Here is a 57,671-nt window from a genome sequence, read left to right on the forward strand (position 1 = left end):
GTAGGTGGCGTCGGGGTTGCCCAGGGTATAGGCTTCGGGGGTAGTGACGAAGCTGGAGAGCTCCAGGCCATCCATGTTTGGCACTGCATCGAGGCGGCGCTTGAGCTCGGCGAGGTCAAAGATTTCACTGGAGATGATGCCGTTCATCGCTCCCCTGGTGCGGATGTGGCGGACGATTGCGCGGGTATCGACGTCGCTGATGCCCACCAGGCCTTCGCCTTCCAGGTAGTCCTGGATGGAAGCTTCGGCCAGGTGGCGGCTGTAGGGAACGGTAAAGTTTTTGCAGATGAGCCCGGCAATTTTGATGCTGCCCGATTCGGTGTCGACACTCGTGGTGCCGTAATTGCCGATGTGGGCGTTGGTGGTCACGAGCAACTGTCCGTAGTAGGAGGGGTCGGTAAACACTTCCTGGTAGCCGGTCATGCCGGTGTTGAAGCAGATTTCTCCGGTGGTGGTGCCGATCTTGCCAGCGGCCTTTCCGTGGAAGGTGGTACCGTCGGCGAGCAGCAGAATAGCGCGGGGTTGACTCATGATTTCTTGGGAGGGGGTAATCAAATCCCGGCAAAGATAGTATACTGCCCGCACCGGGGCCCGCTCAATGTGGGGCTTTTTCCAGTGGCCGGGCCGATTTTACCCTGGGCAGAAGCAGCACGGGGCCGAAAATGAGCGGGGGAGACAACACACTCTGGTGCTGCCTCCCCCGCGGGATTGGTCTTCAGTGGCTTACTTCTTACCGTTGCCGCTCAGGACGTAGCGGACGCCAAGGTTGCCGTAGCCACCGCCGAAGCCGCCGAAGCCGCCGAAGCCGTCGCCGATGAAGAAGGTCGGTACCCAGTCTGCCGTCAGCGAAATGGGCGTATCCGCAAAGGTGTACTGCAGGCCGAGGTAGCCCGAAATGTTGAAGAAGGTGCCGCTCAGGTCAACGTCGCCTGCGCTCCAGAACTGAATGCCCGCGCCACCGCCGTAGTACCACTGGAGGCCTTCGGTGGAGCCCAGGTCGTTGTGGATCTGGTAAGCACCGTTGAGGCCGATCCAGCTCCAGCCCGTGAAGCCGCGGTAGCTGGCGTACACTTCAATGGCGTTGGACTCGGAAATGAAGGTTTTGTAGCTGGCCGCCCATGGGTAACCCAGGCGGAGACCAACGGCGGATTTGTAGTCTTGAGCTACGGCCTCGCTCTGGAAGATGAAGCAAAGGCAAAGGGTGAGGGCAATGGTACGAAAGAGGTTTTTCATAAATACTCTGGGTGTAATGAGGTGGCGGATTGGGCCACCGGATGAAGGGATTGAAGAAAGTTGAGTGAAAAAGACCGACGCTACGGGTTTTGTACTTACCAGTAGACGTTGCTCTATGCAGCGATTGCACAAAGCGTTACAAAAATCGGGTGCGGACGGGAAAAAAAGTTGCTTTTTTCTGGGAGGACGGTCTCTGCTCATTGGAGGACGAACCCTGCACCTGCGACCGCGCCCCGGTGACTGGCCCGGCGCGTATCTTTGTTGCGAAACCAATCTGCTGCCATGCGTTATCTATTGCTCTTGTCTTTCACGCTTTTCCTGGCCTGTGGCACTGAAACGCCGCCCCCCGCACCGCCGGCCAACCCCACCGCCGGCTTTGATACGCTGCTGCAAAACTATTACGCCCAACGCCTGGAGCTCTACCCCCTGGAGGCCACCATGCAGGGCGATAGCCGCTACGACGACCGCCTGCCCAACTTCCTGAGCGCCGCCCACGAACGGGCGCTGCGCGACTTCTTCACCACCACCAAAAACGAACTGCTGGCCACCGACCGCGCCACCCTGGACGACACCCAGAAAGTGAGCTACGATGTGCTGCTCTGGGAATGTGACATCAACCTGGCGGGCCTCGAATTTGCCGAAGAGCTGTTGCCCTTAGACCAGTTTGACAGCCCCCACCTCATGATCGGACAGCTGGCCAGCGGGCAGAGCGCCCAGCCGTTCAAGACCGTCGAGGACTACGACAATTGGCTCCAGCGCCTGGATGCCTTCGTCGCCCTGATGGATACCGCCCGCCTGAACATGCAACGGGGCGTCGCCCAGGGCTACGTCTTGCCCCGCCCCCTGACGGAAAAACTCCTGCCCCAGCTGGAGGCCATGACCGCCGAGCCACTGGAGAACCACCTCTACTACGGCCCCATCCGCAACCTGCCCGCCGATTTCTCCGACGCCGAACGGGAGCGCCTCACCGCCGCCTACCAAAGCGTGATCTCCGAGCGCATCATCCCCATGTTTCGCAACCTGAGCACTTATGTGGCGACCGAATACCTCCCCGCCAGCCGCAGCAGCAGCGGCATCGATGCGCTGCCCAACGGCGCAGACTACTACAAGTACCTCATCAAAGTTTACACCACCACCGACCTGACGGCCGACGAAATCCACCAGCTCGGCCTCCAGGAAGTAGCGCGCCTGAGCGGCGAGATGGAAAAGGTGAAAGCCCAGGTGGGCTTCACCGGAAGCCTGAAGGCGTTTTTTGACCACGTGCGGACCAAGCCAGAGCTGATGCCTTTCACGAAGCCCGAGGAGGTGATCGCCAACTTCGAGGCCATCCACGCCCGGATGCAACCCCAGCTGAGCAAACTCTTCGACCGGGTACCTAAAACGCCCTTTGAAGTACGGCGCACGGAAGCCTTCCGGGAAAACAGCGCTTCGGCGGAGTACAACCCCGGCAGCCGCGACGGCAGCCGGCCGGGCATTTTTTACGTCCCCATCCCCGACGTGACGACCTACAACGTGGTCAGCGACGAAGACCTCTTCCTCCACGAAGCTATTCCGGGGCACCACTACCAGTTCAGCCTGACCCAGGAAAACGAGGCTTTGCCCGACTTCCGCCGCACGCTCTGGTACTCCGCCTACGGCGAAGGCTGGGCGCTCTACTGCGAAAGTCTGGGCAGCGAACTGGGCCTCTACACCGATCCCTACCAGTACTTCGGGATGCTCAGTGCGGAGATGCACCGGGCCATTCGCCTGGTGGTCGATACCGGCATCCACAGTAAGGGCTGGAGCCGGGAAAAAGCCATCCAGTACAGCCTCGACCACGAAGCGGAATCGGAAGCCAGCATCGTCGCCGAAATCGAGCGCTACATGGCCATCCCCGGGCAGGCGTTGAGCTACAAAATCGGACAACTCAAAATCCGCGAACTGCGGTCCAAAGCCGAAACCCAGCTGGGCGACAACTTCGACATCAAGGAATTCCACAACCTCGTCCTTTCCCCCGGCTGTGTACCGCTGGCCGTGCTGGAAACGATGGTGGAAGAGTGGATGGCAAAATAAGGGCGGGGCGTACCTTGCCCTCCGCCGTCCTATTTTTGTAACCCATCAACCTCGCTGCCATGCTGCGCATCATCATCATCAATGGCCCCAACCTCAACCTCCTCGGCCGCCGCGAGCCGGAGATTTACGGGGAAGACACCTTCGAGGATTTCATGATTCACCTGCGCGGCAAGTTTGTGGACGACGACGTAGACCTCACCTACTTCCAGAGCAACCACGAAGGGCTGCTGCTCGATAAACTCCACGAGGTAGGCTTCAGCTACGACGGCATCATCCTCAACGCGGGCGCGCTGACCCACACCAGCGTGGCCCTGGCCGATGCGGTAGCGGGCATTGAAACGCCGGTCATTGAAGTCCACATCAGCAACGTCCACAAGCGGGAAGCTTTCCGCCACCACAGCTACATCTCGCCGGTGGCGGAGGGCATCATCGTCGGCTTTGGCCTGCGGGGCTACGAGTTGGCGGTGCAGTATTTTCTTTAGCACGTGGTGCCCCGCCTTTTGCCAGTGGGACTATCTTCGCCGCATGGCAGATCGCAAAGACTTTCCGAAAATAGGCATCCTGGGGGGCGGACAACTGGGTAAAATGCTGTGTCAGGCCGGGGCCGACTGGCATTTGCCGCTCTACGTCCTCGACCAAAACCACAGCTATCCGGCGGCGAACTACGCTACTGTTTTTATGCGGGGCGACTTCAGCAACCGCGCCGACGTCCTCGAGTTCGGGCGTAAAGTCGACGTCGTCACCATCGAAATTGAGCACATCGACACCGCCGCGCTGCACCAGTTGGTGGCCGAGGGCGTGGCCGTTTATCCCCAGCCCGATAAGATTGACCTGATCAAAGACAAGGGGCGGCAAAAGCAATTTTACGCCGACCACGGCATTGCCACTACCGCCTTTGAACTTTTTGCGGGGGCGGAGGAAGTGCGCCAGGCCGTTGCGGCGGGGCGCTGGGCTTTCCCCTTCGTGCAAAAGGCGCGCACGGGGGGCTACGACGGCCAGGGCGTGGCGGTGATTCGCGATGCCCAGGACCTGGCGGAAAAGCTGCTGCCCGTCCCTTGCCTTCTCGAAAAACTGGCGGATATTGACAAAGAGCTGGCCGTTATCGTGGCCCGTTCGCCGAGCGGAGAGATGCGGGTTTTTCCCACGGTGGAGATGGAATTTCACCCTACGGCCAACCTCGTGGAATTCCTTATTTGCCCGGCGGCCATCGACGGAGATACGAACGCCCGGGCGGCCGGGGTGGCGCGGACCGTAGCGGATGAACTGGGTATCGTCGGCCTGCTGGCGGTAGAACTTTTCCTGACCCACGACGGCGAAATACTGGTCAACGAGGTTGCCCCCCGCCCCCATAACTCCGGCCACCACACCATCGAGGCCTGCATGACCAGCCAGTACGAGCAGCACCTGCGGGCCATCCTGGATTTGCCGCTGGGTCCTACCGATCTGCTCCGCCCCGCCGCCATGATCAACCTGCTGGGGGCCGAGGGCCACGCCGGTCCGGCCTTCTACGACGGCTGGGCCGACCTGCTGCGCCTGCCCGAGGTGTACCCCCACCTGTACGGAAAAGCGGAAACCCGCCCCTTCCGGAAAATGGGCCACGTCACCGCCCTGGGCGACACCGTAGCGGTGGCACGGGCACGGGCCACGCAGGCCCGGGAAGCGGTACGCATCATCTCCCACGCCGGGAAATAGGGTATGCGGGCGCGACCGCAGGTGCTCCCCCCCGACCCCCCGAAAGGGGGAGTTAGGATGAGGAGCCAGGGACGTGCCAGCCCCGTCTTTACCCCCAATCCCGTATCTTTACCCAGCAATAGCCGCTATTTTGCCCGCATTCCTCCCAAAAAACTATTATGACCTGGACCGAAACTAACAATGCCCTGCACGCAGAATTCACCTTCGGCGATTTCACCGAAGCCTTCGCCTTTATGACCCGTGTTGCCTTTGCCGCCGAAGCCGCGGGCCACCACCCCGAGTGGACCAACGTCTACAACCGCGTCCGCATTTCCCTGAGCACCCACGACGCGGGCAATACGGTGACGGACAAAGACCACGCGCTGGCCGCCGCCATCGATAAGCTTTACGCGGGCCATGAATAGGGGCCTCATCCAGCTGCTTCTTCTGGGTTTATTCCTGTTCGGGCTGGCCCAGTCGGTGCTGGCCACGAACCCGGAGTATTATTACGACTTCAGCCCGCGGGCCGAAGCCATCTACCAGCGCGTGCTTCGCCTGGAATTGAAAGATGCCCAGGCCGACATCAACGCCCTGCGCAGCACCTCCCCTACCAACCTGGTGACCTACCACCTGGAGAGCTACCTCGATTTTTTCCGTCTTTACCTTTCCGGCAACGAGCGCCTGGATACTGAGTTGGAAGCCCGTTTCGCCAAACGCATCAGCCAGTTGGAGCTGGGCGACGTCCGTTCCCCCTACCACCGCTACGCCCTGGCCGAGGCGCGCCTGCACCGCAGCCTGATCCACCTCCGCTTCGAGCGCCACCTGGCGGCTTTCCGCGAACTCAACAAAGCCAATAAGCTGTTGCGGGACAACGTACAGGAGTTTCCGGATTTCCTGCTCACCTACAAAGACCTCGGGTTGTTACACGCCGCCATCGGCTCCATCCCCCCGCAGTACAAGTGGGGCGTAACGCTGATTTCCTCCCTCAACGGCACCATTGCGGAGGGGCGCAAGGAACTGGCCCTGGCCCTGCGCGACCGGGAAAGTCCTTTTTATCTGGAGACGGCCGTACTTTCCGCTTTTCTGGAATTGCACCTGGCGGATGCGCCAGCGCGGGCCTGGCAGCAGGTCAATGCCCTGGACTTGCGGCCCAGGACGAATGCCCTGCACTGCTTTATCCTGGCCAACCTGGCCATGCACAACGGTAAAAACGAGGTAGCCTTGCAAATTCTGGAGGCCCAACCCCGCGGAGGTGCAGCGGCCGACTTCCCCTACCTGGATTTTATGCTCGGCCTGGCGAAGCTGCGCAACTTAAACCCCAAGGCGCGGGTCCATTTCCAATCATTTAACCTGCGCTACGCCGGGCGTCACTTCAAGGAAGAGGCCCGCCAGAAAATTGCCTGGTCTTACCTCCTCGAAGGGAACACGGCGGCCTACCAGCAGACAATTGACGCTATTGGTGGTGGTTCACGTTCGGGCGGAGACGAAAATGCGGCGCGTGAAGCAGCGGGAAGCCGGCCGCCCCACCTCGGCCTTCTGCGCGCCCGGCTCCTCTTTGACGGCAACTACTGCACCCGCGCCCGCGCCCAACTGGACGCCATCGCCGTAGCATCACTCTCCCCCGAAGAACACCTGGAGTATCTCTACCGCACCGGCCGCGTGCTGGAGGGGCTCAAAGACTACCCCGGGGCCCTGTCCTTTTACCAGCGGACGGTGCAGATGGGGCGCCACCAACCTGCGTTCTACGCTTGCAAATCGGCCCTTCAGGCGGGCCTGATTGAAGAAGAACGGGGCAACCGCGAGCGGGCCCGGGCTTACTTTAACGACTGCCTGAGCATCTCCCCCGCCGAATACCGGGCGGGCCTCCACCTGCTGGCCAAGGCGGGGCTAAACCGCGTGAGCTAAAGGCTGCGTAACTGCTGAAGTTGATGGATTCCCAATTGGTCTGATAAATGACCAGGTTTTCCCCCGCAGAAGCCTTAAATTGTCGTTACCTTTTAGCAGGGCGCGGGCGTAAGCATTGGCCCCCGCCGGATGCTGGTTTGCGGAACCCCCAAAGAACCTACCCCATGAAGCATTTTTCCCTACTGCTGAGCCTGCTGTTAGCAGGGTCGTTTTCGCTGCCGGCCCAAAACGCGGCGGAGGACCAGGACCGTATTACGTTTGCGGATGGTTCCCAGGCCAACGTTCTCCTGCGCAGGACCAACGACCTGGAACAAAGCCAAAGAGTAGAATTTCGCCGGACGGCCGGGGCGGACCCCGAGTCGATGACTCCCTTCAGCGTTCGGGAATTTTACCACGGCAGAAGCAAAACCCTGTACCGTTCGGTTTCGGTGGACATCATCGATCGTTCCCGGGGCGGGGCGCGCGTCGCTAAGGACCGCTTTGGCGAGGTGTTGGTAGACGGACCGGTGGAACTGATCAAGGTCTACCTCGGCCCCGACGAATACGACAACCAGGCCATCGGCAGTGAAAATTACCTCTATCTGCTCCGCGAGGGGGAGGTGGAGCTGACCCTGGAACTGACCAGCATCCTGGTCTACGAAATGCTGCACGCCAACCCCAGCCGCTTTCGCAACAAGCTGAAATTTTTTACCAGGGATTGCCCGGTGGCCCTGGAGAAGGCCAGGGACGCACGCTTCAACGACGTAGAAATCATGGAAGTGGTAAAAGCCTACGGCCAGTGTAACGGCCTGGCGGGGATGCAAATGGATGAAAAACGCATCCGGGGGGTGGTCACCTTCCACCACAACGTACGCCTGGCCTACCTCGATATCCGCGACAAAAACTACGACGAGGAGCAGCTTTCGGGGGCTTTGGGTTACCAACTGGAGGCGAGGTTTTCCAAAAGGCTGCGGTGGCTGGGCGTCTTGACTTCGGTGGATTACGTGTACCATACCTTCCGCTGGGAGGAGCGTTCTACCGTTGCGCAGTCGATGCTCAAGGGGAACCTTTCCGTGGCCGTCCACCCGCTGCAAGGGGAAAAGCTGGAGCTTCAGCTTTCGGCGGGGTTAAGCAACTACAACGCCATTTCTTCGAGTTTCAACTCCTTTTTCTCCAACAACTACTTTTTGCTGGACGCAGGGGTGCGTCTGAAAACGGGCAACTTCCTCTTTGGGCTCAACTACGAGTACATGCCCAAGCAAATTACGCGGCAGCCGGGGAATATTTTGCTGACCTCTTTTGGTTACCGGGTGAATTTTTAGACAGGGGGAAGACAGACGGTGCGGGGCGGACCACTGCGCTTCCGGGAAGTGAGCGGGGTAGACCGCCCCGAGTGCCCCCCTTGCCCTACCTTTGCGCTGCCGCGACGGCCAAGCCTTACGATGATATGATGCAGCAGCTGCAACGGGTTTTCAAGATGATCCGCCACCAGAAGGCCCTGCGGGGACTGGTGCAGAGTTACTTTTTCTTTCAGGAGCACACGGATAAATCTTCCTACGGCTCCATCTCGGAGGAAGACGAGCGGGGCATTGAGCGGGCCATTGCGCTGGCGGCACCCCACGCCGGGCCCATCATTGAAGTGGGGACGCTCTTTGGCCACACGACCAACCTGCTGGCCGCCCGCAAGGCTACCGATAAGGCCCTGATTGCCATCGAGAACTACGCCTGGAACCCCTTCGCCCTGCCGCAGGAAGCCCACCGGCTCTTTTTGCACCGGACGCTGCGCTACGTCAGGGAACACGCCAACGTCAGCATCTACGAAGACGATGCCGCCAGCTTTTACCGGGCCAACGCCAGCCTCCGACCCAGCCTCATTTTCATTGACGCGGAGCACGACTACGCCTCGGTGAAGCGCGATATCGACTGGGCCCTCTCCGTCAACTGCCCCGTCATTGCGGGCCACGATTACCTGCCCATTCACCCCGGGGTCTGCCGCGCGGTGGAGGAAGCCTTCGGGACGGAGATCGAAGTCTACGGCTCCGTTTGGGTGCACCACCGGGGGTAGCGGGCGTTGAAAGGACGGGGTCGCCGAATAGGCGGAGGGCTTTTGCCGGGCCTTGCATTGCTCCTAAAGTTCTTTCCCGAGCACCTGCGGCCGCGCCCATTTACGCATTGCATCTTGCAACTTGTATCCCCAACGCCCCGTTCCCAATCCGCAACTTGTTTACCTTTGGCCCGCTAATAATGCCCCCGCAAATGACGACAGAGCTCAAGCTACACAATAGTCTCACCCGCCAGAAAGAAGTCTTCGAACCGCTGAACGCCGGTTACGTCGGCCTTTACGTGTGTGGGCCAACGGTTTACAGCGATGTGCACCTGGGCAATTGCCGCACGTTTACCAGCTTTGATATCATCTACCGCTACCTGCAATACAAGGGGTACAAGGTGCGCTACGTCCGCAACATCACCGACGTTGGCCACCTGACGGACGAAGGCGAGGACAAAATGAGCAAAGGCGCCCGCCTGGCCCAGCTCGAACCCATGGAAGTGGCGCAGAAATACACCAACGGCTTCCACGCCATGATGGCGGCTTTCAACAACCTGCCGCCCAACATCGAACCCCGCGCCACCGGCCACATCATCGAGCAGATCGAGATGGTCCAAACCATCCTCGCCAATGGCTTCGCCTACGAAGTCAATGGCTCCGTTTACTTCGACGTGGAAGCCTTCAACGCCAGGCAGAACAACGACTACGGCAAGCTCTCGGGCCGCCGCATTGACGAATTACTGGCCGAAAGCCGCGAACTGAAAAGCCAGGACGAAAAACGGTCGCCGACCGACTTCGCCATATGGATGAAAGCCGGCGAAGACCACATCCTGCGCTGGAACAGCCCCTGGGGCGAAGGCTTCCCCGGCTGGCACCTGGAGTGCTCGGCAATGAGCACGAAGTATCTGGGCGAGGCTTTCGACATCCACGGCGGCGGCAATGACCTGAAGTTTCCGCACCACGAAAACGAAATCGCCCAGAACGTGGGCAGCTGCGGTTGCGGCGGCGCGCGCTACTGGCTGCACACCAATATGCTGCTGATGAACGGCCGTAAGATGTCGAAATCCGACGGCAATACCATCACCCCCCAACAGCTGTTTACCGGCGATAGCGAACACGTAAGCGACAGCTACAGCCCCATGGTGCTGCGCTTTTTCATGCTCCAGACCCACTACCGGAGCACGATGGACCTGACCGACGCCGCCCTGCAGGCCGCCAAAAAGGGCTACCAGCGGCTGATGGAGGCCTGGGCCAGCCTGGGGAGCCTCCAGGCCACCGGCGGCGCGCAAAATGGCACCGTTGGCAAGGAAATGCAAACCGCCCTGGCGGAAGCCTACGCGGAGATGGACGACGACTTCAACACCCCCAAGGCGCTGGCCAAGGTCTTTGAACTCGTCTCCCGCATCAACGCCCTCAAAGGCGGGCAACTGAGCCTGGCGGAGGTGAACGCCTCCACGCTGCAGGCCGTGCGCACGGGCCTTGGCACGCTGCTCTTCGACATCTTCGGCTTAAAAGAAGAGGGCGCGGACGCAGGTGCCGGGCAAGAGACGCTGAGCAAAGTGATGGACCTGGTCCTGGACCTCCGCGCCCAGGCCCGCGCCGAAAAAAACTTCGCCATGTCCGACAAACTCCGCGACGCCCTCAACGCCGCCGGCATCGTCGTGAAAGACGGCAAAGATGGCGCGGAGTGGAGCGTAGGGTAAAGGGAATAAAGGAATAAAGGTGGAAAGGAGTAAAGGGTGAAGGGCGTAAAGGACTTTCCTGTGACTGGCTCGTCCTCGAAGAGGTTGCCCTCCCTGACCCCGGTAGGGGTCGAACCTGAATAACCCCGGATGGAGGATGCGCAGCATCCGGAATCCGGGGTACTCCCACCGGACGATGCCTCGCACTCAGCATCCGCGGTACTCCCACCGGACGCTACTCCGCACTCGGCATCCGTGACGCTTCCACCGGATGCTACTCCGCACTCAGCATCTGCGGTACTCCCACCGGGCGCTACTCCGCACTCAGCGTCCGTGACGCTTCCACCGGATGCTACTCCGCACTCAGCGTCCGTGACGCTTCCACCGGATGCTACTCCGCACTCGGCCTCCGGGGTACTCCCACCGGATGTGCCCCTTATTCCCGCAGCAAAAACTCCCCTACCGCAGCCTCGCTGTATTCCCAGAGGCGGCGGGCCAGCTGTTCGTTGCGGGCCAGGGCGGAGGGCTTTTGCAGGCACTGGTTTTCGTCGAAATAGCGGCCGGAGACGTCGTCTACTTCCGGGCTGATGGCCAGGTAGACGGAGGTATCGGCTCCGCGTTCGGGGGTGTGGGCGAAGGGCTTGTACATGGACCAGACGGTGCTGGTGAGGGCTCCCGATTTTTTGTTGGCCAGGCGGGTACCGACCAGGCCGGGGTGGAGGCAGTTGGTGGTGAGTTCTGCGCCGTAGCGCCGGTCCAGTTCCATGGTAAACAGCACGTTGGCCAGTTTACTCTGGGCGTAAGCGCGGCCGCCGTGGTAAGCGCGCGGGGGGTTGTCGCCAGCCAGGCTTTCGAAGTCGAGGGTCCCTTTTTTGTGGAGGGCGCTGCTGACATTGATCACCCGGCTGCACAGGCGGCAGCAGCGCAGGGCGGGCAGCAGGCTCATGGTGAGCAGGAAGTGCCCCAGGTAGTTGACGCCAAACTGCAGTTCGTAGCCATCTTTCGTCAGTTCCCGGCGGTCGGTATATACGCCGGCATTGTTGATGAGGACGTCCAGCTTAGGGTGTTCGGCCAGGAACTCATCGGCCGCCGCCCGGATGGAAGCGAAGCTGGAAAGGTCGAGGGGCAGGGTATCGATGTTGTGGTTGCCGGTGGCTTCCATGATCTTCAGGGCCGTGCGTTGGGCCTTGCCTTCATCGCGGCAGGCAAGTACCAGGTGGGCACCGCGCGCCGCCAGCCGCTCCGCCGTTGCCCGCCCAATGCCATCGTTGGCCCCCGTGATGAGAATTGTTTTTTCTTTCATGGAACGAACAAGCTAACACGGCGAGGGGGGGGGAGGGTTGAGTACACAACCTTGGCCAAAGAATAGCGTGTTGTAAATACCTATCTTAGAGCAAATCTTCGCCGGTATGAAAAGTCCGTTTCCAGAAATGGATCCGTTCATCGAGGGTAACAACTGGTCGTCCTTTCGCCATAATGTAATTACCGAAATGCAACGGCAACTGGTGGACCAGCTACCCCGTCGCTACCTGATCGAAGTGGAGTAGGGAGTGAGTGCCGATGACCTCATCCTGGGCGGTGGAGGGGACTAAATCCGCCCATCCCGCCGCAAGGTCTTATCCAGGTAGTCCACCGCACGGGCGGTCATGGCCATGTAGGTGATGGAAGGGTTCTGGGTGCCGGCACTGGTCATGAACGAGCCATCGGTAACGAAGACGTTGGGTACCGCGTGGACTTGGTTCCACTTGTTGAGGACGCTGGTACGGGGGTCGCGGCCCATCCGGGCAGTCCCCATCTCGTGAATGGCGGCCCCGGGGGCGGTGGGCTGGTTGTGCACCTGCACGTTTTCGCAGCCAGCAGCCAGGAGCATTTCTTCCAGGCATTCGACGCCGTCGATGCGAAGTTTGCGTTCGTTTTCCTTCAGGCTCGCGTCGAACACCAGCTTGGGGATGCCGTACTGGTCGGTTTTTTCCGCGTGGAGGTAGACGCGGTTTTCGTGGTAGGGCAGCAGTTCGCCGAAGCAGGTGGCGCGCATCGTCCACTCCCCCGGGGAGGTGATGGCGGTTTTGAAGCCCGGCCCCAGGGGGGCATCGGTATTGATCCCCCGCGCTGCGCCGCCCTGGTAGCCGAAGCCACGGATGTAGTCCGTTCGCTCCGTCTCCTTGCTGATGTTGCGGAAACGCGGGATGTAGAAACCACCGTTGGGTTTACGGCCGCTGTAGTATTTGTCTTTGTGGCCGGTGTAGATGCCGCTGCCGCCCATGCCATAGTGGTGGTCCATCAGGTTGTGGCCCAACTCACCGGAGTCATTGCCCAGGCCATTGGGGAAGCGTTCGGATTTGCTGTTGAGCAGGATGGCCGTGGAGCCGATGGTGCTGGCGTTGAGGAAGAGGACTTTGGCGAAGTACTCGCGGGTTTCCTGCGTTTCGGCGTCGATGACCCGCACGCCGGTGGCCCGCTGCGTCTGGTCGTCGTAGATGACGGAGTGAACAACGCTGTTGGCCACCAGCGTAAGGTTCCCTGTCTCGTTGGCAACGGGGATGGTGGCGCTGAGGCTGCTGAAGTAACCGCCGAAGGGGCAGCCCCGCCAGCAACGGTTGCGGGCCTGGCACTTGCCCCGGGTGCCGTGGTGCAGCTCGGGGATGTACTGCGTAAGGTTGGCCGTGCGGCCCGGCGTAATGCGGCGCACGGGCCACTTTGCTTCTACGGCCTGTTTGAAGTGGTCTTCGGCGCAGTTGAGGTCGAAAGGCGGCAGAAACTCGCCGTCGGGCAGGTGAGCCAGGCCTTCTTTTTTTCCTTGGACGCCCACAAATTTTTCTACGTAGGTGTACCAAGGCGCAATGTCGGCGTAGCGGATGGGCCAGTCTACGGCAATCCCATCTTTGAGGTTGGCCTCAAAGTCGAGGTCGCTCAGGCGGTAACAATGACGGCCCCACATGATGGAGCGTCCGCCGACGTGGTGGCCGCGGATCCAGTCGAAGCGCTGGTCTTCTTCGTAGTCGTATTCGTCGTCTTTGACGATCCAGTGCTTATTGTCCTGGTTGACCCACCAACTCAGGCGGTTTTGCTTGTAGTAGTGGGCCGCAATTTCTTCGCGGGGCACTTTCCCCTGGAATTCCAGGTCCCAGGAATCGAGGTTGGCCGTGGGGTAGTCGTTGTGTTTTACCATGCGGCCCCGCTCCAGCAGGAGCACCTTGTAGCCCTTGGTGCAAAGCTCCATGGCCGCGTAGCCACCACTGATGCCGGAGCCGACGACGATGGCGTCGTAGCTCACTTCGTCCTGTCCCTGAGCATTGAAATTCATGATCTTTTGCTTAAGTTTTGACTCGAAAATTTGGGTGTCACCTCCCGAATTACTCCTGGCTGAGGGTGTACTCTCCCCCCGAATTCCCCCGGCTGAGGGTGTCCCCACCCGAATTACTCTTGGCCTAGGGTGTCCCCCAACCGAAACGAGGACATTCGGGTGGGGACACCCTCAACCAGGCCTTCCTCTGAACTGAAAATACTTATCAATACGGAAGGAAATACATATTAAGATTGACGACCCTCCCGAAACGTGGACATTCGGGTGGGGACACCCTCAACCAGACCTTCATCTGTACCGAAGACCCTTACCAACACGGAAGGGAAAACGCGCATGGTGACTGGTGGTGATGCGTTGGCCCAACGTAGGCTTTCCCCTCTTACACCGCTCCTATGTCCCTTTTCCCGGCACCTGCGGCCGCGCACAGGCACTGAACGCTCCGCCCAAAAGCAACAGTGGGGCAAGCCGCGCACGCCTTACCCCACCGTTGCTTTAGCAAATCGTGCGGTTTAAATCGCCCAGCTCTTGCCGCCGGTAAGCTCCTGCAAGTCGCCGCAGGGGATGTATTCACCGGGGACGGGATCGTAGACCAAGAGCGTTTTCGCCACTTCTTCCGTGCGGAAATAGGTGGAGATGATCATGGATTTAAGGCTGAAGTAGGCGGCCTTGGCCGTGGCCGCCGCTTCTTCGTCGGCGGTCAAAGAAGGCAGGCCCTGGCCCGTCGTCTGCACGGGGTCCTTGACGGATTTGTAGTGCAGGTCCTGGTCTTGGAGGTACATCAGGGCCTTGTCGTCGTCCAGTTTGGAAAAGCCGCCGGGGTTATCGGCGTCCATTTTCTTCATCAGTTCGGCGAGGCCAGCGCGGGTTTTCTGCTGGTTTTCGGCGTTCAAGACTTCCGCGTACATCTGATCGACCAGTTGGGGCACGCCCACGTCGAGCGCGCCGGGCGTGCCGTCGGAAGGCAGCATGGCGTTGGCCATTTTGGCGACGTATTCGTACTCAGCGTCGGTAAAGAAGCTGGGCTTGAAAGTGGGGGCCATCATTTCCGGGTCGGCCTTGCAGCTCGTCAGGAATACCGAAGCGAGGGGTGCGCTGACGGCGAAGCCCGTGGCGTAGGCGGTATAGCGCAGGATTTCTCTTCTGTTCATCAGATGTTCATTTTTTTGAGCTCGTTCACGGCGTGGTCGGCGGCGCGGGCGGTGAAGGCCATGTAAGTTAAGGAAGGATTGACGCAGGACGCCGAAGCCATGAAGGCACCGTCGGTCATGTACACGTTCGGTGCGGCCCAGAGGCGGTTGTGCTTATCCACCACGCTGTTTTTGGTGCTGGATCCCATGCGGGCCATACCCATCTCGTGGATGCCGAGGCCGGGGAAGCTGTGGGCGTCGTAGGTGCGCACGTCTTTGAAGCCAGCGGCTTCGAGCATTTCGGCGGCGTCACTTTTCATGCGCTCCACCATGGAGTACTCGTTGGATCCCCACTTGGCGTTGAAGGAAAGGGTGGGCAGGCCGTCCTTGTCTTTCACGTCGCGGTTGATCGTCATGCGGTTGTTGGTATTGGGCAGGGTTTCGGCGAAGGCCGTCATGCCCATCTGCCAGGGGCCTGGGGCGACGAGCGCTTCCTTGAGGCCGGGGCCTACCTTCATGTTCATTTCCCGTACGGCGCGCATCCAGTTGGTACGGCTGCCGCCGCCCTGGTAGCCCCAGCCCCGGACGAAGTCCTTGCTGGCGCTGGCCTTATCGCCCAAGTTTTGGTAGCGGGGGATGTAGATGCCGTTGGGCTTGCGTCCTTTGTAGTACTTGTCTCCGTACTCGTCCAGCACCCCGTTGGCTCCCACGCGGAAGTGGTGGTCCATGATGTTGCCGCCGAGCTCGCCGCTGGCGTCCATCGGCATGCCTTCTTCGTGTTCGGTATTCATCACGATGAAGCTGGAGGGGATGGCCGAAGCGCAGAGGAAGATGACCTTGGCGTAGAACTCAAGGTCTTCACCCGTTTCGGAGTCGCGCACGCGCACGCCCTTGGCTTTGCCGGCTTCTTTGTCCATGATCAGGCTGTAGACGGAGCTGTTGGGGCGCAGCGTCATGTTGCCCGTCATCTCCGCAACGGGGATGGTGGAGCTGAGGCTGCTGAAGTAGCCGCCGAGTGGACAGCCCCGGATGCAGCGGTTGCGGTACGCGCACTGCCCGCGGGTGCCGGTGTGGACGGCGGGGTCGTAGGCCGTCAGGTGGGCAACGCGGCCGGCGGTAATGGTGCGGCCCATTTTGTCCATCACCCCTTTGCGTAGGTGGTCTTCGGCGCAGTTGAGGGGCATCATGGGCAGAAACTTGCCGTCGGGCAACTGGGGCAGGCCCAGCAGTTCGCCGCTGATGCCGGCGAAAGTTTCCACGTAATCGTACCAGGGGGCCAGTTCGTCGTAGGTCACGGGCCAGGGCGTGCCGTGGCCATCGCGGGCGTTGGCCTCAAAGTCCATTGGGCTCCAGCGGTAGCTGTGGCGTCCCCACATGATGGAGCGGCCGCCGACGTGGTAGCCGCGCATCCAGTCGAAGCGGGCCTTTTCGTCGTCGTAGGGATGCTCATCGTCCTTGACGAACCACTTTTTGTGGGCCTCGTGGATGGTGTAGCCCGTGCGGCTTTGCTTGGGGTAGTGCTTGGCGATTTCGTCTTCCGGCACCCGTCCTTCGTTGGGAAGGTCCCAGGTGTCGAGGTTCGCCGTATCGTAATCGACCACGTGCTTTACCATGCGGCCTTTTTCCAGGACAAGGGTTTTGAGGCCCTTCTCGCATAACTCTTTGGCGGCCCAGCCACCGCTGATGCCCGTCCCGACGACAATGGCGTCGTAGGTGACTTCCTCGCCACCTTGCGAATTAAAGTTCATAAATAATTGTGCTTTGCTTGATCAATGTCTACTGACGCTTGAGCGGCCAATTTACGCATAAAATTGGGGTAGGCTAGTTTTTTGCCCACAAAATGCCCGCAAGGTCGGCCCAGCGCCAGGAGATGCTTTTGCCGCCTTCGCGCACAACACGACACTTTTCGTGGTGCAACAATCTTAGCTGGGCGCTGCCGCAGGTGCCGGGTTTTGGGATGGGGAGCGGGGGGGCTGTGGAGGGAAAAGGTGTTTACGGGGGGCTAAAGCGTTTGCTTGCCTAAATTTGGACCTACAAACGCTCCCCTTACTTTGGCTGGAAGGCACCCTACGGTTCTGTTTTGCTGCTTATTTCTCTTCGGCTTTCTTCCGTGGGCCAGTGGGCAAACTGCGGCGCAAGTGGCCGTCCCCCGCATCCGGACTTTTACCAGTGCGGATTACGGCGGCGACAGCCAAAACTGGGACCTGACCCAAGCCGAAAACGGCTATTTGTACGTGGCCAACTCGGTCGGGGTGCTCCGCTACGACGGGACCCGCTGGATGGCCTTGCCCTTGCCGGGCGAGCCAACGGTGCGCGCCCTGGCCGCCCACGGGCAACGCCTCTACGCGGGCGGCTACGGCGAGTTCGGCTATTTCGAAAACCCCCACGCCGCCGCCCCCCACTACGTTTCGCTGGCCAGCGGCCTTACCGGGTCCGACCGCGAAGAAGAGATCTGGAACATTGAGCTCCTGCCCGGCGGGCACGTCATTTTTCAATCCTTCGGCCGCTTTTACCACTACGACGGGGAGCGGCTCCGCACCGTCGTGCCGCCCGGCGTGATGATGTTTGCCCGCGTGGTGCGGGGCGAGCTCCTCATTCCGGTCACCGGCCAGGGCATTTTCCGCTGGCAGCCCCCCGCCGCCTTTACGCCACTCCCCGGCCTGGAGGCTTTGGACAGGCGCGAGGTGGTCGGCATCGTCGCCCACCCCCAGGGCTTGCTGCTGGCCACCCCCGACGGCATCTGGCACTACGACTCGCTGGGTACCCTCTCGCCCTGGTCTTCCACCCTGAACCAAGCCCTCAAAGGCCAGCAGATCAACCGCCTCCTGGCGCTGGAAGACGGTGGTTACGCCGTTGGCACAATCACCAGCGGTCTTTACCTCGTGGACCCCGATGGCTCCGGCTTTTACATCTTGAATGAAGCCGCTGGCCTGGGGAACAACACCGTCCTTTCCCTCTACGAGAGCGCGGGGGGCAACGTCTGGGCGGGCCTGGACCGGGGCCTGGACCTGATCATCCGCTCCGCCTCCGTCAGTTACCGGACGGGGGCGAATAGTCCGCCCGGCGTGGTCTACGCCGCCGCCCGCTACGCCGGGGTGAGTTACCTGGGGACCAATCAGGGGCTCTACCGCGTAGACACGGTCGGCGATCGGCACCTGCACCAGCTCGTCCCCGGCACGGCGGGGCAGGTCTGGGAATTGCGCAATACCCCCGCCGGGCTGCTCTGTGGCCACAACGACGGCACCTTTCTGCTGGATGAACGGGGCCTGCGGCGGATCTCCGACCGGTCGGGAGGCTGGCAAACCCTGGCCGTGGGCGGAGACGAGCGCCGCCTGCTGCAAGCCACTTACACCGGCCTCCAATTGTTGGAATGGCGGGGGGATAGCCTGCTCACCCATGGCTTACCGGGCTTCGCCGCACCCGTGCGCTACATCCACTGGCAATCTCCCGACGAAGTATTGGCGCTGCACGGCTCCCGGGGGGCGTTCCGGCTCCGCTTGTCCGACGCCAGCCGCAGCGTCAGTCGCATCGACACCGTGCAGCCAAACGAACTGGTAAAAGCCAGCCTGGCCGACTTCGGCGACACCGTCATCCTCCACGGCAACGAAGGCAATTACCTCTTAGAAGATACAGAATTGGTGCGCCTGGAACACTTTCGGGGCGTAGCGCTGGAGCCCGGCAGCTTTTGCCTCCCCGGTCAGGGCACTACCTGGTTTTATGCCACCGCCGACCGGGTGAGGATCTACGAAGGGCAGCAGTTACGGCGGGAACTTCCCCTTCGCCTCCGCATTCCTTACCCGCGCATCGTGCCCTGGACCCACGGGGCCTACCTTTTCCTTCTCGACGAAGGCTACGCCGTGGTGCGCCCGGGCCAAGATACCCAGCCGCCCGCCCAACTCAGCATCACGGCGGCCTTCCGGCGGCAGGATGGCGACTGGTCAGACGACTTCGGAACGGCAGAAACGCCGTCACTCCGCTACCGCCACAATAACCTGCGCTTCAGCTACGCCCTGCCTGTCTTCGATCGCCCCATCCGCTTCCGCAGCCGGTTGCGGGGCTACTCGGAGTTGTGGTCGGAGTGGTCTTCGCGGGCTGAACGGGAATTCACCAACCTGCCAGCGGGAACGTATGCTTTTGAAGTGGAAGGCGACTGGTTTGGGGCCACGGCCGTCTTTGCCTTTAGCGTGCGCCGGCCCTGGTACCGCTCCTGGCCAGCCTACCTGGCTTACACCTTCCTGCTCGGCCTGGCGCTGACCTTGCTCTACCGCCTGCACCTGCGTCGCCTGGAAAACCAGGCCCGGCAATTGGAGGTAAAGCGCCGGAGGCAACTGCAGCGCGAGCGCATCATGGCCCGCAACCGGGAACTCAAGGCAGACATCCGCCGCAAGAGCGAAGAACTGGCCAACAGCACCCTGAACCTGGCCAAGAAAAACGAAATTCTCCTGGCCCTGAAGGAAGAAATGGCCAAAAGCAAGCGGGGCGGCGGGCCAGACCAGCGCAAAATGCTCCACCTCATCGACCGCAACCTCAACAGTGAGGAAGACTGGGCCATTTTTGAATCCCACTTCAATGCCGTCCACGAAGCCTTTCTGAAACGCTTGCGCAAGGAATTTCCCACCCTCAGTCCCGGAGACCTCAAACTCGCGGCCTACCTGCGCATGGACCTGAGCTCCAAGGAAATCGCGCCCCTGCTGCACATCTCCACCCGCGGCGTCGAGAACAAACGCTACCGCCTGCGCAAGAAAATCGGCTTAGAAGGGGATGACAACCTGAACCGCTTTTTGCTGGAATTTTGACCATTCGTTTGGCGAATCCGTAATAGCGACTTATCATTGTTGCATCTTGCAACAATAGGAGGTCTCCTCCGCTACACATCGATCATGTTGAAAAAATTATCATTTCTCTTTTTGCTGCTGATTGGGGCGCTGCCGCAGGTGCAGGGCCAGTTGGTAACGGGAAAGGACGTCGCCGTAACCGACACAGACCGCGGGCAAGTCCGGGGCTACATCCACAACGGCATCTACACGTACAAGGGCATCCCCTACGGCCAGGCCAAGCGCTTCGCCACGGCCACCAAACCGGAGCCCTGGGAAGGCGTGCGCAGCAGCATGACCTACGGTCCCGTTGCACCACTACTGACGCCCACTACGATGGTACAGGACGAAAGCGAATTCGTCTTTGACCACGACTGGGGCTACACCAGCGAGAACTGCCTGGTCCTGAACGTCTGGACCCCCGCCATCAAGGACGGCAAAAAGCGCCCCGTGATGTTCTGGATCCACGGCGGTGGATTCACCTCGGGCTCCTCGCAGGAACTGCCCTCCTACGACGGAGAAAACCTGGCGACTGCTGGCGATGTCGTAGTTGTCTCCATCAACCACCGGCTCAACGTACTGGGCTTCCTCGACCTTTCGGCCTACGGACCGGAGTTTGCCACCTCGGCCAACAACTCGATCCTCGACATGCGCCTGGCGCTGGAGTGGGTGCGGGACAACATCGAAAACTTCGGCGGTGACCCGGGCAACGTTACCATCTTCGGACAATCCGGCGGCGGTGCGAAGGTCAATACCCTGATGGCGATGCCTTCTGCGGAGGGTCTTTTCCACAAGGCGATCAACCTGAGCGGGGCCTTCCGCTCGGATATGCCTACCAAAGCCCTCACCCAGCGCCTGGCCGCCGAGACCCTGAAAGAGCTGGGCCTCACGGCAGCGGAGGCGGGCAAATTGCAAGAACTGCCTTTCCCCGAACTCTCGGCCGCCAGCAGCCGGGCCTTGGCTACCATCAATAAGGAGCTGAAGGAAAGCGGTAAGGATACCGGCGTTTTTGGTCTGGGCTGGGGCCCCAGTGTAGACGGTGAGGTACTGCCTTACCAGCCCTACAGTGCAGAAGCCACGAAGCTCTGTGCCAAGATTCCGCTCATGATCGGTACCGTCAAAAACGAGTTCCAGCCTTTCTTCCTCGGCCCCCTCGCACAGGGCAGTGAGGAGGAAGTGATGGCCTACATCAAGAAGACGCACGGCGACCGTGCCGATGCCTTCATCGCTGCGGTAAAAGCCGCCTACCCCGAAACGACGAACCCTCAGGACCTGATCAACGTCGATAACGTGTTCCGGCCCGGTGCCGTCCGGCAGGCGAACCTGCATTCGTCGGCACCCGGCGCGGCCCCGGTGTACGCGTACCTCTTCACCTGGTCTTCGCCGGTGCTGGATGGCAAGTACAAATCGCTGCACTGCATGGATCTGCCCTTCGTGTTTGACAACATCGACCGTTGCAAGAACATGACGGGCGGCGGCGAGGCGGCCCACCTGCTGGCCGACCGCATGAGCAAGGCCTGGATCAACTTTGCCCGCACGGGCAACCCTAACCACAAAGGCATCCCCCAGTGGCCCGCCTACGACCAGGACAAAGGAGCAACCATGATGATGGACACCAAATGGAGCGTTCGCAATCACCCCGATGCTGCGTTGCTCAAGTTTTACGCGGAGAAATAAGGCTGGCCAACCTCCTTACGGAATAGCATTTTATCGCTGGTTTGGGTACGTACGGTGCCCAAACCAGCGTCATTTATGGGTGGGTGGTTCTTTCCATTCCCTGCTCTTTTATTACCTTGTCAGCACCTGCGGCCGCGCCCATTTTGGCACCCGGCGCTTTAAAAAGAATGGTAAAGATGCGAATGATGCCGACCTTTCTCTGGCTTTTGCTGTGTCTCACGTTTGTCGAGGCTGCGGCACAAATCGAAGCCAAACCCCGCACCATTGTCACTACCGACGGGGAAATTGACGACGTGGATTCCTTCATCCGTATGCTGCTTTACGCCAACGAATTTAAGCTGGAGGGCCTGGTGTACAGCAGTTCGATGTGGCACTTTAAGGGGGATGGACAGGGCACCAAGATGGTCTCTGAAATGGAGATGACCCGCAAGCTGTACGGCGAGATTGCTGACCTTCGCTGGCCCGGCGAGCAATGGATGCAAGACTTGATCGGGGCCTACGCGCGGGTGTACCCTACGCTTTCTACCCACGCGGCGGGCTACCCCACGCCCGAAGCCCTGCTGGAGATGATCCGGGTGGGCAACATCACCTTCGAAGGGGAAATGGAAGAAAACACCCCGGGGGCGGCGCTGATCATGGAGAAATTGCTCGATGCAGACCCCGCCCCGATTTACCTGCAAGCCTGGGGCGGTACGAACACCATTGCCCGGGCATTGCAAATGATTGAGGAAGCCTACCGCGACACTCCGGCCTGGCCCGCCGTGCAAAACTGGGTAAACGCCAAAGCGATCATCTACACGATCATGGACCAGGACGCGACGCTGCGGAAATACATCACGCCGAACTGGCCGGGCATTACAGTGTACTACAACGCGGGGCAGTTCTGGGCCCTGGCCTACGGCTGGAAAAAGGCCGTTCCCGCCCACCTGCACCCCTACCTCGAAGGGGCATTTATGGGCGAGCACATCATCAACGGCCACGGGCCCCTCACCAAAATGTACTACAGCTACGGCGACGAACAGCGGCAGGCGGGCGACCCGGAGCACATCCACGGCGACCCGACGAAACTGAAGGATGCACAGTGGGGGACTTTCGGGAAGTACGACTTCATCTCCGAGGGCGATTCCCCGGCTTTTCTCCACCTCATTGACGTAGGGCTGGGGAATTTGGAACACCCCGAATACGGCGGCTGGGGTGGCCGCCTGGCGCCCTCTACAAAGGTGCCCCACCGCTACGAAGACGGTGCCACCGTAGCGGAATACGCCAATGGCAAACTGGACAATGGGTACGCGCAAGTCCGTTGGATCGAAGCCTTGCAAAAAGATTTCGCGGCGCGGGCCGACTGGTGTGTCCTTCCCTACGACCAGGCCAACCACCCCCCGGAAATCATTCTGGAGGGCGCGGCGGAGCGGAAAGTACGCGGCGGCCAGCGCATCCCCCTCCGCGCCACGGTGACGGACCCGGACGGCGACGAGCTGACCGTGCAATGGTGGGAATACGCGGCGGCGGGGACTTACGGCCCTCGGGAAAGGGAAGACGTAGTACTGGAAGACACGGAATACCGGGTGCCGGAAGATATTGGTCCGGGACAAACGATCCACCTCATCGCCCAGGTGACGGACGGTGGGACGCCGGAGCTGACGCGGTACCAGCGGCTGGTTTTGGTGGGGGAGTAAAGGGGGAAAGGATTAAAGGGGGAAAGGAGGAAGGGATTAAAGGGGCGCGGCCGCAGGTGCGAGGTAAGGTTGAAAAGGAGCAATGGAGGGGCTGTCTCTACCTCCAGGCGGGGTCGGGCTGAAGCCGCGACAGTACCTTCAGCGGGGTCGGGCTAAAGCCGCGACGATACCTTGGGCGGGGTCGGGCTGAAGCCGCGACGATACCTTGGGCGGGGTCGGGCTGAAGCCGCGACAGTACCATCTGGGTAGGTTCTACTGCGGGCCGTCTTTTTTAGCGGCAAAACTGTAGAGATACGGAGCCTTGTGTGCGCCGCCGGAGTAGCGCTTCTCGTGCCGTTGGAGGATGCCGGACTGCAGCATCCGCCGCTGGAAACTCGCCCGGTTGACGGGTTCGCCCAGGATGGCTTCGTGCATACTTTGTAATTCGCCGATGGTAAATTGTGCGGGGAGCATATTGACACCGGCCAGAAAGGTATCCAGGTTGTTGCGCAGGGCGGCGAGGGCGCGGCTGACCATCTCGTTGTGATCAAAAAGCAGGGGCGGTAATTCTTCCAGGGGGTACCATTGCAGGGAATCCGCCAGTGCATCGGGCGTGGGGCTGACGTGGTGGTAATTGAGCAAGGAATAGTAGGCCACGGAGACGAAGCGGTCGAGCAACTGCGGATAATTTTCCGGTGCGAAACCGCTGGCTTCCAGAATGCTGCGCATGGCCTCCGGTGAAAAGCGTTGCATACTCCCGAAGGTGTGAAACTGCTCCAGGTGGAGGTTATCCAGCCCGGTGCGTTCCAAGAGCCCGCGTTTCACGGCGTCGTCCAGGCTTTCTTGCCGCCCTACGAAGCCTCCTGGCAGGGCAAACCACCCCGTATTGTGGTATTCCAGGATCAGAATTTTCAGTCGCTCGCCAGAAAATCCGAAAATGACGCAGTCGTAGGCCAGGTGGGGCAAATAATCGGCGGCAAGGTTGGGCGGCGCGTTTTCCATGCTTCAAAGGTACAGTGCCGTTGTGCGTACGGGCGGATGGGGTTTGGGTGGGCATTCGAAGGCCCGGAGGAGACAGCTGGAGGCTAAGTTTACCACTGCGGGCGAATGCCGGGGGCGTAGGGATACACCAGGCTCCGGTAGTATTCCAGGCTATGTTTCGGCGGAGTTACGCCAGCCGGAATGGGCAAGCCGGAAACGGCGCTGAAGTATGCCAGGCAGGCATCGCGCCACCACCGCGCTTCTTTGGCCTGGATGGCCAGATGCTGGCTGACGTGCAAGTGGCGTTCTCGGTCCACCCGGTTTTCGAGACTTGCCCAGAGGGTTTGCATCTCCGCGACCTGGTCTACTCCCCGTTGGTAGCTGAGCCCCAGTTCCTGCCAGAGGCTATTGCCGTTGGGGAGGGCGAAAGTCCACGGCAGCCGATGAAACCAGAGGAGAAATTCCGGTGGGCAAGTGGTAGGGTCGAGGAACTGGCGGGCGAATTCTGCGGGATACTGCGCCAGAGCCTTGCTGCCGCTGGCCTTGCGGTCAAACCCGACGCTATCGCGGGTAGCTCCGTGGTAGTAGTAGGGGTTCCAGTCGTCCCGCTCCAGGTCATCAATCCAGGGGCCGGGGCCGTAGTGGTGCCCGGTGGCCATGATGTGGTGCAGGCCGAGTGGGGTCATGTAATTGACGCAGGCGGGGTAGGATTTTTCGAGCAGTTCCGTGACGGTGGTCACCACGGTGGGGTCAGGACCGAAGGTAAGCTTGGCCCACTCGCGGAAGATGGTGTTGGCGGGCAGTTCGGGGCCCCAGCTGAGCCGGCCAAACGCGTACCAATCGGCCTGCCCGAAGAGGTTGCCGGTCCAGTTTCTGGCCGTGCCGATGTTGCTTACGCCGGCCATTCCGGTGATGTATTCTCTTATTTCACCGCCCGCCTGGTTGGGGGCCAGATCGGTGCCCAAGACTTCGGTATAGAGGCTGGCCATACCCACCAGGTGGGTGCCCTGTCCGAGGTATTCTTTGGTGATCTGAAACTCCAGCAGCAGGGGCGTCTGGGGCATGGCGGCGAAGAGGGGAGAAACGGGCTCGCGGGGTTGAAAATCGATCGGGCCGTTTTTGATCTGGAGGAGGACGTTTTTGCGGAAGGCACCATCCAGCGGGGTAAATTCGTCGTAAGCCTCCCGAAAGCGGTCTCCGCCCGCCTTATCGGTGTACACGAAGGCGCGCCACACGACGATGCCGCCGTGGGGTGCCAAGGCGTCGGCCAGCACGTTGGCTCCTTCGGCGTGGCTGCGGCCGTACTCCCGCGGACCGGGCTGCCCTTCGGAATTGGCTTTCACCACGAAGCCGCCAAAATCGGGGATGCGGGCGTAAATCTCGGCGGCCTTACTTTTCCACCAGGCAATCACTTGGGGGTCGAGGGGGTCGGCCGTGGGCAGGCCACCCAGTTCTACGGGCGAACTGAAGCGGGCGGTCAGGTAAAGCTTGATGCCGTAGGGGCGGAAAACGTCGGCCAGCGCGGCGGCCTTCTCTAAGTAATCCGCGCGAAAGACCAAAGAATTGGCGTTGACGTTCGTAACCACCGTGCCGTTGATGCCCACTGAGGCACAGGCCCGGGCGTAGTCCACGTAGCGCTGGTCAATGAACTCCGGCAACTGGTGCCAATTCCAAATCGAAAAGCCCGCGTAGCCGCGCTCTACCGTGCCGTCCAGGTTGTCCCAGTGGTTGAGGATGCGGTACTGGTAGGCGGGCCGCTCGGTGCGCTGTAAATTAGTCAAGTCTTCTCCGGTCTGGATCGCCCGCAGCAGGTCGAAAACGCCGTAGAGCAGCCCTTGCTCCTGGTCGGCAATCAGCAATACGTCACCCTGGTAACTGGCCAAGTGGTAGCCTTCTGGGCCCAGGTCTTCCACCGCGTTGCTTTGTAAATACTGCCGGATGCGGGAAGAGGATTGGCGCAGCCCTAGGTAAATCCCTTGGCTGCGCTTTTTGGCCGGGCTGGTGGCCGGGGCTGTGCCGAGCAAGTTGGTCAGGCCACTCCGCAGTTCCCGCACGGCACTGTTTCCGGTGGGGCCCTGCACGGCGGCGTCGACGAAAGAAAGGGCCCGCTGGTACTGCTGGCGGGCGGTGGGGTCTTCGATCAACCGGTGGCGCAACCACAGCTGGTAACCATCTGCTCCGCACAGGGCAAGGGAGCATAAAAAGGTCAGCAGGAAAAAGAAAGCACGCATCGAATAGTATTTTATCGCTGGCCAAATGACGCGTCAAGGTAAGCCATAGTGCGGGAATGCCGGGGGCGGGAAATACTTTAATTGGCTTCCCCAGTTGCTCGAACGGGGCAGCAGTGAAGTACGGACCGTTCGTTAGGAGTCGGTATTCGGGAGAAATCCTTCCGGCTTGCTTTCTCCCAAAATTGGGTACATTTACCCGCTTGCCAACGCCTACTTTTCCTGGCCGATGGCCGCTATCTACAGAACCCAACCTGCTATGATCTTACTTATCCCTACTCCGCTACCTGCTGCCTAGGGCGGTTGGTTTTGCACTGGGGTGCTCTTCGGTGCCGGGTCCATTTTTCCTTCATGCATCAAAAAGATATTATGAAATTTTCCAGCTTTATTTTATCCATGCTGTGCCTCACCTTCGCTAGTGGGCTCACTGGACAAACTGTGGCCGTCAGCGTAGCGGCCAGTGATGATGCCCCCATCATCAGTCGCCACATCTACGGGCACTTCGCCGAGCACCTGGGGCGCTGTATTTATGACGGCTTCTACGTAGGTGAAGGCAGCAGCATCCCCAATCAGGACGGCGTACGCCTCGACGTAGTGGAAGCGCTCAAAGAGCTCAGCATCCCCAACCTCCGCTGGCCAGGGGGGTGTTTTGCCGATACTTACCACTGGCAAGACGGCATCGGCCCGAAAGCGGATCGCCCCTCCATGCTCAACATCTGGTGGGGCAACGTACGCGAAGACAACAGCTTTGGCACCCACGAGTTCCTCAACATGTGCGAACTGCTCGGCACCGAACCCTACCTCTCGGCCAACGTCGGTAGCGGAACGCCCCAGGAAGTGGCCGACTGGGTAAAGTACACCACCCACCCCGCAGACTCCGGCCCCCTCCCCGAACTGCGCGCCAAAAACGGCCGCACCGAACCCTGGAACGTCAAATTCTGGGGGCTGGGCAACGAAGCCTGGGGCTGCGGCGGCAATATGCGCCCGGAATATTACGCCGACATCTACCGCCGCTACGCTACCTTCATGACCAACTGGAACAACGGCGACGGTCTGTTTCGCATCGCCTCCGGGGCCAGCAGTAACGATTACAACTGGACGGAAGTGCTGATGAAAAACATCCCCGCCAGCATGATCGAAGCCATCGCCCTGCACCACTATGCCGTGATCGATTGGTCAGCCAAAGGATCAGCCAAAGACTTTACCGAAGCACAGTATTTCACCACCATGCAACGGGCCCTCGAAATGGAAGAACTCATTACGAAGCACGTTGCCATCATGGATCGCTACGACCCCAAAAAGCAAGTCGACCTTCTGGTTGATGAATGGGGAGGTTGGTACGACGTCGAGCCAGGAACCAACGGCGCATTCCTCTACCAACAAAATACCATGCGGGATGCCCTCCTGGCCGGTACCACGCTCAATACCTTTAACCGCCACGCCGACCGGGTGAAAATGGCCAACATCGCCCAGGCCGTTAACGTACTCCAGGCGGTTATTCTGACGGAAGGAGAAAAGATGATTCTCACCCCCACCTACCACGTTTTCCGGATGTTCAAGGTCCACCACGACGCAAAACTCATCCCCGTTTCCTTTAATTCTCCGGAGTACAGCCTGGAAGACCAGAAGCTGCCCGCCGTCTCGATCTCCGCCTCCAAAAATGCGGAAGGAATGGTGCATTTCTCGCTGACCAACATCGATTCCCGCAAGGCCCACCAAGTGGAAATTGACGTCGCTGCCCTCGGCCTGAGCAAGGTGAGCGGAGAAGTCCTCACCGGCAGCAAATTGCAGGACCACAATACCTTTGATGAGCCCAATAAGGTACAGCCCCAGGCATTTAAAGGCACAACCCTGAAGGGCGGAAAAATGACCCTCACTTTGCCTCCCTTCTCCGTGGTGGTTTTGGAGGCAAATTAAATGCTGATCTACCCAATAAAAAGGGGCCTTTGCATTCGTGCAAAGGCCCCTTTTTGTTGGGATACGACCGGTCTATTGAAACTCCAGCGCGCTGATGTTGCGGCCAATTTCGTAGCCCTGCAATACGCCGAGGTCGATGGCCGAACGGAAGTGGATGCCCCCGTAGAGCCGGCTGATGGCCGCCTCGTCCGCAAAGGCGTAGAAAGAAGCGTAGCTGCGCGGGGTGCCATCAATGTCCGTACGCAGGGCGTGGGTATTGTCTAAAAAGGCGTAGTTCTCCCCAAACTCATCCGTCAGCACCTGCGCTACTGCGCCAGACTGCACCGAATGCCCGGAGGTGTATTCCGGGAAGGGTGGGGTGATCAGCGGCGTTGTCCAGCTGGCGTCAATGTAACGGTGAACGTAGGTAATGGGGCGCAGCAAATTGTGGATGTACTTGGCATTCCAGCAAGACACGAAAGCATCGTGTGCACCCATTCCCACTTTGGCGTAGGTCTCCGCCGTTTTCATCAGGTCGTAATCTTCGGCTTGGATGGCTTGCAGCATGATGGAAAGCGAGTGCCCGGGAGGGGTAGCCGTGGTTCCGGGGTCGTCACTCCAGAACTCAGCAATGATCCGTTGCGCATCAGTCAGGTTGTTTACCGCAGTGTAGACCTCCATCGCTTCTTGGTAGAATGCGGAAGTGGGGTCGGTAGAAAAAGCCGGTGGTGCAGGGGGCAGGACGCTTGCATTGGCACTCACGAAAGTGCGCACCCCACCCCAGTAGGGCTGCAGCGGCAAAGCGTTGGCGGGGTTGATCGATACCCAGAGCGCATCGCCCGTCGGTACCACGTACGAAGCAGGGAAGTTGTTGTTGTAGCATTCCCGCTGCCCATCACTATCGGCGTAGGTAATAATGGCGGCAGCCACCGAGCGCCCGTAAGCTACTGAGCGATCAATGACCGGGGCCGATGCTTCGGCGCTGAACTGCGTCAGGTACTGGTCTTCCAGGCCAGCAATCAGGTTCTTGTTGTCTTGAGAGCTGGTAACGAAGCAATCACTCAGGAAGGCCGCCAGCGTCGCGTTCGCTACCGCGCCCCAGTGGTACTCCGCACCCGCTTCGATGGTGGGAATGGTGCCGGGGCTGAATTCGCTCAACTGCCCCTGCAAAGACTTGTAACTTGCTTCGCCGGGTTGGACGGCCTCATAGAGCGCCAGACCGGAATAGCCGATCACCCGGGCCGTAACGGGCGGTGAGAAGCCCGGCGTTTCTTTGGCCACTTTGAGGCTCAGGTCGATCCAGTCTTCCACCACATCGGAGGAATAAGCGGAGGTGGAATCGGGGGCAAACGCGTCGTCGTCTTCGCAACCACTGAAAAAAAAGAAGGCTGCAAAAAGCAAGGTGAGGTAAGGTAAGTTTCTGATCATGACAGGTGAAGTTTTTCGGGTGGAACGAATAACGCAGGGTGATAGAACAACTAAAACCTGCGCTATACGGATAAAAGCAAAATACCAATGGGAAGGTGCCGCTGGTGGAGCTACCGCCAGACAAAGATAAGCAGGTCGCACCGTTTTGCCGCGCACGTTCCAGGCTTTAAAACTGACCAGAAAAACTGGGAGGGCTTATTCATCGCACCTTTGGGCGCGGCCGCAGGTGCCAGGCAAGCCTTTTAAAAGCAGGGTAAGGACCAACCGGATCTCTCGCCGGAAACGCACCGGAGTACTGCCCCTCCGGGCCCGCCAGAAAAAAATGTTGGCCCACGCAAAACCGTCGCGCCCGCTAATGCAGTATATGGGTGCAACAAGGTTTTCCGGTAACCAAGTCTAAATCGATTTCGTGGATACCAAACAACTGTAGCGGGGTTCCCCACTACGGATTGGCCACCTCCATGCGGATCCCAATTAGTAAACTTTTCAACTTTTTTTCAATGAAAATTCAAGGATTCATCAGCGCCTTAGCGCTCGTAGCGGCAACGCTCACCCTGGGCGCGCAAAGCCCCGTTAGCGGATTTATGCAGGGGCAGGGCCGTGGCTCCGTCGCGCTGTCTTACACCGCTGAAACTTACGACAACGTTTTCCTGGTCCCCTCCATCGAAGCCGATGGGGTGCCCGTCTTCAACGAAGTGAACGTCAACAGCATTTCGCTCTACGGCGTATATGGCCTTTCTGATCGCCTCGACGTGGTGGTAAGCCTGCCCTACATTTCTTCCCGGGGCGCTGCGTCGACCACCATTTTGTCCGAAACCGGCTTCGAAAACAAACGCCAGGGCATCCAGGACCTCTCGGCCTTCCTCAAGTTCAAGGCCCACAGCGTTCAGTTGGGCACCAGCTCGCTGGACTTCCTCCTGGCGGCCGGCGTCCGTACGCCCCTCGGCGACTACCCCGTGGATGAAGGCTTGCAGTCCATCCTCGCCATCGGCAACGGAGCTACGAGCGGCACGGGCCTGGCCATGGCCCATTTTAAAGCCCAAAACGGCATTTTCCTGACCACCCAGGCGGGCTACAGCCTCCGGGGTGGCGATGTCCCCGACGCTCTCCTCGGCGAAATTAAAGCCGGTATTGCCGGCCGCGGTTTCTACGCCGATGTATGGTTCGCCGGACAAACTTCCGACGGCGGCGTCAACATCCTCGGCGAGGGCTTCGTAGGTAATTTCCCCGCTACCGACGTGTCCTTCCACCGCATCGGGGCCAACGTTTTCATCCCCGTAGTTGGTGGTTTGGGTGCTGGCATCGGTGCCAGCCGATACCTCAGCGGGCGCAACATTGGCCAATCCACCGGGGTCTCGGGCTCCATCGTCCTGTCCTTCTGATCAACTGCCCCCAAGGTCCCTCATCCGGCCCGGTGCAGTTCGTTCTGCGGCCATTTTTTACCTACAAAAAAATTCTAACCATGTTTTCTATCCATAGCAAACTATCTCCCCTGGTGGCCTTCTTCGCCCTGACCGTTCTCTTCAGTGCCTGCACCAAAGACGAACCGGCTATGCCAACCATCGCCGCCATAGCAGTGACCAACGAAGACTTTTCCACCCTCGAAGCCGCGGCAGTCCTCGGTGGCGTAGCCGTGGTATTATCTAATCCCAATGCCGGCGATCCCTCGGGCGATTTTACCGTCTTCGCCCCCACTAACGCGGCGTTCGACCGCCTGGGCCTCACCTCGGGCGACGCCCTCGCCGCCCTCAACCCCGGCTTCCTCACGTCTACCCTGCTCTACCACGTCTCCAACGGCAACCTGGCCGGCGCTAACCTCACCGACGGCAGTACCTCTACCTCCGCCCTGGGGCCCGATCGCCGGATCATCACCCGCGGTAGCGACCTCTTCATCAATGGGTCTAAAATTCTGGCTACCGACGTCGACGCCCAAAACGGCACGGTACACGTCATCGATAAGGTACTGCTGGCTACGGGCGTAGACATTGCCCAGTCCACCATCGCCCTGACGCAGTCCGCAGTCTTCGATGCCCCCGAACTTACCTTCCTCCTCGAAGCCGTGGTTTACGCTGACTTAGTGGGAGCCCTCTCGGCCAGCCCCGGCGGACCGTCCTTTACCGTCTTTGCCCCCACCGACGCGGCATTCCGCCAGCTCGGCGTCGATCTCGGCGTCGAACTGAACGTTCCGGCAGACATTCGCAAACTCGACCAGGCCACCGTCACCGCCGTGCTCCTGAACCACGTCGTCAACAACGGCGGTCTGTTTACCTCCGAACTGGACGCGGGGATGATCACGCCGCTCGGGGGTTCCAGCCTCGAGTTGGGGGCCTACAATAACGGTGTACTTACCGTCAAAGGCCAGTCCAATGGCTCCCAGGTAGCCAATATGCTCATCCCCGATGTGCAGACGACCAACGGCGTCGTACACGTCATTGATCGGGTCCTGCTGCCCTAAACGTCAGCCCCCAACCGTATTAGCGCATAAGCCGCGTCTGCCCCAAGCGGGGTGGGCGCGGCTTTTTTAGGGAATAATGGTTCCAAACCGTCTGGACCTTGTCGGACGAACGGAGGAAAGCTACTCTTGTCCTCCCCGAGGTGCATCAGAATTCGTCGGTAACCGTTCCGCAAGACAGCATCAAGTCGCCGTAGTAAGGGTTGCGGATTTGGGCTTCGTCGCTCAGCCAGTTCGCGCCAGTGTTCCCGAAGGCCATGGGGCAATGCTGGACGTAGTAATCGCCGCTAACGCCGAAGGCCGTCAGGGCATTTATCAGGGCCTGGGAGAGGTAACGGAACTGTTGGCGTTGGTCTTCAACGCTGGTGGCCGCAGCCAGCAGGTCGAGGTGGGCGCTGATGGCCCTTTGCTGTTCCATCCAGTAGGTGTGGGCTTCGCCGGTGACCAGATTCATCGCCACTTTGCCGAGGGCTTCGCTGATCGGGGCCAGCAGTGCGGCGTCGGCCAGAGCAGTGGCCACCAGTTGGTCTTTGAGCGGCAGGTAGGCTTCGGTCACTTGCCCCAGCTGCATACGGAAGGCCTCGGGCGTAGCTTCCCGGTAATCGGGGATGGCCGCTTGGGCCGCAGTGCCTGTTTCCTCCCCTTGCACTACGACGTCGCGGTTCATCATGCTGGCCTTGTTGTTCAGTTGGGCGGCGGCGTCAAGTTGAAAAGCTCCGTTGATGACCACCCGGTCTCCCGGCGCCAGGCCGGAGCGGATGCGGTAGCTGTCGCCAATGCGCTGCCCCAGGCTTACTTCCCGGAATTCGTAGGTGGGTACGGCCAGCTCCGGAAGTTCAACGAAAACGACGGATCGTTCGCCCGTCCACAACACCGCTGAGCGAGGTACGGTAATCTCCTCCTCTCCCTCGTTGGTGCGGGCGCCGTTGCTGGCGGACCACCGTTCGATGCTGCCCCTGACGAACATTTCGGGTTTGAGTTGGCGCTGGCGATTGTTGATCTCGGCCCGTACGGTCGCCGTGCGCGTGCTGGGGTTGATGACGGGATCGATGAAGCTGACGCGGGCGGAGTAGCGCTCTCCCGGCCGGGAAGGAATGGTAAACCGCAGGGGACTCCCCACGCTGATCTGGGCCAGGTCTTCTTCGTAGGCGTCGAGCAAGACCCAAAGCGTACTCAAGTTGGTGTAGGTGTAGAGCGCGCCGCCGGCTTTGACGTACTCCCCCACTTCCGCTTTGGTAGCCAGGATGGTGCCACTTTGGTCGGCGTACACCGGAAAATTGCTGATCACTTGTCCCGTGCTTTCCAGCTCGGCGATCTGTGCATCCGTCATCTTGAGGTTTTTCAACTTGGCCCGGGCGGCGGCCACTAAGTCGGGGTTGACGTCGTCGAACTTCCTGGCCTGTAGCAGGGCTTCCTGGGCGACGACCAGTTCGGGAGCGTAAACGGTGGCGATGCGTTGCCCGGCGCGCACGGCTTCCCCGGCAAAAGAGACGAACAGGCGCTCAATGCGTCCGCCGAATTCGCTGACTTCTACCGCGGCCGTCCGCTCGTCGGCGGCCAGCTTCCCCGTCAGTTCGAGCGTTGCTTTTTCAACGTTCCCGGCACCTGCGTCCGCGCCCCCTTGTGCGTCGGCGCTGCCTACGACCATCGTGCGCACCCGCGCCATGGCTACGGCCGCTTCCGTCATGGTCAGGATGGTGGGGTCGGTGGAATTACCGGTTTGGAGGGGGATCAGGTCCATGCCGCACAGCGGGCACTGGCCGGGGCCATCCTGCTGGATTTGGGGGTGCATGGAGCAGGTCCAGATTTCGGCCTCCTCGGTGCTGGCAGCGTCGTCTCCGCCGTGCTGGTGTTGGTCCGTAGTTGTCGTGTCCGTCGTTCGGAAGAGGACGAAACCAGCGGCCAGGCCGAGGGCCAGGGCAACCACGAGGTAAAGGATCGTTTGCTTGTTCATTATTGCTGGATTAGGAGGTAGCGATCGATGATGGCCCGCTGGTTGAGAATGGTGGTTTGGGCGGTGATGACCTGGGTGCGCAGATCAATGTCCATATTTTCCAACTGCAGCAGTTCGTCAAAAGAGCGCTGTCCGTTGGCGTATTCGCTGCTGGCCGCGGCGAGGGCAGCTTCGAGGGTACGGACTTGTTCGCGGAGGTAGTAAAGCTGGTTGGCGGCGTTGTTGATGGCGTTGAGGGCACGGCGGAGCTCGGCCCGGAATTCGACTTCGGTGGCTTCCTGCCGGGTGGCCAGGGCTTGGATGCGGACGGTTTCTTCCTCGCGTTTGGCGGTGAATTTGCCTTTGCTGAGGGGAAAGGAGACGCTGGCGCGGGGCATAATGATGTCGCGGCCATTGCCGTCAAAGGCCATGCCGCTGCGGGGGCTAACGACGAGGTAATCGATGCCGATGCCAAAATCGGGCTTCTGCTCCAGGTCCGTCAGCGTGAGTGCCGCCTGATTGGCCGCTTGCTGGAGGGTGAAGAGGCGTAATGCGGGGTGTTGGCTCAGGTCGGGATCGTCGGCGGCCAGGTCGGGGGCGAAGTCGAGGGTTTCGGCTACGCGGCCGTCGAGGTCGACCCGGGCGTCTACCTGGGTATCGGCGGGGCGCTGGAGAAGGGTGTTGATGCTGACCATTTCCTGCTGGGCGAGGTAGCGCAGTTGTTCGAGTTGCCGCTCCAGTTCCAGTTCCCGGAGTTGGAGGCGGTAGACGTCAACGGGGCTGCCCTGGGCGTTTTCGATGCGGGTGAGCGCCAGGGCTTTGAGGCTGGCGTAGCGCGGCAGACTTTCTTGCAATACGGAGGCGCGGGCCTGCACGCCGGCCAGGCTGTAGTAGGCTTGTTCGAGTTGGGAAAGCAACAGCAACTGCCGGGCGGCTAATTGCGCTAATTGGGGGCGGGCCTTGGCGTCGGCCAGGGCATTCATGGCGGCCAATTTGCCCGGCCAGGGGAGCATCTGCGTGGCCCCCAGGCGCAGGCGCTGTGGCCCGGTACGGGTCTCTACCGGCAGAATAAACACCCCAAGGCCCAGCTCCAGATCGGGCAGCTGGGCCTGCTGAGGCCCTAGGTGGGTTGCCGCTTGGTAGTCCAGCAGCAGCGCCCGCAGTTCGGGGTTTGCGCGGCGTAGTTCCGCCCGGAGGCTATCCAGGGTCTGGGCGCTGACGCAGGTGCCGAGCCAGACGTTCAAAAGCAGGGAAAGGAGTAGCTTATTCATCGTTGCGCATTTTTTGGCTCCACTTTAATTTAATTTCTTCCCGTAGGCTCCACAGGATGGGGACGGTAAACATGGTGACTACCTGCAGGGCCATGCCGCCGAAACTGGGGATGGCCATCGGCAGCATGATGTCCGCCCCCCGCCCGGTGGCCGTCAACACGGGAAGCAGGGCCAGGATGGTGGTGGCCGTGGTCATCATCGCCGGCCGTACTCTCCGCAGCCCACCTTCGATGACGGCACTGCGGATCTCCGCCACCGTTTCCGGCTGGGCCCGCTGGAAGCTGTCTCGCAAAAACGTCGCCACCAACACCCCATCGTCGGTCGCAATGCCAAACAGCGCCAAGAATCCTACCCAGACGGCTACGCTCAGGTTGATCGTCCGCATTTGGAAAAGGTCGCGCAGGTTGGTACCGAAGAAATCGAAGTTCATAAAATCCGGGTTGGCGTAGCCCCCCAACAAAAGGAAGCCCCCCGAAAAAGCTACGAAGACCCCGCTGAAAACCATCAGCGAAACGGTGATGGACTTAAACTGGAAGTACAGGATCAGGAAAATCAAGCCCAGCGCGATGGGCACCACCAGGCGCAGCCGGGCGTTGGCCCGCACCTGCTGTTCGTAGTTGCCCGCAAAGCGGTAGCTCACGCCGGTGGGGATTTCCAATGCCCCCCGCTCCCGTTGTACGTTGAGGTAGTCGGTGGCCCGGTTGACGACTTCCACCTCCGAAAATTCCTCGTGCCGGTCGAACAAGACGTAGCCCACCAGAAAGCCGTCTTCGGACTTGATGGACTGCGGACCCTGGGCGTAGCGGATATCGATGAGTTCTCCCAGGCGAATTTGCCCGCTGCGGGTGGGCACCAGGATGTTTTTGATGGCTTCGGGGTCGTCGCGCAGCTCCCGGGGGTAGCGGAGACGAACGGCGTAGCGTTCGCGGCCTTCTACAGTGGTGGTCATTTTCATGCCGCCGACGGTGGCCATGATCTGTTGCTGCACATCGGTAACGCTCAGGCCGTAGCGGGCGATGGCTGCGCGGTTGAGGTCGAGTAGCAAGTAGGGTTTTCCCACGATCCGGTCCGCAAATACGGCCGAGGCTTTAACGCCTTCCACGTTTTTCAATTCGCGCTCCAGCGCCAGGCCCACCGTTTCGATGGTTTCCAGGTCGGGGCCGCGTACCTTGATGCCCATGGGTGCCCGCATGCCCGTTTGGAGCATCACCAGGCGGGTTTCAATGGGTTGCAGCTTAGGGGCCGAGGTAACTCCCGGCAACTGCGCGGCGGCAATGACCTCGTCCCAGATGTCGTCGGGAGATGTGATGTGGTCCCGCCACTGCCGGTAGTACTGGCCCCGGTCGTCGGGGATTAAGTCCTCCAGCGGTACGAGCGCCGGGTCTTGGCCTGCAACGTATTCGCTCCCGCTACGACCGACGAATTTGCCGTCTTCGTCTACCCGGAAGCGAAGGCGCCGCCCGTTCTCGTCGGTGGCGTACTCCGTTTTATACAGGATCATGTTCTCGTACATGAAAAGGGGAGCGGGGTCTAAGGCGCTTTCCACCCGGCCGGCTTTACCCACCACGGTGGCCACCTCGGGGATGCTCGTTACGGCCATATCGAGCAGGCGCAGGTTGCGCTGGTTTTCTTCGATGCCGGTGTGGGGCATGCTGGTGGGCATCAGCAAAAAGGCTCCTTCGCCGAGTGCGGGCATGAATTCTTCCCCAATGCTTCGGTAAATCTGAAGACCCGCAAAAACGACCAGGCCGACGAGCAGTAAAAACAGCAGTTTTACCCGCAGCAGAAACCCCAGAATGGTGGCGTAAAAGCGGATGATCAGCCAGAAGAAACCCAATAAACTACCCGCTACCACCACTACGAAAAGAAAGTTTTTTGCGGAGCTATTGACTACGCCCAAGGGCAGCCAGTAAGTCGCCAGCAACCACGCCAACACCAGGGCAATGACGACGTTGACCGCTGGGGTGAGCAGCCCCGTCCATCCCCTTGTTTCGCGCGCCGCCCCCGTGTCATTCCAACCCACCACGGCGTGGAAAACGCCCAGCAGGCCCGCCAATACGGCCACCAGGCCCAGCCACCACGCCACGAAAACCCAGGCCAAAACACCGGCCAGGATCAAAACCCCATTGCCGATCAGTTTGCGCACCTTGCTGTTGCGCTCCCAACCGAAGAGGCTGTGCGCCAGGGCGGGCAAAATGGCCAGGGCCACCACAATGGCGGCCACCAGGGCAAAGGTTTTGGTAAAGGCCAGCGGCCGGAACAACTTTCCCTCGGCCGCTTCCATCGTAAAGACGGGCAAAAAACTGATGATCGTAGTAGCCACCGCCGTCAGTACCGCGCCGCCCACCTCCACCGTCGCTTCATAAATGCTCTCCAGGCGGTCTTCGCCCTCGGGCGGGTCGTTGAGGCGGTAAATCATGCTCTCCGTCAGAACGATGCCCATGTCCACCATCGTCCCAATCGCAATGGCAATCCCCGAAAGGGCCACAATATTGGCATCCACCCCGAAGTACCGCATGGCAATGAAGCACATCAATACCGCCACGGGCAGGGTGCCGGCCACCAGCAACGAAGATTTGAGGTTGAACAAGAGCAGGATCACGACGATGGCCGTGATCAAAATTTCCAGGGTCAGCGCTTCTTCCAGGGTGCCGATCGTTTCGCGGATCAGCTCCGAACGGTCGTAGAACGGAACCACCTGCACCTGGCTCACGGTGCCATCCTCCAGCGTCCGCTTCGGCAAGCCAGGCGCCAGTTCGGCAATTTTTTCTTTTACATTATTGATCACCTCCAGCGGGTTGGCGCCGTAGCGGGCCACCACCACCCCGCCCACGGCTTCGGCCCCCGACTTATCCAGGATGCCCCGCCGGGCCGCCGGGCCCACCGTCACCCGCGCCACATCCCGCAGGTAAATCGGCACGTTGTTGCGCTCACTCACTACGGCCAACTCCAGGTCGTCCAGGTTTTGTAAGTAGCCCAGGCCACGGACGAAGTATTCCGCCAGGTTGATCTCCAGCGTGGCCGCACCCACGTCGAGGTTTGCCCCCTTTACCGCCGCCATCACCTGGCCCAGGGTGATGCCGTACACCCGCATTTTCTCCGGGTCTACGTCCACCTGGTATTCTTTCACAAAGCCACCGATGCTGGCCACCTCACTTACCCCCTCCGCCGCACTCAGCCCGTAGCGCACGTAAAAATCCTGAATGCTGCGCAGCTCTTCCAGGCCCCAGCCCCCCACGGGTTGCCCCGCAGGACCGCGCCCCTCCAGGGTGTACCAGTAGACCTGGCCCAGGGCAGTAGCGTCGGGACCCAGCGTCGGGGTAGCACCGTCGGGCAGTAGGCCGGCCGGCAGCGAGTTGAGTTTTTCCAGAATGCGGCTGCGCGACCAGTAGAACTCGACATCCTCCGAAAAAATCAGGTAAATGCTCGAAAAGCCAAACATGGAACTGGACCGTACCGACTTCACCCCCGGAATGCCCAGCAAGGCCGAAGTCAGCGGGTACGTAATCTGATCCTCCACGTCCTGCGGAGATTGCCCGGGCCACTGGGTGAAGACGATTTGCTGATTCTCCCCAATGTCGGGGATGGCATCCACCGCCACGGGGTCGCGCGGCAGGCCTGGAAGCTGAAAGTCGAACGGGGCCGTGGCCAGGCCCCAACCCACGAAGAGGGTCAACAGCAGCCAAACAACGAGCTTGTTTTCTAGAAAAAAACGGACAAAAGCATTGATCATACGGAGGGGATCTTGATGGAAAGCAGGAAGCCTCCAGTCCTCCACAGCTCAGGAGAAAAGGAGTAAATGCAGTGACATCAAGCCGTTAAATCCGGAAAACCTGGTAGTCGCAAACTACGTCCTTCCAAAGTGGAGGCGGCCGGTAGTGAAGGTATAGAGCGAAGGTGCGCGCCCGCAGGTGCCAGGTCGGAGCCCTCAACAGCAGGGGAGGAAAGGCCGCCACCATCGTTGGTGAAGCAGGGAGCTCTACTTTGGCCGTAGGTTCCTGATCGTCCGTCTGGATCAGTTCATGGGTGTCTTGGCAGCAGTTGTTGGCCTTCGCTTCCTCCTCCTGACCTTCCACTGGCGTGGGGTGGAAAGGGCACACGGACCTCCGTTGCTGCTGCTGGTGACACGGCGTTGCTTTTCCGAATATCGCGACGGACTGCAACTCTCCCCTACAGAAGTGCCGGTTGACGGGCAGGCCAACCGAGCCAGCCAGAACGAGTAAGGCCAGCATGCTATGGGCAACGCGGAGCAGCATGTGCAGGATTTGTCCTTTTTCTTCTACGTATAAAGCGCAGGCTTTGTTTCAAACCCTGGCCCGTGCATAGGGCACTGGCCAGGTCCGAGCCCCCGGAGCCACGCCGAAAACACTACGGTCTTGTATCCATTATTGCCCTTCCAGGCGCGCAATCATCGCCTTCATCTGCGCAATTTCCCGCTCCTGGGCCACGATGATGTCTTCCGCCAATTTGATCACTTCGGGGTCGCGCAGATCGGCTTTTTGGCTTACCATGATGGCGGAACTGTGATGCGGAATCATGGCCTTCATCCACTGTACGTCACTGATAAATGTCTGCTGTCGGAGCCCCGCGTAGCACAAGCCGAAAACGAGCACCGCCGAGGCCAGGATCGCGTAATTCCAGGCCTTGTTTTTATACATTCCCCACATGAAGAGGAGCATCGTGAAGGCCATCGGGGCAATCATCAGGCAGGTCATGTAAGTTCGGGTAGGAGCCAGATAAACGTGTTCCAGGCGGTCTGCATTGAGATACATCACGGCGTACATGATGACGAAGGAGGTGGCCAACATCGTGGCGAATTTGGCGTAGGGGTTCATACCCTTGTGCTCGTGTTCCATGGTAGGTGGTTTTTAGTTTTTTTTGCTTCGCAGTATTTCATGCTGGGCGCGGCCGCAGGTGCTCCCCCCCCACCCCCCGAAAGGGGGAGTCAGGACAAGGAGCAGTGCAAGGAAACTGCCAGCACTGGCCATTCTCCCCGGTGTAAGACGCACATCGCCAACCATAGTCTGCCGAGCCAAAGCCCGGAAAGCGATCTTCGGAAGCACCGTTGTTACGTATCCCAACCCTCCTTTGTTCCTCCGGGGACGGAGCAGTAACACGCACGGGGCGTTCATTTCCCACTCAGCCCGTGGCTTCTGCCGGGGGGGTGACCCCGCAGACAACTACGTCTCTGGCTCAGGCGGGCAGCGCGGCATCTTCCAACCGTGGTGAGGTGCTGTTTTTGTGCTGTGTGGCGGAGAGTTGCGTTCAGAAATTTTATAAATAGTTGATTTTCAAAATATTAATGCTTGGGCAGGAAACGCTGTTTTGCCAAACGGCAGCGAAAAAAAATGGCTTTGGCGTAGTCGTGGTGAGGTAGATTTTTAGGAATGGGGAGAGAGAAGACCGAACTTTACGGGGCAAATATCACTTGCGAATAGTGGAATTGCTTACCGTCGATCTACATGCCAACACTTCTACGTAACTACCTCATTGGTCTTCTTGTGCTTCTGGCTTTCCCTTTGGCCGGACAGCCGGGTTCCGTCACTGGCCTGAGCATTCGCGCTTACGATCACCACGTAGAACTCAACTGGGACCGCCACCCCGATCCTTCCGTACAAGCCGTGCGCGTCTACCGGCAGATGGACGGCGGAGCCTTCGTCAACGTTGGCACGGAGAACAACGTCACCACCCGCCACATCAATTTTTTGGGTGACTGGGACGTCACCGCCAGCTACTACCTCCGCCCCGTCGGCAGCGGCGGCCAACTCGGCGCTCCCTCGGATACCGTTACTGCCACCACCTTTATGATGAGTGACTCGGCCTTGCTCGATATGGTGCAGGAGTATACCCTACGTTATTTCTACGAATTCGGCCACCCGGTCTCTGGCCTGGCCCGCGAACGCAATACGACTTCCACGGTCACCAGCGGGGGCAGCGGATTCGGCATCATGGCACTCATCGTGGGCGCTGAGCGAGGCTTTATCACCTACGAAGAAGCCCGGGAACGGACGACCAAGATCGTCGATTTCCTTCTGACCGTCCCCCGCTTCAACGGGGCCTTCTCCCACTGGATGAACGGTGCAACGGGTGCGGTCATCCCCTTTAGTCCCCGTGACGACGGTGGAGACCTGGTCGAAACCGCCTTCCTGATCCAGGGCCTGCTCACCGCCCGGCAGTACTACACGGGGGATAGCCCCGAGGAAATTGCCCTGCGCGACAACATTACCCAGATCTGGGAAGAAGTCAACTGGAACTGGTACCGTAAGCAAACGGGGAACGTCCTCTACTGGCACTGGTCGCCCAATAACGGCTTTGCCATCAACCTGCCGCTGCGGGGGTTCAATGAGGTGCACATTGCTTACCTGCTGGCCATTGCCGCGCCCCGGCCGGCCTTCGACGTGCCCGCCTCTCTCTATCACACCGGCTGGGCGGGTGGCAACTACACCACCAGCCTGAGCTACTACGGCATCCCGCTGCTGGTGGGCAACAACAAGGGCGGCCCCCTGTTTTTCAGCCACTACAGCTACTTGGGCTTCGACCCCCGCGGCATCAAAGACCGCTATGTCAACTACTTCGTCCGCAACACCAATCATTCGCTCATCAACTATGAGCACTGCGTAGACAACCCCTACAACCGCGTGGGCTACGGCCCCGAAGTGTGGGGCATCACGGCCAGCGACGACCCAGACGGCTACCTGGCGCACTCGCCCGAATCGCCCACCCTGGACAACGGCACCATCGCCCCCACCGCCGCCCTCAGCTCCATGCCCTACACCCCCGTGCAAAGCATGGCGGCACTCAAGCACTTCTACCGCGAGTTGGGTGACAAAACCTGGGGGCCCTACGGCTTCTACGACGCCTTCAACCAAGGGCGCAATTGGTACGCCACCAGCTACCTGGCCATCGACCAGGGGCCCATCATCTGCATGATTGAAAACCACCGCAGTGGCTTGTTGTGGGACTTGTTCATGCGCAACCCCGAAATTGCCCCCGCCCTCGAGGCCATCGGCTTTGAGCCCGACAGCTCGACGGTGGCGACGGCCGAACTGCCCAGCTTCCTCGGCGCGGCACCGCGGGTGTTCCCGAACCCCGCCCAGGAAAGCATCACGCTGGAACTGGCGCTGAAGCAGAGCACAAAAATCACCATTCGCCTGATTGACCTGCACGGCAGAGAAGTGGAACGGCTCCTGGCGCCAACGGCTTTTGCGGCTGGCTCCTTGTCCCTTCCCCTGCACCTGCGGCAGCGCCCGATTAGCGGCTATTATTTACTGAAGATTGAAAGTCCTGGCGGTACGGCGACGTTGCCCCTGCTGGTGACCGACTAGACGTTTTTTATTCGCTTAACCTAAATCGACATGATTATGCAAAGAGTTCTACTTACCCTACTCACCCTTTTCAGCTGCCTCGGTCTCAGTGCCCAGGTGGTGCTGGAAGACTTTGAAGGCGGCGTGGCTGACCTACCTTGGGAAGCCGCAGACGGCGTTTACGATGGCCCGGTGATGAACCCCGAAGACACGACGGGCATCAATCCCAGCGAATGGGCGGGCTCCTACACCAAGGCCGGAGACCGCGCTTACAGCTTGTTCGTGGCGCGGCTGGCTACTCCCCTGGACCTGAGCGTCAACAACCAGTTCTCCATCCAGATCTACGCCGGCGCAGCTACCCAGCTGTTGCTGAAGATAGAAGGTGGCGGACAGTTCATCGAAAAGACGGTCAACATCGCTACACCGAACGTTTGGCGGACCTACACCTTTGACTTCAGCGCCGCCGCTGGATTCACGGGCCTGACCGACATCATCCTCTTCTTCGACCCAGGGGTAGAGACCAGTGCCGATACCTACCTGTTCGATAACCTCATCGCTTCGCCCGCTGGTGCCTGCGCCGGAACGGTCGTTGACCCCACGATCCTGGACGACTTCGAGTGCCAGCGCAACATCACCTACGGCGTACCGGGTTTCGGTGACATTGAGGTCATTGCCAATCCCGACCCGAGTGGCATCAACACCAGCCCGGGCGTAGCGCGCTACACCGACCGCGCCGGTGGATTCCACGCCTTGGTCATCCAGTTCAACTCGGCCATTGACCTGAGCGTCAATAACCAAATCTGCATCAAAGTGTGGGCACCCGTTACCGGCGACCTGCTCTTCAAGCTCGAGAATGGCCTTTCCCCCGCCTTCGAAACGCGGACGCCCGTTACGGAGACGGAAACCTGGGTTAACGTCTGTGCCGACTTCAGCTCCCAAGCCAACGCCAACCACCGCCGGATCGTCTTGTTCCTCAACGTTGAGCAGGATGGCGAGGGTGACATTTACTACCTCGACGACATCACCCTGACGCCCCTGCCCCCCGCCGAGGCCCTCGAAGACTTCGAAGACGGTGCCAACCTGGGCTGGGGCCCCCTCAACGGAGACGCCACCCTGCACGGCACCTTTAACGGCGACATTCCCAACCCCGATTCCACGGGCGAAAACGAAAGCGAGAACGTGGGCAGCTACACCCGGGGAACGTCCAGCTTCTCTACCCTGACGGCCGTATTGCCCGATGGTATCGACCTGAGCGCCGACCCACAGCTTAACCTCGACGTTTGGGCACCCGCCGGCGCTACCCGCGTTACGCTTCAGCTCCAGAGCGCTACCGAAGGGGTCAAATCGGCTACGGCCGATCTGGGGGCCACCGAAACCTGGCAAACCCTCAGCTTCAACTTTGAAGACTTTGCCGACGTGACCGACTTCAGCGACGTCAACATCCTCTTCGACCCCGAAACGAACGGTACTGGCCTTTACTACTTCGATAACCTCGAGCAGGGCAAATCTACCGTCGACGCTTGCGCTGGCGTGGAACCCATCGTAGGCATTCTCGACGACTTCGAGTGCCAGCGCAATGCCAACTACACTTGCTGCGACGTTACCATCGTATCCGTCAATAACCCCGACATTACCCAGGTTAACCCTAGCGCAAAAGTGGGCGAGGTAACCGATCCTCCCGGCGCCTTTAATGCCCTGGTTCTCGACTTCGGCGCAGCCATCGACTTCAGCTTCCGCAACCAGTTTACCTTCAAACTCTGGGCCCCGATTGCTGGCGAGATCCTCGTCAAACTCGAAGGTGGACCGAATGCAGCAACGGAGGTGTACGTCCCCATCACGAGCACGATGCAGTGGGTGAATTACTCCGTCGACTTGAGCAGTGCCCAAGATAAGGGGTACACAAGGGTCGTACTCTTCTTCGGTGCCAGAGCAGACAATATGGCTCCTCAGACCTATTATATTGATGACATCGTGCTGCGCCCAGCGTCTTTCGTCAATGCCTGTGTCAGCACCTTTGACGATGCCGACCTGACGCTCGCCGACTGGCGCTACTTTGCCAACGGAGATTTCGAAGGCAACCCCTTCCTGATTTCCGATAACCCCGTCACCGACGGCATCAACCCCAGCGAGAAAGTAGGTACGTTTGAAGAAGCTGCTAACGGAGAGACCTTCGCCGGGATGTTTGCCGACTTGCCCGCGCCCATTGCCCTGCCCAACGACAACAAAACCATGCGCATGAAAGTGCTTATGGACGAAGCAGGCATCGTGGTAATGAAGCTCGAGAGCGGCCGCGATGATGCTCCAAGCACGGGAGACGTGATGGCGGAGTACACCACCCCCGGCGTGTGGCAGGAACTGACTTTTGACATGAGTGTCATTCCCGACAATGCCCTCTACGACCGCATCACGCTGATCCCCAACTTCGGAGTAACGCCTGCGGAGAACAAGACGCACTACTTTGATGACATCACTGCCGCCGGTGGGTCTTGCATCAGCACGGGCATTTTTACGCCCGTGGTCGTTGACCAGCTCCGCGCCTACCCCAACCCCGTAGGCCAAATGCTGACCATTGACAACCCCAGCCGCGCAACGACCTTCCGCCTGACGAACCTCCTCGGCCAGCAGGTAAAAGAGCTGCGCGTGGAAGGGGCGCTGACGCAGGTGCAGTGGGAGGTTGGAGACCTGCCCCGGGCTACCTACGTCCTGACGGCCCAAACGGCTACCGGTGCCCTCGTGGCCCGCTCTTTGATCGTCAAGGAATAAGCAAAGGATGCACTACCTGACTACCGGCCTGCTGCTGCTACTGGTCGTCTTGGCCTGCCAGCGACCGCCCTCCGACCCCGCGTCGGAGGGCGGCTCCGCCGGCAGGGTCGGGATGGACCGTGCCTTCAGCGTCGATGAATTGCAGCGCCGCACCTTCAACTACTTCTGGGAAACGGCCCTGCCGGGCAACTACCAGATCCCCGACCGCTGGCCCACCCGCCGCTTCAGCAGCATCGCCGCTACGGGCTTTGGCCTATCCGCCTATCTGGTGGGAAGTGAACGGGGCTACGTGAGCCGCGAAGCTGCCGCAGAAAGGACCCTGCTTACCCTGGAAAAACTCTGGAGCTTGCCCCAGGGCGATGCCCCCGGCGGCGTAGCGGGCTACAAAGGCCTCTTCTACCACTTCCTGACCAACGACGAAGCCCTGCGCTACAAAAACGTGGAGCTTTCTACCATCGATAGTGGCCTGCTGATGGCTGGGGTCCTTTCCGCCCAGTCTTACTTTGCGGACAATAACTCCACCGAAACGCGCATCCGTGCCCTGGCCGACTCGCTCTACCGCCGGGTGGAGTGGGACTGGGCCCTCAACGCCGCTGGCCGCCTCAGCATGGGCTGGCATCCGGAAAAAGGGTACATCCCCGCTGACTGGAACGGCTACAACGAAGCCATGATCCTCTTGGTCTTGGCCCTCGGTTCGCCTACCCATCCCGTGCCCGACAACGCCTGGGAGAAGTGGACAGAAGATTACGAGTGGGCCGAATTCCAGGGGCAGGAGCACCTGAACTTCAGCCCCCTCTTCGGGCACCAGTACAGCCATATGTACATCGACTTCCGGGGCATTCAGGACGCCTACATGCGCTCGCACGGTAGCGATTACTTCCAGAACAGCCGCAAAGCAACCCTGGCCAACCGGGCCTACTGTATGGAAAACCCCCGTGGCTTTGTAGGCTACGGACCACTGGAATGGGGGCTGACGGCTTGCGATGGACCGGCTTCCCTCGATACCCTTTACCGCGGGCAGCCCGTCCGGTTTTTTACTTACCGCGCCCGGGGAGCTTCGGCCCTCCACGTGGTAGACGATGGCACGATTGCCCCAACGGCAGCGGGTGGTTCGGTTCCCTTCGCCCCGGCGGAGACCCTCGCCGCCCTGGAGCATATGTGGACGACCCACTACGACAGCCTGGTGGGCCCATACGGATTCAAAGACGCTTACAACCTCTCTTATACCTACGACGCTACGCGCCCGGGAGGGTGGTTTGACGTCGATTACCTCGGCATAGACCAAGGCCCCATCCTTATCCAGATTGAAAACCACCGTTCCGAATTGCTCTGGAACCTGATGAAAAAGAACCCCTACATCCGCCGGGGCCTGGAGAGAGCCGGCTTCACCGGAGGCTGGCTGGCGGAGGGCAATACCGGGCGATAGGGACCAGCCCCCTGCGGCCTGTTTCGACGAATGATTTTAGCCACCATTTTCCTCAGCTTTATCCAAATTAAAATCCAATGACCATGCCCAAAAAATTACTCCTTCTGGCCACCAACCTGCTCCTTTCGGCCTGGGTGATGGCCCAGTTTTCCGTTTCCGGCACCGTTACCGGTTCAGGGGAACCCCTCATCGGGGTCAGCGTTCTGGTCGTCGGCACCGGCAGTGGTACGGTAACGGACATTGACGGCAAGTACCGCATCACCGTGGAGCCGGGGCAAGACAGCCTCGAATTCAGTTACCTCGGGTACCAGACCCAACGCATTGCCATTGGCAGCGCGCGGGAAATCGACGTGGTCATGACCGAGGCCTCGGCAGTGTTGCAGGAGGTTGTGGTGGTTGGCTACGGCATCCAGAAAAAGAGTGACCTGACCGGGGCGGTGTCTGTGGTCAGCACCGAAGAGTTGGTGGATATTCCCACGCAGTCCTTGGGCCAGGCCCTCCAGGGCAAAGTCTCTGGTTTGCAGATCATCCCCACCTCGGGAACGCCGGGGGCGGATGCCATCTTCCGGATTCGCGGGGTAGGTACGCTTAATAATGCCGACCCGCTTTTCGTCGTGGACGGTATGATCCTCAACGACATTTCCTTCCTCAACCCCCGCGATGTAGCCAGCGTATCGGTGCTCAAAGACGCTTCGGCGACCGCCATCTACGGTGCGCGGGGAGCCAACGGAGTCATCATCGTAACCACCAAGCAAGGTTCGGGCGCGGGGCAAATCACCGTGAGCGCCTACACCGGCTACCAGCAGGTGGTAAAAACCATTGACCTGCTCAACGCCACCCAGTACGCCACCCTGATCAACGAAGCCGACGTCAACGAAGGCCGTCAACCGCGCTACGCCAACCCCGAGCAGTTTGGCACCGGCACCAACTGGCAAGACGAAATATTCCGCACCGCGCCCATTCAGAACGTCCAGGTTGGTTTCTCCGGCGGCAACGAAAAGTCCAGTTTCAACCTCAGCGCCAACTACTTCCGCCAGGAAGGCATCATCGTAGGTTCTGAATTTGATCGCTTCACCACCCGGATCAACACCACCCGTGCGGTGAAAGACTGGCTCCAGATCGGCAGCAACCTGAGCCTGGTCTTGAGTACTTCCCAGAACGTCAATGCCGGGGGCATCCTGCTGGACGCCTACCGGGCCGACCCCATCACCGTCCCCCGGGATTCGTTGGGCAACTTCGGCAATACGGCCATCCGCGGCAACACGGGCAACCCGCTGGCCACGATCGAATTCAACGATAACAAGAGCCAGGATTACCGCGCGGTGGGCAACGTCTTTGCCCAGGCCCAGCTGTGGAAGGGCCTCTCCTTCCGCACCAGCTTTGGCCTTGATTTCGTTTACTTCCGCAGTCGCTCTTTCTCCCCGGTCTTTGAAGTTTCGGCCAACCAGCGTAACGAGGAAAGCGACCTCAACGTACTGAATACCTACCGCCGCAACTGGCTCTGGGAAAATACCCTGAACTACAACCAGGAATTTGGCCGCCACCGGGTAGACGGCGTGGTGGGCATCACTTCCCAGGATAATTTCGGGGAATTTCTCAGCGGCGGCCGTACCCGCCTCATTGGCGAAGACCCCTCGTTTTTCTACCTCAACTCCGGAGACCCCCTTACCAGCACCAACGGGAGTGGGCCCTCCGGCGGAGACTGGGGCCTGGTTTCCTACCTCGGCCGCGTCAACTACTCCTTCGATGAGCGCTATCTGCTGACGGTTTCGGGCCGGGTGGATGGCTCTTCTCGCTTCGGCGAAAATTTCCGCTACGGCTTCTTCCCCTCCGTCGGCCTGGGTTGGAACGTCAGCCAGGAAGACTTCTGGAACGACGGCGGCATCGTCAGCCGCCTCAAACTGCGGGCCAGCTGGGGACAAACCGGCAACGACCGCATCCCCGAATACGCCTACACGCCCAGCGTCACCAGCGGCGTCAACACCGTTTTTGGCCCCAACGAAATCCTCCTGCCCGGCGCGACGGTCACCTCCCTGGCCAATCCCGATCTGCGGTGGGAAGAGACCACCCAAACCGACCTTGGGGTGGAGCTGGGGCTCTTTGAAAACAAACTTTTGCTCGAAGCCGACGTCTACCGCAAAGTAACGGATGGCGTCTTATTCAACGCGCCCATCCCCGATTACATCGGTGCGGGGGCTTCCATCCGCAATATCGCTGCCGTGCTCAACCGCGGGCTCGATATGCAGCTCACCTGGCGGCAACGCGGACGGGCCTTCAGCTACTCCCTGGGCGGCAACCTGAGCCTGGTAAAGAACGAAGTCTTGCAGTTGGACGGCAGCATGGCTGATTTCTTCTCCGGCGGCCTGGGCATTGGCGGCCAGCTCGGAACCAACTCCCGGGCCGGCTTCACGGCGGGCTCCTTCTGGGGCTACGAGATTGACGGAGTTTTCCAGAATCAGGAAGAGCTCACCCAGTTCCCCACCCTCGGTACCCAGCGCCCGGGCGACCTGCGCTTCCGCGACCAGAACGGCGACGGCGTCATCACCGCTGCGGGCGACCGCGTAGTGCTGGGCTCGGCCATCCCCGACGCTATCCTCGGCCTCAACGGATCGCTGGAGGTGGCTGGCTTCGATCTTTCCTTCGACTTTACCGGGCAGTTCGGCAATGAAGTCATCAACGCCAAAAAGATGGCCCGTTTCGGGGCCTACAACTACGAAACGAGCTTCCTGGACCGTTGGACCGGCGAGGGCACCAGCAATACGGAACCCCGCATCACCCTGGCGGGCCAAAACATTGAGACCCTTTCCACGCGTTTCATTGAAGACGGTTCCTACATCCGCCTGCGCAACCTGAGCCTGGGCTACACCCTGCCGGAATCCATCGCCAGCCGCCTTCGCCTGCGCAGTTGCCGCCTTTACGTGAGTGGCACCAATCTCTGGACATCCCAGGAGTACAGCGGCTACAACCCGGAGATTTTCAACGGTTTGGTCTTCGACGCCGGCATCGACCGGGGAGGTATTTACCCCATCGCCAAGACCGTCAACTTTGGCCTCGATCTCCAGTTTTAACAACAAGTGCAAAAAAGCTACGCCATGAAAATTCGCATCCTTGCCGCCGCCGTGGCCATCTTACTCGCCACCTTTTCCTGTACCGAAGTGCTCGACCGGACGCCGCAGGGCGTTTACACCCTGGATAATTTTTTCCAGACTGAGGACCAGGCCGTACAGTCCGTCAACGCCATTTACAACCAGCTTCGCCGTTGGGAAACCCACGTGTTCAGCTACATTGGGATGACCGACATCGTCAGCGATGATTCCGAAAAAGGCAGTTTTCCGTCTGACGGTTTCTTCCTGCAGGAGGTGGAAGACTTCGAGCACACGGCAAGCAACGTTGCCCCCAGTACCGTGTGGGCGGGTTACTACGACGGCGTATTCCGCGCCAACCTGGCCATCGCCAACCTGCCCGAAGTGCCCGAGATGAACGAGAACCTGCGGGCGCGGCTGCTGGCCGAAGCGCGCTTCCTGCGGGCTTACTACTACTTCAGCCTGGTCCGGTGGTTTGGGGATATTCCCCTGATTTTGGAGCCCTTCCCCGCCAACTTCGAAATTCCCCGCACCGCAGCAGCAGAGGTATACGCACAAATTGAAGCAGACTTCCAGGCGGCCGCCGACGTCTTGCCGGAAAAATCCGCCTACCCGGCTGCCGACCTCGGCCGTGCTACCAAAGGTGCCGCCCTGGCCATGCTGGCCCGCGTTGCCCTCACGCGGCAGGAGTTTCAGGCGGCGGCCGACTACGCCACTGCGGTGATCGAAAGCGACGAGTATGGCCTGTTGACGAACTACAGCCAGAACTTCCGCCGGGCCGGGGAAAACGGCCGCGAATCCATCTTTGAGGTACAGGCCACCGCCCTGGAGATCGGCGGGGCAGGCTCCCAGTATAACGAGGTGCAGGGTGTGCGCGGCGAGCCAAACCTGGGCTGGGGCTTTAACCGGCCCAGCGATAACCTGATCCAGGCTTTTGAGCCAGGTGATCCTCGGCGTGAGGCCACCATTCTCTACGTCGGCGAGGTACTCCCCGACGGCTCCGCCATCGTCGAAGACAACCCCAACATCGTCGGCGAGCGCTACAACCAGAAAGCTTTCGTCGAAGAGCACCCGGGTGGCAATGGCAACGGACCAGGTAATATCCGCTTGTTTCGCTACGCCGATCTGCTCCTCATCGCCGCCGAGGCCCTTAATGAGATCGGGCAAAGCGCCCAGGCCCTGACCTACCTCAACCAGGTACGGGCCCGCGCCCGTGGCACCAACAACCGCATTCTGCCCGACGTGACCACAACCGATCGCGATCAACTGCGCAACGCCATCTGGCACGAGCGCCGCGTGGAGCTTGCGCTGGAGCAGCAGCGGTGGTTTGACCTGGTCCGCACCGGCCGGGCGGCCACGGTCATGCAGGCGCTGGGTAAAAATTTTGTTCCCGGTAAGCACGAGCTGTTCCCCATTCCCCAGGGCGAAATTGACCTGAGCCAGGGCGCACTGACCCAGAACCCGGGCTATTAGAGGGCCAAGATCCCAAGTCTATCTAGTGCGGCGCTGACGTCGACTTTAAGGAAAAACTGCTTACCCGTTAACTTGGGAAGCCCCCCTCCCGAAGACTCCCGGCTGAGGGTGTCCTCACCCGAAACCTGGACATTCGGGTGGGGACACCCTCAACCAGTCCTTACTGCGTACCGTGCACCCTTATAAACATTGAGGGAAAACCAAGAGAATGGAAGCCCCCCCGCCGTCCTGCCCCGACTCGTCCACCTACCCTTGCACCTGCGACCGCGCAAAAAAAAGTGCCCCCCGCTGAATTCGGAGGGCACTGCAAAGCTTCTTGGAATGAAAAGAAAAGGAACTATTCTTTAGCCAGCAAGAGCTGCTCGATGCGCTCCAGGCGGGCGGCGAGGGCGGCACTTTGGGCCTTAAGCTGGGCATTTTCTGCTTTGAGCTGATCAATTTCCGCTTGTTGTTCCTGTACCGCCCTGATGGCGACCATGCTGAAGCCCGCGTAGTTGACGCCGTATAATCCGTCGGCTTTAGAATAGGAGACCAGCTCGGGGAAGAGCGGTTGGGCGTCCTGCGCGAGCAAGCCAATGGTGGTTTCGTGCGTGCTGTCTGACTTGTAGGAGTAGTTTTTGATCTCCAGTTGCCGGACTTTTGCCAGCACGGAGCCTACGTTCTGGATGTTCTCTTTCAGGCTTTTGTCGGAAGACTGGGTGTAGGCCCCGGTCGTGGCGTTGATGAAGCCGCGCAGGTCATTTCCGTAGTGAAAGCGGAGGGAAAAGCCGTGGGTGATGTCCCAGGGAGAGTTGGCAGTACCGTCGGTAAAGCGCAGGCCGGTGCCCACGCTCTGGCCGCGCTGGAAGATGTGGAGGCGGGCGGCGGGGTCTCCGTTAACCCCCAGCTGGCCATCGCCGGTGAGGATCATGCGGTCGGCCGCGCCGGAACTGTTGCTGAAGTAGAAATTCAATTTTGCGGAAGAGGCGGTGGCGGAGGGCAGGCCAGCAAGGTGCCAGAATGAACCGCCGCTGGCGTTGTTGGTCAGTTCCAGGCGGGCGTAGTCGTTACCAACTTCTTCCAGCTTGAGGTGGGGCTTGCTGGTCGTGGAATTGTTCAAGACGTGGACCCAGGCATTGATGGCAGAGCTGTTGCCAAAGGTGGCTTCTCCGTCCTGTCTGATGCTGAAGCGGCCAATCTGGGTAGTTGCCCCGCTGGGCTTGTGGAAAAATTCGAGGGTGCTGCCAGATCCACTGGTCGTCATTTGCCACTGGTTGCCGTTGGAGGGGAAGCCCAGTTTGAGGCCGCCGAGGTTCGTTTGGACGAAGAGGTCGCCAGCCACGTGCATTTTCATTTCGGGGGTCTGGGTGCCGATGCCGACGTTGCCAACGCCGGTGGTCAGGGCGGCTACTCCGGAGTTGGTCGTATAAAAGTAGCCACCGATGCCGCCCCCGAAGCCGTAGCCGAGGACGCCGTAGCCAGTAGTTGATTCTGATACGCCCTGCACGCCGGCAAAGAAGCTGGTTTTGGAATTTCCAAAAACGCCATGTGCTCCTACGCCCTGGCCCAGCACGCCCGCATTATTGACAGGCAGGGTTTCGGCGTTTGCGCCGACGGATCCCGCCAGGCCAAAGCGGCTGCTGGGCGCATCGTTTTGCACGTGGAAGGCGGCACCATTTGCCGTAACGTCTTCGTAGTAGGGCAGGGTAAGTCCGCCGCCACCCAGGCCACTAAGGTTGACGGTGCCACCGCCATTGCTCAGGCTAAGGTTGGTGCCACTTAGGCTGAGGGATTGAATCTCGTTGGTCGCGCTATTGTCTGCCGCCGAAATCACGTTCCCGCCGCTGATGTTGATGCCCGAACCGGCGCTGTAGGTCGTTTGGGGCAGGGTAACGCTGCCGCCGCCCCGGCTGAGGGAGAGTTGGTTGCCGGCGATGGATAGGTTCTGGATTTCGTTGTTCGGGTCGGCATCGGCGTCGTTTACACCGTCGCGCAAGACGGAGAGATCGACGGAGTTGCCATTTTCGATGGACAGGACGGTGCCGGAGAGGCTGATTTGCTGGTCATCCGTCCCTCCGCTGCCGAGCTGGAGGGTGACGGAGTTGCCGTTGGTGATGCCCAAAGTCTGGGTGGTAGGGTTGTAGGTCAGGTTCTGGAGCTCGTCCGTAGGGTTTTCGCCGCCGCTGGCCTTGGCGTAGAGCGCGTAGGGGACGGAAAGCAGCTGGCTGGACCCGAGGTTGACGTAGTTGGTGCCGCCGGCGGGGTCGATGTCGATTTTGAGGAAGTAGTTGTCGCTACCCCAATCAATGGTATTGATGTTGCCCGAAAGCGCCACCCCGTTGCCAATGTGGAGGTCGAAGACGCCCAGGTCAGTGGTGGTCACTTCGTGGCGCTCGCTGTAGCTGGTGGTGCCGGCGGGGCCGCCCCGGAGGAGGCTGACGCGCACGGCGATGTTTTCGCTCGTCATGGCGTTGTTGCTGGCGTCGCGGGCGACGGCCTGGAAGCGGAAGCCACTCGGAGCCTGGGCGAAGAGGCCGGTGTGGAAAAGGCAGCACAGGAGGCTGAAGGCCAGGGCCCGCAGCAGTTTTTGGGTTGGGAAAGTGGTCATGGTACGTTGAAGCTTAGGAATGAATGGGATGGTTTTATTGCCGGACGACCCGCAGGTTTTTCAACGGCCGGCCAGCGCGCACGATGGTGAACAGGTAGCTGCCCGCCGGGTAGGCCTGCAGCGAAAGCTCCACGCGCGCGGGAGGAAGGAGCTGATCAAGCAGCGGGCGCCCGAGGAGATCACGGATTTGCAGGCGATCGGCCGCTTGCCAGTCGCCCGCCAAGGTCACGCGGTCGGCCGTAGGATTGGGAAAGAGCCGGACGTCGAGCTGCACCTCCGGAGCCGTCCAAACCGAGGTGGTGATCAGCGCGTAAAGCCCGTGGTGGAAGCCCCGCTCGAGGATGAGGCCGTTGGCCGTACGATCGACGGCAATTTCCCCAACGGTGAAGTGGATGTTTCCCACGTTGGTGGCCGAAAAGTAGCTGCCGGCGCTGCCGACCACCGTGCGGTCCAGCGTCTGGCCCGCGAGGCTGGCGGCCAGGCCGATAGGGAACAAGAGGAGTAGAAAGCGCATACGGTATCTGAGTTTAGGAAGGGGATGAACAAAGCAGTTGAGCAGGCCACGTTACCGGGTAAAACACCGTCCGGTAAAGCAGGCAATGGCTGGCGTGGAAATGCGGTTTGCTGCTTTATTACCGTACTGCCGGCGCGCGTTACCGTTTGCCGCTCCTTTTTTATTATCCCGCCCGGCCGCGTACTTTGGCCGCGCGTAAAACCCCATGGCTATGGTTCATACCGTCATTTTCGACATCGGCAACGTCCTCATCGGCTGGAATCCGCGCCTGTTGTACAACAAGGTCTTCGCCACGCCCGAAGAGGCTGATTGGTTCGTCTCCAACATTACCCACCTCGACTGGAACGAGGAGCAGGACCGCGGCCGGCCCATCGCCGAAGCCACCGAATTGCTCGTGGCCGAACACCCCGAGTGGGAGCGGGAAATCCGCATCTATTACGATCGCTGGACGGAGCATTTTAGTGGCGCGATCGCAGGTACAGTGGAAGTCCTGGAAGCAATGAAAGCCTCCGGATGCTACCGCCTGCTGGCCCTCACCAACTGGAGCGCCGAGCTTTTCCCCTGGGCCCGGGAGAACTTTCCTTTCCTATCTCACTTCGAAGACATCATGGTCTCCGGCGAAGTGAAAATGAAAAAACCCAATCCCGATATCTTCCTTCACCTGGCCAAGACCTATGAACTGGGGGATTTCTCCGGCTGCCTTTTCATTGACGACAGCCCCCGGAATTGCGCCACCGCCCGGTCTTTGGGCCTGGATGCCATCCAATTCGAATCTCCTGAACAACTGCGGGAGGCACTGGCGGAACGGGGGGTGAGGTGGTGAGGGTGGTTCAACTGTAGAACTGGGGTGGTACGGCTTTGGCCACCAACGCAGGGAAGGGCTGTTTACGTCTTAGTAGTAGTTTCCTTACCAATTATCCCCCTGAACATGAATAACTACATCGCTTTTTGCTTATTCTTTTCTTTACTGAGCCTGAGCACCTGCGAAAAAAACGATAGTGAGGTGGTTGGCAATTGGCTACTTACCGAAGTTTTAGCGGACCCAGGCGACGGCTCGGGCGTATTCACTCCCGTAGACAGCGACCGGGTCATTCAACTGAAAGACGACGGTACCTACTCCGCCAACGGAAACCTGTGTGACTTCCAAATCGTGGCCAATGCCTCCAGCAGCGGGATTTACAACCTGGAGGAGGGCACCATTTCTCCCGATAATTGTGCCACCATTGGCGGTACCCCCATTGGCCTTAGCGTAGACGGTTCAACGATGATCATCACTTACCTCTGCATCGAAGCCTGCCAGCACAAGTACGAGCGGCAGTAATGTCCCGGCCTTGGCGTTGAGGCGCAAGCACCTGCTTTCCCTTAATTTCGGGATCGTAATCCCCAAATTAAGGGAAATTTGGGGATTACGATCCCGAAATTAGCTCATCTTGCGGTGTGCGTGCATCAAATGGACGATAAAACGCCCTGGTTCACCAGCAGAATTTTATGCCTTTCGTTTTAGGGGAGCGCGGTTTTTGAGGGGCTACAAACCCGCCTTGCGGGAAATCTCCAGCATGCGGTCGATGCTGGCCACGCCTTGTTCGATGACCCAGTCGGGGAGGGTGATTTCGGGCATTTCGTGCTCCATGCAGAGGTAGAGTTTTTCCATCGTGTTGCGCTTCATGTGCGGGCACTCATTGCAGGCGCAGGCGTTGTTAGGCGGGGCGGGGATGAAGGTTTTGCCGGGGCTGGCCTTCTGCATCTGGTGGATGATGCCCGGTTCGGTGGCAACGATGAACTCCTGGTATTGGCTGTCGCGGGTGAAACGGAGGAGGCTGGAGGTGGAGCCTACGTGGTCGGCAATATCGAGGATGTGGCTTTCGCACTCGGGGTGGGCGATGAAGGCGGCGGCGGGATGCTTGACGCGGAGCTTGGCAATTTTCTCGTGGCTGAAGATTTCGTGGACCATACAGCTGCCGTTCCACAAGACCATATCGCGGCCCGTCTCTTTGACCAGCCAACGGCCCAGGTTGACGTCGGGGGCGAAGATGATGGGCTGATCGGGCGGAATGGAATCGATGATGTGGCGGGCGTTGGTGCTGGTGCAGCAAATGTCGGTCAGGGTCTTGAGCTCCGCCGTACAGTTGATGTAGGAAACAACAATGTGGCCGGGGTATTTTTCCTTGAACTTGCGGAAGACCGGTGCCGGGCAGCTATCGGCCAGGCTGCAACCTGCTTTCAGATCTGGCAGCAAGACTTTTTTCCGGGGGCTGAGCATTTTGGCGGTTTCGGCCATGAAGTGGACTCCCGCAAAAACGATGATGTCCGCATCCGTCTGCGCTGCCTGCTGGCTCAGGCCCAGGCTATCGCCGATGTAATCCGCCACGTCCTGGATTTCCGATTCCTGATAGTAGTGGGCCAGGATGACGGCGTTGCGCTCTTTTTTCAGGCGATTGATCTCAGCAACCAGATCGAGGGTAGGGTCCACCTCCAGATCGAGGTAGCCCATTTTGGGGAGGTTTTGGGTGGCAAGGCGGAGTTCGGCGGACATAGTTTTTGCTTTGGATGCTAAGATAACGAACGGGCGAGGAAATTAGTTTGCTTAGTTTTAAAGCAAACATACTTTAGGTAGAAGGTTTGGGCTTGGTTGCCCCTGCTCCTTGTCCTGACTCCCCCTTTCGGGGGGGCGGGGGGGAGCACCTGCGGCCGCGCCCCAAAAAGCTTGCTCCGTCAGATGTTGAGCCAGTAAGTGGCTTTGGCGACGACGGAGCGGTTGCGGACTTCCCAGCCGACGGTATTGTAATTATCGGTGTACACGAGGAAGAAATCGGAGACGGGGGCGAAGCGCCACTGGAGGCGGGCGTTGAGGTTGAAGTTATCGAACTGCTCGTTGTACTGGAGGAAAGTGGTGAGGAAGAGGGATTTGCTGAAGGTGAGATCGATGCGCGGCCCGATGAGGAAAAGTGCGGTGCTGGCGTAGGGGGCGGGGAGGTTGATGAATTGGTAATTGAAACGCAGATTGATGCTTCCTTTGGGTTGGTAGCGGTAGAGGAGTCCGCCGCCCAGGCTGTAGCTGGTGCCGTTGAAAAACTCTCCGGCCTGTAGCTCGTAGTTGACGGCTAATTTTTTGCGGGCATCGCTGAGATATTCCATGCCCACCCGCCAGTAGCCGTAGTTGCGGTTGCCGGGCAGGGGGGTGGCGTC

Annotated in this window: 40 protein-coding genes (2 of these 40 cut by a window edge); 22 read left to right on the top strand and 18 right to left on the bottom strand. The window is 60.0% G+C overall.

Translation table 11 applies throughout. The annotated features are described in order from the left end of the window. Both carA and H9S92_RS12500 read right to left on the bottom strand, forming a co-directional pair. Positions 1-531 carry the 5' end (the start) of a glutamine-hydrolyzing carbamoyl-phosphate synthase small subunit gene (carA, locus tag H9S92_RS12495; RefSeq protein ID WP_187467045.1) on the bottom strand. It extends 582 nt beyond the left edge of the window, so only the first 531 of its 1,113 coding nucleotides appear in the window; its start codon is at positions 529-531; its stop codon lies off the left edge, out of view. 192 nt (positions 532-723) lie between these two features. Further along, a complete protein-coding gene (locus H9S92_RS12500; protein ID WP_187467046.1) occupies positions 724-1,233 on the bottom strand; it encodes a hypothetical protein in 510 nt (169 codons plus the stop codon). Positions 1,234-1,515: 282 nt separating this feature from the next. Here H9S92_RS12500 and H9S92_RS12505 point away from each other — a divergent pair, with 282 nt between their 5' ends. From H9S92_RS12505 to cysS, 8 genes are all read left to right on the top strand, one after another. Beyond that, positions 1,516-3,285, top strand: coding sequence for a DUF885 domain-containing protein (locus tag H9S92_RS12505; RefSeq protein WP_187467047.1), 1,770 nt, complete (start codon positions 1,516-1,518; stop codon positions 3,283-3,285). A gap of 59 nt (positions 3,286-3,344) precedes the next feature. Next, on the top strand, positions 3,345-3,767 hold the full coding sequence (gene aroQ / locus H9S92_RS12510; protein ID WP_187467048.1) for a type II 3-dehydroquinate dehydratase: 423 nt from the start codon (positions 3,345-3,347) through the stop codon (positions 3,765-3,767). Positions 3,768-3,810: 43 nt separating this feature from the next. Further along, entirely contained in the window at positions 3,811-4,977 is a 1,167-nt protein-coding gene (locus H9S92_RS12515; RefSeq protein ID WP_187467049.1) for a 5-(carboxyamino)imidazole ribonucleotide synthase, read from the top strand. Positions 4,978-5,135: 158 nt separating this feature from the next. Next, the gene (locus H9S92_RS12520; protein WP_187467050.1) at positions 5,136-5,381 is read left to right on the top strand and encodes a 4a-hydroxytetrahydrobiopterin dehydratase; all 246 of its coding nucleotides are present in this window, start codon (positions 5,136-5,138) and stop codon (positions 5,379-5,381) included. Further along, on the top strand, positions 5,374-6,861 hold the full coding sequence (locus H9S92_RS12525) for a hypothetical protein (protein WP_187467051.1): 1,488 nt from the start codon (positions 5,374-5,376) through the stop codon (positions 6,859-6,861). Before H9S92_RS12520 ends, H9S92_RS12525 begins: the two co-directional genes overlap by 8 nt. 164 nt (positions 6,862-7,025) lie before the next feature. Continuing rightward, entirely contained in the window at positions 7,026-8,162 is a 1,137-nt protein-coding gene (locus H9S92_RS12530) for a hypothetical protein (RefSeq protein WP_187467052.1), read from the top strand. 125 nt (positions 8,163-8,287) lie between these two features. Next, positions 8,288-8,905, top strand: coding sequence for a class I SAM-dependent methyltransferase (locus tag H9S92_RS12535; RefSeq protein ID WP_187467053.1), 618 nt, complete (start codon positions 8,288-8,290; stop codon positions 8,903-8,905). 191 nt (positions 8,906-9,096) lie between these two features. Then, entirely contained in the window at positions 9,097-10,590 is a 1,494-nt protein-coding gene (cysS, locus tag H9S92_RS12540; RefSeq protein WP_187467054.1) for a cysteine--tRNA ligase, read from the top strand. 415 nt (positions 10,591-11,005) lie between these two features. Here the strand turns inward: cysS and H9S92_RS12545 are convergent, their stop codons facing one another. Further along, entirely contained in the window at positions 11,006-11,872 is an 867-nt protein-coding gene (locus H9S92_RS12545) for an SDR family oxidoreductase (RefSeq protein ID WP_187467055.1), read from the bottom strand. A gap of 106 nt (positions 11,873-11,978) precedes the next feature. Here H9S92_RS12545 and H9S92_RS12550 point away from each other — a divergent pair, with 106 nt between their 5' ends. After that, positions 11,979-12,116, top strand: coding sequence for a DUF4058 family protein (locus H9S92_RS12550; RefSeq protein WP_187467056.1), 138 nt, complete (start codon positions 11,979-11,981; stop codon positions 12,114-12,116). Between the two features lie 41 nt (positions 12,117-12,157). On the opposite strand, the gene H9S92_RS12555 is transcribed toward H9S92_RS12550, so the two are convergent. The 3 genes from H9S92_RS12555 to H9S92_RS12565 all read right to left on the bottom strand — a co-directional run bounded on the left by H9S92_RS12555 (position 12,158) and on the right by H9S92_RS12565 (position 16,748). Continuing rightward, positions 12,158-13,873 (bottom strand): GMC oxidoreductase, encoded by a 1,716-nt coding sequence (locus H9S92_RS12555; protein WP_187467057.1) that lies wholly within the window; start codon positions 13,871-13,873, stop codon positions 12,158-12,160. A 509-nt stretch (positions 13,874-14,382) separates the two neighbouring features. After that, positions 14,383-15,021, bottom strand: a complete 639-nt coding sequence (locus H9S92_RS12560; protein WP_187467058.1) for a gluconate 2-dehydrogenase subunit 3 family protein — start codon at positions 15,019-15,021, stop codon at positions 14,383-14,385. Next, positions 15,021-16,748 (bottom strand): GMC oxidoreductase, encoded by a 1,728-nt coding sequence (locus H9S92_RS12565; RefSeq protein ID WP_187467059.1) that lies wholly within the window; start codon positions 16,746-16,748, stop codon positions 15,021-15,023. Before H9S92_RS12565 ends, H9S92_RS12560 begins: the two co-directional genes overlap by 1 nt. 390 nt (positions 16,749-17,138) lie before the next feature. Here H9S92_RS12565 and H9S92_RS12570 point away from each other — a divergent pair, with 390 nt between their 5' ends. From H9S92_RS12570 to H9S92_RS12580, 3 genes are all read left to right on the top strand, one after another. Beyond that, positions 17,139-19,796: a hypothetical protein gene (locus H9S92_RS12570; RefSeq protein ID WP_187467060.1), complete on the top strand. Its 2,658-nt coding sequence runs from the start codon at positions 17,139-17,141 to the stop codon at positions 19,794-19,796. Positions 19,797-19,880: 84 nt separating this feature from the next. Next, entirely contained in the window at positions 19,881-21,491 is a 1,611-nt protein-coding gene (locus H9S92_RS12575) for a carboxylesterase/lipase family protein (protein ID WP_187467061.1), read from the top strand. Positions 21,492-21,673: 182 nt separating this feature from the next. Beyond that, the gene (locus H9S92_RS12580; RefSeq protein WP_222936083.1) at positions 21,674-23,167 is read left to right on the top strand and encodes a DUF1593 domain-containing protein; all 1,494 of its coding nucleotides are present in this window, start codon (positions 21,674-21,676) and stop codon (positions 23,165-23,167) included. Positions 23,168-23,419: 252 nt separating this feature from the next. On the opposite strand, the gene H9S92_RS12585 is transcribed toward H9S92_RS12580, so the two are convergent. Beyond that, positions 23,420-24,148, bottom strand: a complete 729-nt coding sequence (locus H9S92_RS12585; RefSeq protein WP_187467063.1) for an NUDIX hydrolase — start codon at positions 24,146-24,148, stop codon at positions 23,420-23,422. Between the two features lie 89 nt (positions 24,149-24,237). Further along, positions 24,238-26,358, bottom strand: coding sequence for an alpha-glucuronidase family glycosyl hydrolase (locus H9S92_RS12590; protein WP_187467064.1), 2,121 nt, complete (start codon positions 26,356-26,358; stop codon positions 24,238-24,240). A gap of 366 nt (positions 26,359-26,724) precedes the next feature. Here H9S92_RS12590 and H9S92_RS12595 point away from each other — a divergent pair, with 366 nt between their 5' ends. Further along, entirely contained in the window at positions 26,725-28,272 is a 1,548-nt protein-coding gene (locus H9S92_RS12595) for an alpha-N-arabinofuranosidase (RefSeq protein ID WP_187467065.1), read from the top strand. Positions 28,273-28,344: 72 nt separating this feature from the next. Here H9S92_RS12595 and H9S92_RS12600 read toward each other — a convergent pair whose 3' ends face one another. Further along, a complete protein-coding gene (locus tag H9S92_RS12600; RefSeq protein ID WP_187467066.1) occupies positions 28,345-29,679 on the bottom strand; it encodes a vanadium-dependent haloperoxidase in 1,335 nt (444 codons plus the stop codon). Between the two features lie 500 nt (positions 29,680-30,179). Here H9S92_RS12600 and H9S92_RS12605 point away from each other — a divergent pair, with 500 nt between their 5' ends. Continuing rightward, the gene (locus H9S92_RS12605; RefSeq protein WP_187467067.1) at positions 30,180-31,061 is read left to right on the top strand and encodes a hypothetical protein; all 882 of its coding nucleotides are present in this window, start codon (positions 30,180-30,182) and stop codon (positions 31,059-31,061) included. Between the two features lie 80 nt (positions 31,062-31,141). Continuing rightward, the gene (locus tag H9S92_RS12610; protein WP_187467068.1) at positions 31,142-32,134 is read left to right on the top strand and encodes a fasciclin domain-containing protein; all 993 of its coding nucleotides are present in this window, start codon (positions 31,142-31,144) and stop codon (positions 32,132-32,134) included. Between the two features lie 145 nt (positions 32,135-32,279). Here the strand turns inward: H9S92_RS12610 and H9S92_RS12615 are convergent, their stop codons facing one another. The 5 genes from H9S92_RS12615 to H9S92_RS12635 all read right to left on the bottom strand — a co-directional run bounded on the left by H9S92_RS12615 (position 32,280) and on the right by H9S92_RS12635 (position 40,191). Next, positions 32,280-34,085, bottom strand: coding sequence for an efflux RND transporter periplasmic adaptor subunit (locus H9S92_RS12615; protein WP_187467069.1), 1,806 nt, complete (start codon positions 34,083-34,085; stop codon positions 32,280-32,282). Next, positions 34,085-35,335, bottom strand: a complete 1,251-nt coding sequence (locus tag H9S92_RS12620; RefSeq protein WP_187467070.1) for a TolC family protein — start codon at positions 35,333-35,335, stop codon at positions 34,085-34,087. Before H9S92_RS12620 ends, H9S92_RS12615 begins: the two co-directional genes overlap by 1 nt. Then, positions 35,328-39,068, bottom strand: a complete 3,741-nt coding sequence (locus H9S92_RS12625; protein WP_187467071.1) for an efflux RND transporter permease subunit — start codon at positions 39,066-39,068, stop codon at positions 35,328-35,330. The genes H9S92_RS12620 and H9S92_RS12625 overlap by 8 nt, the downstream gene beginning before the upstream one ends. Before the next feature lie 85 nt (positions 39,069-39,153). Further along, a complete protein-coding gene (locus H9S92_RS12630) occupies positions 39,154-39,591 on the bottom strand; it encodes an HYC_CC_PP family protein (RefSeq protein ID WP_187467072.1) in 438 nt (145 codons plus the stop codon). A gap of 129 nt (positions 39,592-39,720) precedes the next feature. Then, the gene (locus H9S92_RS12635; RefSeq protein ID WP_187467073.1) at positions 39,721-40,191 is read right to left on the bottom strand and encodes a DUF305 domain-containing protein; all 471 of its coding nucleotides are present in this window, start codon (positions 40,189-40,191) and stop codon (positions 39,721-39,723) included. Between the two features lie 606 nt (positions 40,192-40,797). Between H9S92_RS12635 and H9S92_RS12640 the strand changes: the two genes are divergently transcribed. From H9S92_RS12640 to H9S92_RS12660, 5 genes are all read left to right on the top strand, one after another. After that, on the top strand, positions 40,798-42,660 hold the full coding sequence (locus tag H9S92_RS12640; protein WP_187467074.1) for a glucoamylase family protein: 1,863 nt from the start codon (positions 40,798-40,800) through the stop codon (positions 42,658-42,660). Positions 42,661-42,696: 36 nt separating this feature from the next. Next, the gene (locus H9S92_RS12645; RefSeq protein WP_187467075.1) at positions 42,697-45,402 is read left to right on the top strand and encodes a T9SS type A sorting domain-containing protein; all 2,706 of its coding nucleotides are present in this window, start codon (positions 42,697-42,699) and stop codon (positions 45,400-45,402) included. A 7-nt stretch (positions 45,403-45,409) separates the two neighbouring features. Further along, complete coding sequence (locus H9S92_RS12650; protein WP_187467076.1) at positions 45,410-46,828, top strand: glucoamylase family protein; 1,419 nt, start codon at positions 45,410-45,412, stop codon at positions 46,826-46,828. Positions 46,829-46,911: 83 nt separating this feature from the next. Continuing rightward, complete coding sequence (locus H9S92_RS12655; RefSeq protein ID WP_187467077.1) at positions 46,912-49,896, top strand: SusC/RagA family TonB-linked outer membrane protein; 2,985 nt, start codon at positions 46,912-46,914, stop codon at positions 49,894-49,896. Positions 49,897-49,920: 24 nt separating this feature from the next. Continuing rightward, on the top strand, positions 49,921-51,384 hold the full coding sequence (locus H9S92_RS12660; protein WP_187467078.1) for a RagB/SusD family nutrient uptake outer membrane protein: 1,464 nt from the start codon (positions 49,921-49,923) through the stop codon (positions 51,382-51,384). Between the two features lie 337 nt (positions 51,385-51,721). Here the strand turns inward: H9S92_RS12660 and H9S92_RS12665 are convergent, their stop codons facing one another. Together H9S92_RS12665 and H9S92_RS12670 are read right to left on the bottom strand one after the other, a co-directional pair. Continuing rightward, on the bottom strand, positions 51,722-53,971 hold the full coding sequence (locus H9S92_RS12665; RefSeq protein WP_187467079.1) for a tail fiber domain-containing protein: 2,250 nt from the start codon (positions 53,969-53,971) through the stop codon (positions 51,722-51,724). A gap of 34 nt (positions 53,972-54,005) precedes the next feature. Then, positions 54,006-54,485, bottom strand: a complete 480-nt coding sequence (locus tag H9S92_RS12670; RefSeq protein WP_187467080.1) for a hypothetical protein — start codon at positions 54,483-54,485, stop codon at positions 54,006-54,008. A gap of 211 nt (positions 54,486-54,696) precedes the next feature. On the opposite strand from H9S92_RS12670, the gene H9S92_RS12675 reads away from it, so the two are divergent. Together H9S92_RS12675 and H9S92_RS12680 are read left to right on the top strand one after the other, a co-directional pair. Next, positions 54,697-55,308 carry an HAD family hydrolase gene (locus tag H9S92_RS12675; RefSeq protein ID WP_246463839.1) on the top strand — a complete coding sequence of 204 codons (612 nt, stop codon included), beginning with the start codon at positions 54,697-54,699 and terminating at the stop codon, positions 55,306-55,308. A gap of 105 nt (positions 55,309-55,413) precedes the next feature. After that, positions 55,414-55,806 (top strand): hypothetical protein, encoded by a 393-nt coding sequence (locus tag H9S92_RS12680; RefSeq protein ID WP_187467082.1) that lies wholly within the window; start codon positions 55,414-55,416, stop codon positions 55,804-55,806. 204 nt (positions 55,807-56,010) lie between these two features. On the opposite strand, the gene nadA is transcribed toward H9S92_RS12680, so the two are convergent. Both nadA and H9S92_RS12690 read right to left on the bottom strand, forming a co-directional pair. Continuing rightward, a complete protein-coding gene (gene nadA / locus H9S92_RS12685) occupies positions 56,011-57,018 on the bottom strand; it encodes a quinolinate synthase NadA (RefSeq protein WP_187467083.1) in 1,008 nt (335 codons plus the stop codon). A 179-nt stretch (positions 57,019-57,197) separates the two neighbouring features. Next, positions 57,198-57,671: the 3' end of a DUF5916 domain-containing protein gene (locus tag H9S92_RS12690; RefSeq protein ID WP_290282262.1), read on the bottom strand. The gene runs 1,752 nt beyond the window's last position; only the last 474 of its 2,226 coding nucleotides appear in the window; the start codon falls outside the window, past its right edge — the gene reads right to left on this strand; its stop codon occupies positions 57,198-57,200.

Source organism: Neolewinella lacunae, from assembly GCF_014349155.1.
Classification (GTDB): Bacteria; Bacteroidota; Bacteroidia; order Chitinophagales; family Saprospiraceae; genus Neolewinella; species Neolewinella lacunae.

Coding starts and splice junctions, on each gene's coding strand:
- H9S92_RS12500 (WP_187467046.1), bottom strand. CDS start 1,233: ATGAAAAACCTCTTTCGTACCATTGCCCTCACCCTTTGCCTTTGCTTC.
- H9S92_RS12505 (WP_187467047.1), top strand. CDS start 1,516: ATGCGTTATCTATTGCTCTTGTCTTTCACGCTTTTCCTGGCCTGTGGC.
- aroQ (WP_187467048.1), top strand. CDS start 3,345: ATGCTGCGCATCATCATCATCAATGGCCCCAACCTCAACCTCCTCGGC.
- H9S92_RS12515 (WP_187467049.1), top strand. CDS start 3,811: ATGGCAGATCGCAAAGACTTTCCGAAAATAGGCATCCTGGGGGGCGGA.
- H9S92_RS12520 (WP_187467050.1), top strand. CDS start 5,136: ATGACCTGGACCGAAACTAACAATGCCCTGCACGCAGAATTCACCTTC.
- H9S92_RS12525 (WP_187467051.1), top strand. CDS start 5,374: ATGAATAGGGGCCTCATCCAGCTGCTTCTTCTGGGTTTATTCCTGTTC.
- H9S92_RS12530 (WP_187467052.1), top strand. CDS start 7,026: ATGAAGCATTTTTCCCTACTGCTGAGCCTGCTGTTAGCAGGGTCGTTT.
- H9S92_RS12535 (WP_187467053.1), top strand. CDS start 8,288: ATGATGCAGCAGCTGCAACGGGTTTTCAAGATGATCCGCCACCAGAAG.
- cysS (WP_187467054.1), top strand. CDS start 9,097: ATGACGACAGAGCTCAAGCTACACAATAGTCTCACCCGCCAGAAAGAA.
- H9S92_RS12545 (WP_187467055.1), bottom strand. CDS start 11,872: ATGAAAGAAAAAACAATTCTCATCACGGGGGCCAACGATGGCATTGGG.
- H9S92_RS12550 (WP_187467056.1), top strand. CDS start 11,979: ATGAAAAGTCCGTTTCCAGAAATGGATCCGTTCATCGAGGGTAACAAC.
- H9S92_RS12555 (WP_187467057.1), bottom strand. CDS start 13,873: ATGAATTTCAATGCTCAGGGACAGGACGAAGTGAGCTACGACGCCATC.
- H9S92_RS12560 (WP_187467058.1), bottom strand. CDS start 15,021: ATGAACAGAAGAGAAATCCTGCGCTATACCGCCTACGCCACGGGCTTC.
- H9S92_RS12565 (WP_187467059.1), bottom strand. CDS start 16,748: ATGAACTTTAATTCGCAAGGTGGCGAGGAAGTCACCTACGACGCCATT.
- H9S92_RS12575 (WP_187467061.1), top strand. CDS start 19,881: ATGTTGAAAAAATTATCATTTCTCTTTTTGCTGCTGATTGGGGCGCTG.
- H9S92_RS12580 (WP_222936083.1), top strand. CDS start 21,674: ATGATGCCGACCTTTCTCTGGCTTTTGCTGTGTCTCACGTTTGTCGAG.
- H9S92_RS12585 (WP_187467063.1), bottom strand. CDS start 24,148: ATGGAAAACGCGCCGCCCAACCTTGCCGCCGATTATTTGCCCCACCTG.
- H9S92_RS12590 (WP_187467064.1), bottom strand. CDS start 26,358: ATGCGTGCTTTCTTTTTCCTGCTGACCTTTTTATGCTCCCTTGCCCTG.
- H9S92_RS12595 (WP_187467065.1), top strand. CDS start 26,725: ATGAAATTTTCCAGCTTTATTTTATCCATGCTGTGCCTCACCTTCGCT.
- H9S92_RS12600 (WP_187467066.1), bottom strand. CDS start 29,679: ATGATCAGAAACTTACCTTACCTCACCTTGCTTTTTGCAGCCTTCTTT.
- H9S92_RS12605 (WP_187467067.1), top strand. CDS start 30,180: ATGAAAATTCAAGGATTCATCAGCGCCTTAGCGCTCGTAGCGGCAACG.
- H9S92_RS12610 (WP_187467068.1), top strand. CDS start 31,142: ATGTTTTCTATCCATAGCAAACTATCTCCCCTGGTGGCCTTCTTCGCC.
- H9S92_RS12615 (WP_187467069.1), bottom strand. CDS start 34,085: ATGAACAAGCAAACGATCCTTTACCTCGTGGTTGCCCTGGCCCTCGGC.
- H9S92_RS12620 (WP_187467070.1), bottom strand. CDS start 35,335: ATGAATAAGCTACTCCTTTCCCTGCTTTTGAACGTCTGGCTCGGCACC.
- H9S92_RS12625 (WP_187467071.1), bottom strand. CDS start 39,068: ATGATCAATGCTTTTGTCCGTTTTTTTCTAGAAAACAAGCTCGTTGTT.
- H9S92_RS12630 (WP_187467072.1), bottom strand. CDS start 39,591: ATGCTGCTCCGCGTTGCCCATAGCATGCTGGCCTTACTCGTTCTGGCT.
- H9S92_RS12635 (WP_187467073.1), bottom strand. CDS start 40,191: ATGGAACACGAGCACAAGGGTATGAACCCCTACGCCAAATTCGCCACG.
- H9S92_RS12640 (WP_187467074.1), top strand. CDS start 40,798: ATGCCAACACTTCTACGTAACTACCTCATTGGTCTTCTTGTGCTTCTG.
- H9S92_RS12645 (WP_187467075.1), top strand. CDS start 42,697: ATGCAAAGAGTTCTACTTACCCTACTCACCCTTTTCAGCTGCCTCGGT.
- H9S92_RS12650 (WP_187467076.1), top strand. CDS start 45,410: ATGCACTACCTGACTACCGGCCTGCTGCTGCTACTGGTCGTCTTGGCC.
- H9S92_RS12655 (WP_187467077.1), top strand. CDS start 46,912: ATGCCCAAAAAATTACTCCTTCTGGCCACCAACCTGCTCCTTTCGGCC.
- H9S92_RS12660 (WP_187467078.1), top strand. CDS start 49,921: ATGAAAATTCGCATCCTTGCCGCCGCCGTGGCCATCTTACTCGCCACC.
- H9S92_RS12665 (WP_187467079.1), bottom strand. CDS start 53,971: ATGACCACTTTCCCAACCCAAAAACTGCTGCGGGCCCTGGCCTTCAGC.
- H9S92_RS12670 (WP_187467080.1), bottom strand. CDS start 54,485: ATGCGCTTTCTACTCCTCTTGTTCCCTATCGGCCTGGCCGCCAGCCTC.
- H9S92_RS12675 (WP_246463839.1), top strand. CDS start 54,697: ATGGTTCATACCGTCATTTTCGACATCGGCAACGTCCTCATCGGCTGG.
- H9S92_RS12680 (WP_187467082.1), top strand. CDS start 55,414: ATGAATAACTACATCGCTTTTTGCTTATTCTTTTCTTTACTGAGCCTG.
- nadA (WP_187467083.1), bottom strand. CDS start 57,018: ATGTCCGCCGAACTCCGCCTTGCCACCCAAAACCTCCCCAAAATGGGC.